Source organism: Zoogloea sp. GW822-FHT05C07, assembly GCF_058800215.1.
This window is the reverse complement of sequence record NZ_CM179510.1, coordinates 3499286-3556956: the sequence shown is the minus strand read 5'-3', so window position 1 is coordinate 3556956 and position 57671 is coordinate 3499286. Positions and strand designations below refer to the sequence as shown.

At 65.3% G+C, this 57671-nt stretch carries 44 protein-coding genes and 1 tRNA gene (1 of these 45 cut by a window edge); 16 read left to right on the top strand and 29 right to left on the bottom strand.

Annotated features, from left to right (window positions below; all coding sequences use genetic code 11):
- From AC3QL2_RS16500 to AC3QL2_RS16490, 3 genes are all read left to right on the top strand, one after another.
- Positions 1 to 633, top strand: partial view of a hypothetical protein gene (locus AC3QL2_RS16500; protein ID WP_493236192.1) — the 3' portion only. Its footprint begins 303 nt before the window's first position; only the last 633 of its 936 coding nucleotides appear in the window; the start codon falls outside the window, past its left edge; its stop codon occupies positions 631 to 633.
- Between the two features lie 31 nt (positions 634 to 664).
- Complete coding sequence (locus AC3QL2_RS16495; RefSeq protein ID WP_493240271.1) at positions 665 to 1759, top strand: IS5 family transposase; 1095 nt, start codon at positions 665 to 667, stop codon at positions 1757 to 1759.
- 520 nt (positions 1760 to 2279) lie between these two features.
- Positions 2280 to 3140 carry a DNA adenine methylase gene (locus AC3QL2_RS16490; RefSeq protein WP_493236296.1) on the top strand — a complete coding sequence of 287 codons (861 nt, stop codon included), beginning with the start codon at positions 2280 to 2282 and terminating at the stop codon, positions 3138 to 3140.
- Between the two features lie 505 nt (positions 3141 to 3645).
- Here the strand turns inward: AC3QL2_RS16490 and AC3QL2_RS16485 are convergent.
- Complete coding sequence (locus AC3QL2_RS16485; RefSeq protein ID WP_493236298.1) at positions 3646 to 4107, bottom strand: GNAT family N-acetyltransferase; 462 nt, start codon at positions 4105 to 4107, stop codon at positions 3646 to 3648.
- 211 nt (positions 4108 to 4318) lie between these two features.
- Here AC3QL2_RS16485 and AC3QL2_RS16480 point away from each other — a divergent pair, with 211 nt between their 5' ends.
- The 4 genes from AC3QL2_RS16480 (at position 4319) to AC3QL2_RS16465 (ending at position 6566) form a co-directional block, all read left to right on the top strand.
- The gene (locus AC3QL2_RS16480) at positions 4319 to 4522 is read left to right on the top strand and encodes a cold-shock protein (protein WP_493236300.1); all 204 of its coding nucleotides are present in this window, start codon (positions 4319 to 4321) and stop codon (positions 4520 to 4522) included.
- A gap of 277 nt (positions 4523 to 4799) precedes the next feature.
- Entirely contained in the window at positions 4800 to 5057 is a 258-nt protein-coding gene (gene infA / locus AC3QL2_RS16475; protein ID WP_493236302.1) for a translation initiation factor IF-1, read from the top strand.
- A 78-nt stretch (positions 5058 to 5135) separates the two neighbouring features.
- Positions 5136 to 5324, top strand: coding sequence for a hypothetical protein (locus tag AC3QL2_RS16470; RefSeq protein WP_493236303.1), 189 nt, complete (start codon positions 5136 to 5138; stop codon positions 5322 to 5324).
- Positions 5325 to 5621: 297 nt separating this feature from the next.
- Complete coding sequence (locus AC3QL2_RS16465; RefSeq protein ID WP_493236304.1) at positions 5622 to 6566, top strand: sensor domain-containing diguanylate cyclase; 945 nt, start codon at positions 5622 to 5624, stop codon at positions 6564 to 6566.
- Between the two features lie 110 nt (positions 6567 to 6676).
- On the opposite strand, the gene AC3QL2_RS16460 is transcribed toward AC3QL2_RS16465, so the two are convergent.
- From AC3QL2_RS16460 to AC3QL2_RS16430, 7 genes are all read right to left on the bottom strand, one after another.
- A complete protein-coding gene (locus AC3QL2_RS16460) occupies positions 6677 to 7630 on the bottom strand; it encodes a GGDEF domain-containing protein (RefSeq protein ID WP_493236305.1) in 954 nt (317 codons plus the stop codon).
- Between the two features lie 168 nt (positions 7631 to 7798).
- Entirely contained in the window at positions 7799 to 9412 is a 1614-nt protein-coding gene (locus tag AC3QL2_RS16455) for a methyl-accepting chemotaxis protein (protein ID WP_493236306.1), read from the bottom strand.
- A 103-nt stretch (positions 9413 to 9515) separates the two neighbouring features.
- A complete protein-coding gene (locus tag AC3QL2_RS16450; RefSeq protein WP_493236308.1) occupies positions 9516 to 10943 on the bottom strand; it encodes an MFS transporter in 1428 nt (475 codons plus the stop codon).
- Between the two features lie 237 nt (positions 10944 to 11180).
- Positions 11181 to 11996, bottom strand: a complete 816-nt coding sequence (locus AC3QL2_RS16445) for a sugar phosphate isomerase/epimerase family protein (RefSeq protein WP_493236310.1) — start codon at positions 11994 to 11996, stop codon at positions 11181 to 11183.
- 7 nt (positions 11997 to 12003) lie between these two features.
- Entirely contained in the window at positions 12004 to 12630 is a 627-nt protein-coding gene (locus AC3QL2_RS16440) for an NIPSNAP family protein (protein ID WP_493236311.1), read from the bottom strand.
- Positions 12631 to 12650: 20 nt separating this feature from the next.
- The gene (locus AC3QL2_RS16435) at positions 12651 to 14387 is read right to left on the bottom strand and encodes an FAD-dependent oxidoreductase (RefSeq protein WP_493236313.1); all 1737 of its coding nucleotides are present in this window, start codon (positions 14385 to 14387) and stop codon (positions 12651 to 12653) included.
- Positions 14384 to 15196 carry an IclR family transcriptional regulator gene (locus AC3QL2_RS16430; RefSeq protein WP_493236314.1) on the bottom strand — a complete coding sequence of 271 codons (813 nt, stop codon included), beginning with the start codon at positions 15194 to 15196 and terminating at the stop codon, positions 14384 to 14386. Before AC3QL2_RS16430 ends, AC3QL2_RS16435 begins: the two co-directional genes overlap by 4 nt.
- 211 nt (positions 15197 to 15407) lie before the next feature.
- On the opposite strand from AC3QL2_RS16430, the gene AC3QL2_RS16425 reads away from it, so the two are divergent.
- The 6 genes from AC3QL2_RS16425 to AC3QL2_RS16400 all read left to right on the top strand — a co-directional run bounded on the left by AC3QL2_RS16425 (position 15408) and on the right by AC3QL2_RS16400 (position 24168).
- A complete protein-coding gene (locus AC3QL2_RS16425; protein ID WP_493236316.1) occupies positions 15408 to 16202 on the top strand; it encodes a shikimate dehydrogenase family protein in 795 nt (264 codons plus the stop codon).
- Position 16203: 1 nt separating this feature from the next.
- Positions 16204 to 17991: an FAD-dependent oxidoreductase gene (locus tag AC3QL2_RS16420; protein WP_493236318.1), complete on the top strand. Its 1788-nt coding sequence runs from the start codon at positions 16204 to 16206 to the stop codon at positions 17989 to 17991.
- A 251-nt stretch (positions 17992 to 18242) separates the two neighbouring features.
- On the top strand, positions 18243 to 19463 hold the full coding sequence (locus tag AC3QL2_RS16415; RefSeq protein ID WP_493236319.1) for a LysR family transcriptional regulator: 1221 nt from the start codon (positions 18243 to 18245) through the stop codon (positions 19461 to 19463).
- Between the two features lie 481 nt (positions 19464 to 19944).
- Positions 19945 to 21273 carry an MFS transporter gene (locus AC3QL2_RS16410; protein WP_493236321.1) on the top strand — a complete coding sequence of 443 codons (1329 nt, stop codon included), beginning with the start codon at positions 19945 to 19947 and terminating at the stop codon, positions 21271 to 21273.
- Positions 21274 to 21314: 41 nt separating this feature from the next.
- The gene (locus AC3QL2_RS16405; protein WP_493236323.1) at positions 21315 to 22607 is read left to right on the top strand and encodes a gallate dioxygenase; all 1293 of its coding nucleotides are present in this window, start codon (positions 21315 to 21317) and stop codon (positions 22605 to 22607) included.
- A gap of 145 nt (positions 22608 to 22752) precedes the next feature.
- Positions 22753 to 24168, top strand: a complete 1416-nt coding sequence (locus AC3QL2_RS16400; protein ID WP_493240269.1) for a porin — start codon at positions 22753 to 22755, stop codon at positions 24166 to 24168.
- A 38-nt stretch (positions 24169 to 24206) separates the two neighbouring features.
- Here AC3QL2_RS16400 and AC3QL2_RS16395 read toward each other — a convergent pair whose 3' ends face one another.
- From AC3QL2_RS16395 to AC3QL2_RS16310, 18 genes are all read right to left on the bottom strand, one after another.
- Positions 24207 to 24404: a hypothetical protein gene (locus AC3QL2_RS16395; protein WP_493231597.1), complete on the bottom strand. Its 198-nt coding sequence runs from the start codon at positions 24402 to 24404 to the stop codon at positions 24207 to 24209.
- A 97-nt stretch (positions 24405 to 24501) separates the two neighbouring features.
- A complete protein-coding gene (locus AC3QL2_RS16390; RefSeq protein WP_493231596.1) occupies positions 24502 to 25518 on the bottom strand; it encodes a hypothetical protein in 1017 nt (338 codons plus the stop codon).
- A gap of 149 nt (positions 25519 to 25667) precedes the next feature.
- Positions 25668 to 25744: transfer RNA gene (locus tag AC3QL2_RS16385), tRNA-Met, on the bottom strand.
- A 129-nt stretch (positions 25745 to 25873) separates the two neighbouring features.
- The gene (locus AC3QL2_RS16380; RefSeq protein WP_493231594.1) at positions 25874 to 27184 is read right to left on the bottom strand and encodes a DUF1329 domain-containing protein; all 1311 of its coding nucleotides are present in this window, start codon (positions 27182 to 27184) and stop codon (positions 25874 to 25876) included.
- 22 nt (positions 27185 to 27206) lie between these two features.
- Complete coding sequence (locus AC3QL2_RS16375; RefSeq protein WP_493231592.1) at positions 27207 to 28757, bottom strand: DUF1302 family protein; 1551 nt, start codon at positions 28755 to 28757, stop codon at positions 27207 to 27209.
- A 91-nt stretch (positions 28758 to 28848) separates the two neighbouring features.
- Positions 28849 to 31233 (bottom strand): efflux RND transporter permease subunit, encoded by a 2385-nt coding sequence (locus tag AC3QL2_RS16370; RefSeq protein WP_493231590.1) that lies wholly within the window; start codon positions 31231 to 31233, stop codon positions 28849 to 28851.
- 30 nt (positions 31234 to 31263) lie between these two features.
- On the bottom strand, positions 31264 to 32280 hold the full coding sequence (locus tag AC3QL2_RS16365) for a WD40/YVTN/BNR-like repeat-containing protein (RefSeq protein WP_493231589.1): 1017 nt from the start codon (positions 32278 to 32280) through the stop codon (positions 31264 to 31266).
- A 516-nt stretch (positions 32281 to 32796) separates the two neighbouring features.
- Entirely contained in the window at positions 32797 to 33564 is a 768-nt protein-coding gene (locus AC3QL2_RS16360) for a ZIP family metal transporter (RefSeq protein ID WP_493231587.1), read from the bottom strand.
- 82 nt (positions 33565 to 33646) lie between these two features.
- Positions 33647 to 34510, bottom strand: a complete 864-nt coding sequence (locus AC3QL2_RS16355) for a hypothetical protein (protein WP_493231585.1) — start codon at positions 34508 to 34510, stop codon at positions 33647 to 33649.
- A complete protein-coding gene (locus tag AC3QL2_RS16350; protein WP_493231584.1) occupies positions 34507 to 36783 on the bottom strand; it encodes a hydantoinase B/oxoprolinase family protein in 2277 nt (758 codons plus the stop codon). Before AC3QL2_RS16350 ends, AC3QL2_RS16355 begins: the two co-directional genes overlap by 4 nt.
- A gap of 46 nt (positions 36784 to 36829) precedes the next feature.
- Positions 36830 to 38965 carry a hydantoinase/oxoprolinase family protein gene (locus AC3QL2_RS16345; protein WP_493231582.1) on the bottom strand — a complete coding sequence of 712 codons (2136 nt, stop codon included), beginning with the start codon at positions 38963 to 38965 and terminating at the stop codon, positions 36830 to 36832.
- An 87-nt stretch (positions 38966 to 39052) separates the two neighbouring features.
- The gene (locus tag AC3QL2_RS16340) at positions 39053 to 39451 is read right to left on the bottom strand and encodes an acetone carboxylase subunit gamma (protein ID WP_173862684.1); all 399 of its coding nucleotides are present in this window, start codon (positions 39449 to 39451) and stop codon (positions 39053 to 39055) included.
- Positions 39452 to 39455: 4 nt separating this feature from the next.
- Positions 39456 to 41393 carry a hydantoinase/oxoprolinase family protein gene (locus AC3QL2_RS16335; RefSeq protein WP_493231580.1) on the bottom strand — a complete coding sequence of 646 codons (1938 nt, stop codon included), beginning with the start codon at positions 41391 to 41393 and terminating at the stop codon, positions 39456 to 39458.
- Between the two features lie 468 nt (positions 41394 to 41861).
- Positions 41862 to 43901, bottom strand: coding sequence for a sigma-54-dependent Fis family transcriptional regulator (locus tag AC3QL2_RS16330; protein WP_493231579.1), 2040 nt, complete (start codon positions 43899 to 43901; stop codon positions 41862 to 41864).
- A gap of 625 nt (positions 43902 to 44526) precedes the next feature.
- Positions 44527 to 45162 (bottom strand): CoA transferase subunit B, encoded by a 636-nt coding sequence (locus tag AC3QL2_RS16325; RefSeq protein WP_493231577.1) that lies wholly within the window; start codon positions 45160 to 45162, stop codon positions 44527 to 44529.
- Positions 45163 to 45165: 3 nt separating this feature from the next.
- Entirely contained in the window at positions 45166 to 45882 is a 717-nt protein-coding gene (locus AC3QL2_RS16320) for a CoA transferase subunit A (RefSeq protein WP_493231627.1), read from the bottom strand.
- Positions 45883 to 46225: 343 nt separating this feature from the next.
- A complete protein-coding gene (locus AC3QL2_RS16315; RefSeq protein WP_493231575.1) occupies positions 46226 to 47767 on the bottom strand; it encodes an AMP-binding protein in 1542 nt (513 codons plus the stop codon).
- The gene (locus AC3QL2_RS16310) at positions 47764 to 48930 is read right to left on the bottom strand and encodes an acetyl-CoA acetyltransferase (RefSeq protein ID WP_493231574.1); all 1167 of its coding nucleotides are present in this window, start codon (positions 48928 to 48930) and stop codon (positions 47764 to 47766) included. The genes AC3QL2_RS16315 and AC3QL2_RS16310 overlap by 4 nt, the downstream gene beginning before the upstream one ends.
- Positions 48931 to 49307: 377 nt before the next feature.
- Between AC3QL2_RS16310 and AC3QL2_RS16305 the strand changes: the two genes are divergently transcribed.
- From AC3QL2_RS16305 to AC3QL2_RS16295, 3 genes are all read left to right on the top strand, one after another.
- Positions 49308 to 50543, top strand: a complete 1236-nt coding sequence (locus AC3QL2_RS16305) for a CobW family GTP-binding protein (RefSeq protein WP_493231572.1) — start codon at positions 49308 to 49310, stop codon at positions 50541 to 50543.
- Between the two features lie 203 nt (positions 50544 to 50746).
- Positions 50747 to 51784: a zinc-dependent alcohol dehydrogenase family protein gene (locus tag AC3QL2_RS16300; protein WP_493231571.1), complete on the top strand. Its 1038-nt coding sequence runs from the start codon at positions 50747 to 50749 to the stop codon at positions 51782 to 51784.
- 91 nt (positions 51785 to 51875) lie between these two features.
- Positions 51876 to 53195, top strand: a complete 1320-nt coding sequence (locus AC3QL2_RS16295) for a methyl-accepting chemotaxis protein (RefSeq protein ID WP_493231570.1) — start codon at positions 51876 to 51878, stop codon at positions 53193 to 53195.
- A gap of 45 nt (positions 53196 to 53240) precedes the next feature.
- Here AC3QL2_RS16295 and AC3QL2_RS16290 read toward each other — a convergent pair whose 3' ends face one another.
- The 3 genes from AC3QL2_RS16290 to leuA all read right to left on the bottom strand — a co-directional run bounded on the left by AC3QL2_RS16290 (position 53241) and on the right by leuA (position 57569).
- A complete protein-coding gene (locus tag AC3QL2_RS16290) occupies positions 53241 to 54422 on the bottom strand; it encodes a porin (protein WP_493231568.1) in 1182 nt (393 codons plus the stop codon).
- A 61-nt stretch (positions 54423 to 54483) separates the two neighbouring features.
- Complete coding sequence (locus tag AC3QL2_RS16285; protein WP_493231567.1) at positions 54484 to 55548, bottom strand: NAD(P)-dependent alcohol dehydrogenase; 1065 nt, start codon at positions 55546 to 55548, stop codon at positions 54484 to 54486.
- Between the two features lie 320 nt (positions 55549 to 55868).
- Positions 55869 to 57569 (bottom strand): 2-isopropylmalate synthase, encoded by a 1701-nt coding sequence (gene leuA, locus AC3QL2_RS16280; protein WP_493231565.1) that lies wholly within the window; start codon positions 57567 to 57569, stop codon positions 55869 to 55871.
- Positions 57570 to 57671 lie beyond the last annotated feature (102 nt).

The following is a 57671-nucleotide window of genomic DNA, read 5'->3' as shown; positions in this document are numbered from 1 at the left end:
ATTCCTTCATTTCCGGAGGCAATCCCCTGCAACGTCTGCTCCGAGTCGATTGCACTCGAAAACATTTGGCGAAAACACGCAGAAACTGGCTCATGGCTTCCGCTTGATAGGGATATCTTTCTTTACAAACACATGAAGAAAGAAAAATCAGTATTCTTATTAATGGAAGAGAATACAGGAATCATCACAGCAAACCCTAGCCTCAACCAGAGATTCGTCAAGGACGAAATATTTCGACAAGACATCTTAGAGAAACTTGGTATTTCGTTCGTAGATGGGGCTCTCTACAGCAAACACAATCGTGAAGAGACCCTCGCACTGCTAGACGATATCTCTCGAAAAATTGAGGACAAGAAAATCACCACCCGCCAGAATCGCGGCAAAGTTATGGAGGTTTTGGACCCTGAGTCTCAACGAATTGTCGAAGAGAACAAAAAGAACAAAGCAAGTCCTGTCGTATTGAAGCGACCCGAAAAAAAAGCGGACACAACAGAGAAGTCGCCCACTCGACAAAGCAAGCGCTCACGGGCGAAGCCTGCAAGAATTTTTGGCGGCCCCCTTTACCTACGCATTGGGGACGTTAGCAGGCTGATGCAGAACCCAGTGAACGATCCGGCCACCCACCTGTCCTAGCCGTATCCTTCAAACCCCAGGCACAGCACCGATGCGCGGCGAAGTCGATCCCCAGTCCTCGATGTTCCACTATTTCTCGGTCGAGTCCCGGATTCCGGCCGATCATCCGCTGCGTCCGGTGAAGAAACTGGCCGACTCGGCACTCTCGGCGATTTCCGCGGAACTCGATGGGCTTTACGCCAAGGGCGGCCGACCGTCGATTCCGCCGGAGCGGTTGCTCAAGGCGCAGTTGCTGATCGCGTTTTACTCGGTGCGCTCGGATCGGCAGTTCTGTGAGCAACTCGATTACAACCTGCTGTTTCGCTGGTTTCTCGATCTGGACCTGGAGTCGGGTGGATTGGATCAATCCAATTTCAGCCGCCTGCGCGAGCGATTGGTGGAAACGGACATCGCCCGTCGTTTCTTTGACGAAGTGGTGCGTCTGGCCCGCAAGGACAAGCTGCTGTCGTCCGATCACTTCACCGTGGATGGCACCTTGATCGACGCTTGGGCATCCTTCAAGAGCTTCAAGCGCAAGGACGACGACGAGCCCCCCAAGCCCGGCGGTGACGGCACCGGCATGGTGGACTTCAAAGGCGAGAAGCGTTCCAACGCCACCCACCGGAGCACGACCGATCCCGACGCGAAGCTCATGAGGAAAGGCAACGGCCAACCGGCCAAGCTCAGTTACGGCGGCCATGCGCTCATGGAGAACCGCAGCGGCCTGTGTATCGATCTGCTCATCACCGATGCGACGATGGCCGAACACAAAGCGGCTCGCCAACTGCTCACCCGCGCCCGGCGCCGCAGGATTCATCCCAAGACGCTGGGGGCCGACAAGGGCTACCACGTGAAGGACTTTGTCCAGCATTTGCGCGAGCACAAGATCAAACCTCATATCGCCCGAATTGAAGGACGCAAGACACCGGGCCTCGATGGACGGACGACCTGCACCGAAGGCTACAAGGTCAGCCAGCGCAAGAGAAAGCGGGTTGAAGAGATCTTCGGGTGGTTGAAGACGGTGGGTGGAATGAGAAAGACCCGTTTCATCGGAGAAGCCCGAACCCAGATCGCCGCCTATTTGTCGGCAGCGGCGTACAACCTGCTGCGGATTGCGAAATTGCAGACGATGGGGAGTGCGGCATGAAGCGGCACTTGGAATCGGGTGAAAACCCATTTCCCTGCCCAGTCTATGGGCATAAAAATGGGATTGAGAATCCAATTTCGGGAATGAAGTCATGAGAGATCAAACAACGGGCTTCAGGCTGGACGTGGAGTCTGAGCTTTTTGCATCGGCCTGTTAGCAACTTATATCGCGATATCGTTGACCTGCACAGCTTTTACCACGACAAAAAGACGTCGCTCTCAAGTATCTTCCCGTCCGTCATTCGCATGGCACTACGACTGCTATGCGAAGCAGCCGCAAAGGAGTGTCAACAAGACATGGCAGCGTATGTAAAATCTAGGTTTCAAAGGGCAAAATCCACCCTAGACCAGGATACAAAAACTACGCTATCGAACCATAACGTCACAGAAAGTAGTCTTGTTCAACTCTTACACACGGGGGCCCATAACTATGCGGCCTCAGCCAACATCGAACAAACGTTGGCTGTCTCAGTAATCCTTGGAGCCCTCCTCACAGACTCCCATGGCAAGGCGTAACTAGATTGAGCCACTTTTTTTCACCTCTCCGCTACCCCGGTGGAAAGAATTGTATATTTCCATTTGTCTCGAGGCTGTTTTACGAAAACGGGTTGCTAGGGACTGTGTATGCCGAGCCTTATGCAGGTGGCGCAGGGCTTGCGTTACGTCTTCTTTTCGAAGAGTACGTGGAGCGGATTTACATCAATGATTTAGATCGTTCAATTTATTCTTTCTGGTCTACCATACTTGAACACACCGATACCTTCTGTGACTGGGTAGAGAGCGTCGACGTATCGGTAGAAAACTGGCTCCAATATAAAGAAATTCAGAACATAGCGGAGACGACCGACCTTTTCGAACTAGCCAAATCAACGTTCTTCCTCAATCGAACCAACGTATCCGGAGTCATTAAAGGCGGGATCATTGGCGGTTACGATCAAAAAGGTCGCTACAAAATTGACGCACGATTTAACAAGCAGGACTTAATATCGCGAATACAGAGAATAGGGAAATTCAAGAAAAGAATATCAATCTCAAACCTCGATGGACTGGCGTTTTTAAAAAAAATGAATGCCCGCCCTGAAGAGATTTTTATCTATCTCGACCCTCCGTACGTTCAAAAGGGGGCAGATCTATATATGAATTTCTATTCAAAATCGGACCACGAGAGGCTCTCTAAGCACGTACACCAGATAAAAAAGAAGTGGATGGTTTCCTATGACAACCACGACTTTATACTTAATTTATACGCATCCGAAAAAAAAGTACGTTACAAACTCTCTCAAAGTGCATCCAATCGAGTTGGCGACGAGGTACTAATTTTCGCAGAGAACATCGCATTCATCGACTCCATTAAGTCTCTCAACACCCCCGTTTGCTTCTGATTAAAAAATGCGTCCTTCCCCAGTCACTTCAACCGCCCAGCGCGATACCGTTGAACCAAGCAGCACTCACCGCCCAAAACACGGTGCCCGCTGAGCGCGACGCCCAGCTATCCGGGGTTTTCGCGCAGTGCAGCTCCCTCCACGCTGAGCCCACTCCCCTCCCAACCGCGTTCTCTTCCCTCTGAGCCCCGCCGTTGATGCTCCGATTTGAACTGGCTCAGCTCGGAGCGGAGCAAGTTCAAATCAACGTTAAGCCGGCCTCCTTCAGACTTGAGCCCGCTTCCCTCCGACTTGAGCCAGCTTCCCTCCGAGCATCAAGAGCTTCCCTCCGAGCATCAAAAGTTCATCTCCGAGGATCTCGAGCTCAGCTCGCCGCATCAAAAGTTCAAGTCCGGGGATCTCGAGTTCAAGTCTGAGCTGAACAAGTTCAAGTCCGGGCTTGGACAGTTCAAATCGGAGGGTCGAGCACTTCGCTCCGGGCTCGGACGTGTCCGGAGTTTTGTGCTCAGGCTGCCTGCAGCGACATCGGTTGATAGCGCACCCCGTTCCGGGCCTGCGCTTCCGCGGTCGGTACGAAGCCGAAGGCCGCGTACGTGGGCACGGCGTACAGGGATGAATTCACCGTGAAGCGGGGGGTGTCGCCGGCGCCGGCCTTGAGGCGCTGCCACAGGCCGCGGGCAATGCCTTGCCCGTGCAGGTCGGCGCGGACGAACAGGTGGTGGACGTGGGTCTGGCCCCGCAGCGCGGCGACGCCGACCAGTTCGGTCCCGACGCAGGCCACCACGTAATCGATGGCGGGGTCGGCGATGCAGCGGGCGACCGCGTCGACGGAGAAGTTCTCCAGGAAGGGCCCCGCCTCGGCGGCGGCGGGATCGGCGAGGAAGTAATGGGCGAGGCCGCCGATCAGGTCGGCCACGGCCGGTGCGTCGGATGGCTGGGCGCTGCGGAGCGTGCACTTGAGGGGCATGGGAAGGACTCCAGGGATGATTTTATTTTCAGATTTAGTTGCAATGTTGCTCGATAATGCGTATGGTTCGACCGAGCGATTTCTAGTTGTGTCGTGATCTTGTTGGTCTAGTATCCGCAGTCCTGCGGCAGCATTCCCCCATTTTTACCTGGCCTTCTCGATCTCGCCCCACTCAGGGGCTATGCCCCATCATTTTTCGGAGCTTCAAGATATGGCAACAGGTACTGTCAAGTGGTTTAACGATTCCAAGGGTTTTGGCTTCATTACGCCCGATGACGGTGGTGAAGATCTCTTCGCCCACTTTTCCGCGATTCAATCCCAAGGCTTCAAGAGCCTGGCGGAAGGTCAGCGCGTCAGCTTCGACGTGACGACCGGCCCGAAGGGCAAGCAGGCCAGCAACATCCAGATCGCCTGATCTTCCCGGCATCATCCCAGGCGGCTGAATCCTCTCGGCCGCTTGCAAGCTCTTGTGCCGGCCTGATGGTCGGCGCAGGCGTGGAATCGGTTCTTCCGGATTTCCATGCAAACTCAGCAGTAAATCAATCGATCCAGATCAGCACGGAGCCAAGGCTCAAGCGCTCTGCGCCGGCACGCGCATTGCTGCCCTGCATCGCGATCAGCAAGCCCACGAGCATTGCCCCTGAGCCCCGTTTCTTTCGGGCTTGACCTCATTTACCCCTGGAGAAACGACTATGGCCAAGGAAGACCTGCTTGAAATGCAAGGTGTTGTGATGGAAGTGCTGCCGGATTCGCGCTTTCGCGTCACCCTCGACAACGGACACATGCTGGTGGCCTATAGCGGCGGCAAGATGCGCAAGAATCATATCCGCGTGCTGGCCGGCGACAAGGTGTCCCTCGAAATGTCCCCTTACGATCTGAGCAAGGGCCGGATCACCTTCCGCCACATCGAGGGCCGCACGCCGCACGCACCACGGACGCCCCGCCGTTAAAAGGTGTCGGGCACGCCCGCCTTTCAGCGCTGAAGATCGTCGTTCATTCGGCCCATTGGGACCTTAGGAGAAGCATTCGTGGCGAAGCCAAACTACCAGTTCGAAAAGCGCCAGCGAGATCTGGCCAAGAAGCAGAAGCAGGAAGAGAAGCGTCGCGAGAAGCTTGCCAACAAAGCGGCCAACGCCAACGGCCCGCAGGCGGACGTGTCGGAAGCCGATGTGCCGAAGAACGGGAACGGCACGGATTCCGGGACGGCATCGGCTTAACCCTGCCGCACCCGTAGCAAGCCCTGACGTCTGGCGTCCCCATCGGGAACGCCAGACGTTTTGCATTCAGGCCTGCCTCGCGCGCATTCGGCATCCAATGGCCGTGCGCATGTATTTCCAACTCTCCTGCGCGTGTAAATCCATTTACGTCAATCAATCACGGGAAATTCTGAAAGCGCGCCCCGCACGGTAAAATCACGGCTACACGCAGGTATTCGCCGTACTGACTTCATTCGCCCTATGCTTTTGCATTCTCTTCTAACGGAACGCTTTGACAGCAAACACAGCAGTGAGGAAATGCTGCAGATCCTGGCGTCGGTCCTGAACGCGTTTCCCGTTGCGTGCTTCCTGATCAATAGCGAGCACCGGGTGATTCACTGGAATATGGCGTGTGAGGTTCTGACCGGCGTATCTGCACGTGCCATCATAGGCACCAAGGATCAGGGAAAGACGTTCTACGCCTGCGACCGGATGGTCATGGCCGATCTGGTCCTCGATGGCGCGGCGAACAATCAGGTCGATGCGCTCTACCACGGCAAGTTCCGGCCTTCTTCAACAATCCCCGGCACCTATGAGGCCGAGGACTTCTTTCCCCACTTTGGCAAGGAAGGGCGCTGGCTGTATTTCACGGCCGCCCGCATCTGCGACGTGCATGGCACGCCTATCGGTGCGATCGAAACCTTGCAGGATGTGACGGCGCGCCGGCAGGCCGAGGCGGCCCTGCACTTGAGCAATGAGCGCTTCAAGGCGCTCAGTTGGATCGACGATCTGACGCAGCTCTACAATTCGCGCCGGTTTCATGAGGTGCTCGACAATGAGATTTCGCGGGCCGCACGCTACGCCCATCCACTGTCGCTGATGGTCTTTGACATTGATTACTTCAAGCAGATCAACGATACCCATGGGCATCAGGAAGGCGACCGCGTTCTGAGGCTGATTGCCGAACACCTGCGCCAATGGCAGCGCGAGGCCGACCATCTGTTTCGTTTTGGCGGTGATGAGTTTGCCGTCATCCTGCCGGAGACCAATGCGGCCGCTGCGCACGCCGCCGCAACGCGATTGGTTGAGGAGTGGCGGCAATTCAACGGCAGCGGAGCTGGCGCAGTAGCCCATGGCAGTACGCTCAGCGTCGGCGTCACCCAGTTAAAAGCGGATGACACGGCAGAGACGTTTGTTCGGCGGGCCGATCAAGCGGCCTATGAGGCCAAGCACCTCGGGCGGGATCGCGTTATCAACGCGTAAAGCCCGCTCGATCGTCGGCGTTTTTCGTTCCGTACAGCCAACACCTCGCGGCCCCATCGCTCTCCAAGCGGTCCGGGCTTCAACAGTTCAAACCGGAAGGGCGAGTGCCATCACCCGCACACGCAGTTCCGCCCCTTGCGCTTGGCCCGGTAGAGTTTTTCGTCGGCGCGCTCGATCATGGCGACGTGGTCGCCGCTGCCGTCCGGCACCATGGTGCTGAGGCCGGCGCTGATGGTGACGATGCCGGCCGGTGACATGGCGTGGGGGACTTGAAGGTCGGCGATGATGCCGCGGCATTTCTCGGCGATCTGCAGGGCGGCGTCGGCCGGGGTTTCGGGCAGGATCAGCGTGAACTCCTCGCCACCGTAGCGGGCGAACAGATCGCTGGAACGCACGGGCATGGCGCTGATCGCCTCGGCGATGCGCTGCAGGCAGGCGTCGCCGCGCACGTGGCCGTAGTGGTCGTTGTAGTTCTTGAAGTAGTCCACGTCGAACATCAGCAGGGACAGCGGTTGCCCGCTGCGCCGGGCGCGCGCCCATTCAGCGGCGATGGTCTGCTCGAACAGGCGGCGGTTGGCGATGCCGGTCAGCTCGTCCTGCTTGGCCAGGGCTTCGAGCTTGCGATTGAGCTGGAGGACCTTGTCTTCCATCTCCTTGCGCTCGGTGATGTCGAACATGAAGCCGACCAGGTCGGTGGTCGCGCCATTCGCGTCGCGGATCACATGCACCACGTCGCGGATCCACACATAGCTGCCGTCGGCTTTCAGGGCCCGGTAGTCGGCTTCGTGATCGGCGCCCTGCTCCGACTGGCGGATGCAGAAACTGGCGGTGCGCTCCCGGTCTTCCTCGTGGATGCGCTCGATCCAGTCCATCGCCCCCAGCCAGCTGTCGCGGGGCCAGCCCAGCAGGCTTTCAATCTGCGGCCCGATGTAGTCGAACTGCTTGGTCTGCCAGTTGATCTTCCACGGAATCGCCTTGGTCGATTCGAGCAGGGTCTTGTACACACCCCAGTCGTCGCTGCGTTCCAGCCTGTCGATACCATTGAAAGTCTGCGCGTCTGCCATCGTCTTCTCTCGTCCGGGGTCTCTCCGGCCCGCCATGGCCGGCCGGAGAGATTAGCGCGGAAATTTTGCAGGGAAGGACGGCGCAGAGCGGGACTGCGGTACTTGTGCACACTTTGGGGAAAGTGTCATAAAGCGTTAAGGGGCGTGGCACGGATGGGGCGCAGGACCTTACAACCGGAAGCGCGCCACCGACTCCCGCAGTTCGCTGGCCAGGGTTTCCAGCCGCTTCACGTCTTCGTCCGCGGCCCGTACCGATGCGGCGGACTCTTCGGCCATGCGGGCGATGCGTTCGACGTGCTGGGCGACGCTGGTGCCGGCCTGGCTTTGTTCGGCGGTGGCGCTGGCCACGTCGCGCACCTTGGCGACGGTGGCTTCGGCGCCGGCGCTGATCTCACGCAGGGAGGCGGCGGCGGCGGTGGCCATGTCGACGCCGCGGCCGACCAGCGGGGTGATGGCCTGCATGCTGCCGACGACGGAGCCGGTGTCGGACTGCACGGCGGCGACCATGGTGGTGATCTGGCCAGTGGCGCTGGTGGTGCGTTCGGCGAGCTTGCGCACTTCGTCGGCAACGACGGCGAAGCCGCGCCCCTGTTCGCCGGCCCGCGCGGCTTCGATGGCGGCGTTGAGGGCGAGCAGGTTGGTCTGGTCGGCGATCTCCTTGATGACGCTGGCGATGCCGCCGATCTGCGAGGAGCGGTCGAGCAGGCCTTCGATGAGGCGGGCAGCCTGGCTGACCTGCTGGGACACGCCCTGGATGGTATCGGCGGCGCGCTGGACCATCTGCTCGCCGTCCCTGGCCACCTGGCTGGAGTGCACGGAGTTGTCTTCGGTTTCCCGCGCGCTGCCGGAGATGTGGTCGATGCTGACCGACAGCTCCTCAATGGCGGCGGCGGTGGATGAGGTGGCGTCGGACGACAGCTGGCTGGCCTCGTCGATGCGCGTCATCTGGCGGCTGAGGCTGGAGGAGATGTGGCCGAGCAGCGTTGCACCGCGCTGGATGCCGTCGATCATCTCGCGCAGGCTGGTCTGCATGTGGGCGACGGAGGCCAGCAGGCTGTCGCTGCCCTGCTCGGCCACCAGGTGCTGGCCGAGGTTGCCGGCGGCAATCTCCCGCGCGACCTGGGCGGCGTAGTCGGGTTCGCCGCCAATCCGCCGGTAGATGCTGCGCGCCATCAGGCCAGCCAGCACGGCGACGACGATCAGCACCACGACGCCGAGGCCGATGAAGCGCCAGGCGAGGCGCCAGAAGGCGTTGTCGATGTCGTCCACCCACGCGCCGTAGCCGACGACCCAGTTCCAGCCCTGGATCTTGGTGACGCCGTTGATCTTGGGCAGCTCCACGTCGGTGCCGGGTTTCTTGACGAGGATTTCCGCGTAGCCGAACTCGTTGCCGTTGAGGGCGTCGAGGTAGCGCTGGAAATCGCGGCGGCCGTCGGGCAGCGTCTTGCCGAGGTCGATCTTGCCGGTGTCCTTCATGTTGGGCAGCACCAGGCCGAGGCCGTCGGTGGTGCGCGCCCATACGTACTTGGCCTTGCCGTCGCGCATGGCGGCCAATGCCTCGATGGCGCGGGCCTGGGCGTCAGCGTGGCTCAGCGTGCCGGCCTGCTCCAGCGCCTGGTAGCGGGCCACGGTCTGGGTGGCGAGGATCAGCACGGTGCGCAGTTCGTTCCGCCGTTCGTCGAGCATGGTGGTGCGCAGCGTGGTCAGCGCCACGCCGGCCACCACGATCAGCCCCAGGATCGCGCTGGCGACAATGAGGCCGAGGCGTCGTGAAAGCTTCATGGTTGGGTTCCCTCCTACTGTTTTGCGGCTCTAATGGAAAACGGCCACCGGAAGGATGTCCGGTGGCCGTTTCACGGCCTTGCCTGGGTGATTCGCGTGCGGCTTAGTGCTTCATGGAAAACGCGGAGATCCAGGAGGTCTTGCGCGCTTCGGCGAAGGCCTTCTCACGCAGTTCGTCGTACTCGGCCTTCGGCACCGGGGTGGCGTCGCGGTTGCCCAGGTCGTGCATGCGGACACGGTAGGTTTCGCGGGCCGTCCAGACGGCGATGGCGGCGATGACGGTGACGCCGAGCGCGATGGAGCCGACGGTCATCGGGATGTTGGTGGAGCCCGGGGGCGCCACGGTGGCGAACAGGGCCGGCAGCATCGCAGTGATCATGGTGCCGATGTTCTGGGAGATGGCCATCGCCGAAACGCGGGTGCGGGTCGGGAACATTTCCGGGTAGAAGCTCGGGAAGATCGCGTTGTAGCCCTGGTATACCAGGCCCCACATCAGCAGGGACATGACGATGGCCAGCGGCACGTTATGGATGCTGATGGCGTACAGGTAGCCGAAGGACAGCAGGCCGGCGCCGAGGGAGCCGCCGATGATCAGCGGACGGCGGCCGATCTTGTCGGACAGGTTGCCGACGATGGGGATCACCAGCACGGCGAGGCAGTTGCCGAGCACCGGGATCCACAGATAGACATCCTTGCTGAAGCCGATGCCGTAGCCGGGCTGCACCGCGTAGGCGGCACCGAAGATGGTGGCGACAACCGGGATCACGTTCATCAGGGACGCGCACATCACGCGCAGCATGTCGCGCCAGTTCTCGCGGATGGCCTGGATAACGGGGGCCTTCGGAACCTCGCCCTTCTTGGTTTCCTGGGCGAAAGCCGGGGTTTCATCGACTTCGCGGCGGATGATGTAGCCGGCGATGATGACGACGAAGCTCATCAGGAAGGGAATGCGCCAGCCCCAGCTGTTGAAGGCTTCAGTCGGCATGAAGTAGGCCAGCGGCAGGAACACGGCGGCGGCGAGGATCTGGCCGGCCTGCACACCCTGCAGCGTGAAGCTGGCGTAGAAGCCGCGACGGCCGAAGGGCGCGTGTTCGAGGATCATCGAGCTGGCGCCGGAGATTTCACCGGCCACCGCGAAGCCCTGGATCAGGCGCAGCACGACCAGCAGCGTCGGGGCCAGCAGGCCAACCTGGTCATAGGTCGGCAGCAGGCCGACGGCCATGGTGGAGATGCCCATCAGGAACATACAGATCAACAGCACCTGCTTGCGGCCGTGGGTGTCGCCCCAGTGGCCGAGCACGAAAGCGCCGATGGGACGGGCCACGTAGCCGACGCCGTAGGTGGCGAGGGACGCGACGATGGCGATCTGGGGGTCGCCCTGGGGGAAAAAGACTTGCGGAAAGATCAGCGACGCAGCGGTCGCGTAGATGAAGAAGTCGTAATACTCCAGCACGGAACCGATCCAGCCACTGGCGGTGGCCTTCTTGGTCTGCTGGGTCCCATGTTGCTTCTGTTCGCTAGGACTACTCATGGTTGTCTCCACTATTTTTTGTGTGTTGCAGCAATTCGGATCGTTCAGGTGGTGCTGCCTCTGCAGCCGTCGAAGTGAGGCTAGATTAACGATAGCGATGTCCGAATTAACTGGGTCGATGCGGGTGATGCGCGATTGCCGTCTCAACTTGTTCGATAATCGCGCACCACGTTAGGCTCGATGAGCCTTTCCTCCTCTCCGTCCACCGGCACTCGCGGTGCTGCAATGCAGCATCGATCAGGACCGGGGATCGATCACCTGACGCGCCGCGGCAAGGGCCTGACGCGCCCATTCGACCTGCCCGACCTCGGCCATCCGGACCATGTGCGGCACCTCCACACTGACCGGCAGGTCGGCGGGCAGCGCCGCGAACAGGCTGCGCAGATCGATGCCGCCTTCCCCCGGCAACAGGCGCTCGCAGCGCGCCGCATGGATCATGTCTTCCACCGTCAGCGTGAGCCCGGTAGGGGCGTCGCAGATCTGCGCGTAGTGCAGCAACTCCCGCGGCAAGGCCCGCAGATCGTCGTTCGTCGTGGTGGACCGGGCCACGTGCAGCGCATCGACCAGGATGCCGGCGCCAGCCGGGCGCCCCGCCGCGTCTACGACCCCCAGCGCGGCCCGCGCGTCGGGCACCGCCGTCCAGGGCATGAACTCCAGGTCGGCGGTCATCCCGTGCCGGTGCGCCGCTTCGCACACCTTTGCGTAGTTGGCGGCGAGGCGGCCGGGCTCGGCATCGTCGCCGGCCACAAGCAGCGCCTTGGCGCCCAGTTCCGCACCGATCTCTATCAAGGGTAGACAATGCCCGAGCTCGAAGTCGTCCGTCAGGCGGATGATTTCCAGGTCGAACACGCTGACGCCGGTTTCCTTGGTCGCGGCCAGGGTTTCGCGCAGCACGTCGGGCAGGCCGATCATGAACTGCTGCGGTGCGCCGGCCATGTTGGGCAGCAGGCGCAGGCCGACGAAGCCGTAGCCCAGCTCCGCCGCGAGGCGGATGGCCTCGGGCGGCGTCAGGGTGTTGGACGTCAGGTAGGCAAGGGAGAAAGAACGCTCCATGGCACGCTCACTGCAGCGGAGAGACGGCGGTCGGCAGCGCGATGGTGGAGACCATCGAGGTGGTCAGGTGGGCCGGGCCGCCCTTCGGGGGCCAGATGCCCTTGGCGACGGCGTCGGCGCGGGCCTTGCCGCGGGCGTCGACGGTCGGGTAGGCCCAGATGTTGGTGAAGCGCAGCGGGCCGTCGAGGGCCACCATCGCCACCACGCAGGGGGAGATTTCTTCGCGGGCCGGCACGGCCTGTTCCCACAGGTCGATGGTGGCCTGCACGCCGCCCGGCTTGATGCCGTAGGTGCGGATCTCATACACCGGGCCGCGGATGCCGGATTCGGCTGACGGGCGCACCGGCTTCATCCACGGGAAGCCCTGGTAGCTGTGCTGCTCCAGGTTCTGGAAGATCTCGCCGCAGCCGAAGGGGCTGGCGCTGAGCTGGGTACGCTCGCGCTCGGCCTGCAGCGTGGCGAGGTCGTCGAAGCCGCGCAGCACGATCATCTGGTTCAGCGTGCCGATGTCGGTGAACCAGCAGGCGAGCAGCTCGCCGCGGGCTTCGGGGGCGGTGGCGAAGGCCTGCACATTGGCGGCGGCCTGGGCGGCGGTGCCGAACGGCAGGGTCATCGTGGAAAGTTCGTAGAACATGGGGTCTTCCTTTGGGGGTTTCAAACGTAGCTGGGTTGAATCCGGGATGCCGGCGCGAGGTCCGCAAGCAGGGTCTGGCCGGCGGCGTGGTGGGCGGCGAGGTAGCCGAAGGTCATGGCCGGGCCAAGGGTGATGCCACCGCTCGGGTAGTGGCCGCCCATCATGCTGGCCATGTCGTTGCCGCCGGCGTAGAGGCCGGCAATCGGCTGGCCGTGACCGTCGAGCACGCGCGCCTGGGCATCGACGCACAGGCCGTCGAAGGTGCCGAGGCTGCCGGGGACGATCTTCACCGCGTAGAACGGGCCCTGCTCCAGCGGCGCCATGCAGGGGTTGGGCAGGCCGGAGGCGGCGTCGCCCTGCACGCGGTTGTAGGGGGTTTCGCCCTTGGCGAAATCTTCGTCGCGGCCGGCGCGTGCCATCTGCCCGTAGCGCTGCAGCGTCTGCACCAGCGCGTCGGGGTCGATGCCGCACTGGCGGGCCAGCTCGGCCGGCGTGGCGCCGCGCTTCAGGTAGCCGTTGTCGATCATGCGGCCGAGCGGCATCGGCGCCGGCTTGACGGCTCCCAGGCCGTAGCGGCGGATGAAGGTGTGGTCGCAGACCAGCCAGGCTTCGACGGATCGGCCGGCCGGCACGGCGGCGAGCATGCCGCGCACGAAGTCGTGGTAGGAGTCGGCTTCGTTGGTGAAGCGCTTGCCCTCCGCCGTCACCGCGATGAGGCCCGGTTTGGCCCGCTCGATGAGGTGCGGGAAGTGCGCGAAGCTGCCGTCGGCGCGGGGCACCAGCGACACCGGCGCGAGCGCCGCGGCCTGGGCCAGCTTGCCGTTCAGCGCGGCACCGATGGCCTCGCCCATGCGCAGGCCGTCGCCGGTGTTGCCGCGGGAGGCCGCCGACCAGTGTTCGCGGCCGCTCGGTGCGTGGGGCAGCCAGGCTTTCTTGCGCTCCACGTCGAAGGGAAAGCCACCGCAGGCCAGCACCACGCCGCGGCTGGCGCGGACTTCCACGTCGCCGTCCGGTCCGCCGAGCACCGCGCCGACGACGCGCCCGTCCTCCACCAGCAGGCGGCGGGCCGGGCTGTCGGTGCGGATCTCGACGCCACGCTCGAAGGCCGACGCGGCGAGCCCGGCAACCAGCGCGTTGCCATTGACGAGGCGCATGCCACGGCCGTGCTGCAGCTGGTCGCGCCAGTAGGCGAGCACCTTGCCGGCCACGTAGCGGAAGGACGTCACATTGCGCACGGCGTTCATGAAATGCCGGAGTTCAGCCCCCGACGCAATGCCCATGCCCCACAGGGTGGTTTCGCGCAGCGGCGGTTTGAGTCGGTCGATCTGCCGGCCGAGGCGGCGGCCGTCGAAGGGCGCCGCGCACAGGGAACGCCCACCGAGCGCCGCGTCGGGCGTGTTGCCGTGGAAGTCCGGGACGGCATTGCCGTCGATGAACTGCAGCGCGGTGTTGCGGCGGAAGAAGTCCACCATGCGCGGCCCGTGTTCGAGGTAGGTGCGCGCCCGCGCTTCGTCGAACTGGTCGCCCAGCTCGTGGCGCAGGTAGGACAGCGGCGTCTCGATGTCTTCGACGATGCCCGCCTCGACGGCCAGCGGATTGCGCGGAATCCACATCCAGCCGCCGGACCAGGCGGTGGTGCCGCCGTATTGGGCGTCCTTCTCGGCGACCAGCACGCGCAGGCCCAGGTGGGCGGCGGTGACGGCCGCGGACAGGCCGCCGGCGCCGGAGCCGATGACCAGCAGATCGGTTTGGATCATGGTGCGTATATGGGTTGGGCGCTGGAACGGCGCGCCATGTTGAAGAAAGGCGAGGCGCCGCTGGCGGCGGCCATCTGCCCGGCGGTGGCGATCAGCTCGTCGGCCAGCGTGTGCATCTTGTCCTCGCTGAAGCGCACCGTCGGCCCGGCGATGGAGATCACGCCGATGGCCGCCTGGTCGCGCAGGCGCACCGGCGCGGCCATCGAGTTGAGGCCCGGGGTGTAGGTTTCCAGCGTCACGCTGTAGCCGCGCCGACGCGTCTCCTTGATGCCGTCGAGCACGGCCTGCACGGTGGCCGGCGCGTTCGGGCCGAAGTCGGCGGGCTGGCCGATGCCCTGCTGGGACACCAGTGCCAGCGCCTGCTCGTCGCTGAGCGTGGACAACCACGCGAGGCCCGACGCGGAACAGCTCAGGCGCGCGTCGCTGCCCATCTCCGGGTCGTAGCGCAGGCCCTGGCGGGCGCCCTGGGCACGGGCCACCCAGGTCAGGCGGTCGCCGTCAACCACCGACAGGCGGACCAGCTCACCCGACACGCCGGCCAGCTGATCGAGGAGCGGCTGGGCGATATCGACGATGCCGGAGTGGCCGAGGTAGCTCAGGCCGAGGGACACCAGCTTGGTGGTGAGCACGTAATCGCCCTGCTCGCGCACCTGGCGCACATAGCCGCAGCGGGCGAGATCGGTGAGCAGGCGGTGGGCGCCGCTGCGCGGAATATTGAGCTGGTCGGCGATGGTGGCCAGTTCGAGGCCGTGCGCGTGACGGGCCAGCAGTTCCAGGATGCCCAGGGTTCGTTCGAGTACTCCGCTCATGATTGCTCCAGTTCTAGTAACAGCGCCGCACGGCGCGGCGCGATGGGGTTGGGTTTGCCAGGCTCTTACCTGCCGGATTTATCCGGGACCTGCAACCCCATGGCGGGCGGACGATCGAATTATAGATAAAACAGAACTAGATTCAATAGTGGAATCTTGTTCCATTTTTTGTAGAATGGAATCTCCTGACACCCACAACGGAGACAAAACCATGTCGCAGCCCCTCAACGGAGCCACCCGCGTTCACTTCATCGTCGGCGACCCGATCGCCCAGGTGAAGTCGCCGGCCGGCGTCACCCAGGCCTTTCACGCCCATGACCGCAACGCCTACGTGATGCCCGCCCACGTGGCGCCCGCCAAGCTGGCGGCCTGGCTGGACGGCGTGTCCCTGGCCCAGAACGTGGACGGAATCATCGTCACCGTGCCGCACAAGTTCGCCTGCTTCGACCTGTGCGCAACGACCTCCGAGCGGGCCGCCTTCCTGCACACGGTCAATGTGATGCGCCGCAACCCGGACGGCAGCTGGCACGGCGACATGTTCGACGGCCTCGGCTACGTGTCCGCGCTGCGCGATCGGGGCTGCGAGCCGAAGGGCAAGAAGGCGCTGCTGGTGGGCGCCGGCGGCGCCGGTTCGGCGATTGCCCACGCACTGGTGGTAGCCGGCGTCAGCGCGCTGGCGATCCACGATGAAGACACCACCCGTCGCACGACGCTGGTGGACCGCCTCGCCAGCCTCGGCCAATGCCCGGTCAGCCACGGCAGCCCCGACCCGAGCGGCTTCGACATCGTGATCAACGCGACTCCGGTCGGCATGAAGGAAGGCGATCCCTACCCCCTCGACGTCAGCAAGCTGACGCCGCAGACCTTCGTCGGCTGCGTGATCACCGCCCCGGCGATCACCCCGCTGATCGCCGCCGCCCGGGCCCTCGGCTGCGGCACCTCCACCGGAGCCGACATGTTCGGCCGGGTCTGCGACCTGATGGTCGACTTCCTGCTGGGTGAGTGACATGCAACTCATCACACGGCTCGCCGACCTGGCCGAGCCGCAAAGTTACGAGGTGGTGGTGATCGGCGCCGGCGGCGCCGGCCTGTCGGCGGCACTGGTCGCCGCCATCGAGGGCGCCCGCGTGCTGCTGGTGGAACACACCGGCTACGTCGGCGGCACCACCGCCCTGTCCGCCGGCACCACCTGGGTGCCCGGCACCCACCATTCCGCCAAGGTCAATCCGACGGACACGCTGGCCGACGCCGCCCACTACCTGGACAACGCGGTCGGCGAGCGCAGCCCGGCCGCCCTGCGCAAGGCCTTCCTGGAAACCGGCCCGGAGGCGGTGCGCTATATAGAGTCTCAGTCGGAAGTCCAGTACCGCCCCTACGCCAAGCACCCGGACTACATCTCCGACCTGGCCGGCTCGACGCTGACCGGCCGGGCGCTGGAGCCGATGCCCTTCGACGGACGCCTGCTCGGTGAACTGTTCGCGCTGATCCGCCCGCCGATCCCGGAATTCACGGTGCTCGGCGGCATGATGGTGGACCGCAACGACATCAACCACCTGCTCGGCATGACCCAGTCGCTGGCGTCCTTCCGGCACTCGCTGAAGATCATCCTGCGCCACGCCCGCGACCGCCTCGGCCATTCCCGCGGCACACGGCTGGTGATGGGCAATGCGCTGGTGGCCCGCCTGCTGTATTCCCTCGCGCAACACGACAAGGTAAGCCTGGCGCTCAACACCGCGGTGACCGACATCGACCGCGGTGCCGACGGCGTGGAGGCGATCACCCTGTCCCAGCAGGGGCAGCAGCGCCGCGTGCAGGTGAAGGGCGGCGTGATCCTCGCCAGCGGCGGCTTCAACCGCAATCCGGCACTGCGCAAGGCGATGCTCGGCGAGGTGGACATGAGCTGGTGCCCGGCCGCGCCGGGGCACACCGGCCAGGCCCAGGAGCTGGCCCGCGGGCTCGGCGCCCACTACGGCCCAAGCCACGGCACCAACGCCTTCTGGGCACCGGTATCGCTGCGCAAGCGGGCGGACGGCAGCACCGCGGCCTTCCCGCATTTCGTGATGGACCGGGCCAAGCCGGGCATGCTGACGGTCAATCAGGCCGGCGACCGCTTCGTCAATGAGAGCACCTCCTACCACCTGTTCGCGCTGCGCATGCAGCAGAGCCTGGCGGACGGCCACGCGGCTGCAGACGTACCGGCCTACCTGATCTGCGATGCCCGCGCGCTGCGCAAGTACGGGCTCGGCATGGTGCGGCCGGGCGGCAGCGGGCTCGGCCCCTTCCTCGCCGACGGCTACCTGACCGAGGCCGACAGCATCGAGGAACTTGCCCGCAAGCTGGACATCGATCCGGCGCGGCTGCAAGCCAGCGTCGCCAAGATCAAGGCCTACGCGGAGAGCGGCGTCGATCCGGATTTCCGGCGCGGCGAAACGGCCTACCAGCAGAACATCGGCGACGCCACCTGGCCCGGCCGCAACCCCAACCTCGGTGCGCTGACCGAGGCGCCGTTCTACGCGGTGCGCCTCTACCCCGGCGACATCGGCGCCTCCACCGGCCTCGCGGCAGATGTGGACGCCCGCGTGCTGGACGGCGCGGAGCAGCCCATCGGCGGCCTCTACGCCGTCGGCAACGACATGCATTCGATCATGGGTGGGGTGTATACGGCGCCGGGCATCACCATCGGCCCAGGCCTGGTATTCGGCTACCGGGCCGCCAGGCATGCGGTCGCGCGGGCTCGCGCAGTTGCCACCCAGGGCAGCGGCGGGCGTAGCGAACGCAATATGGCGAGCGTCTGATCCCCGGCAAGGCCCCAGTATCGATTCCCTTTTCCTCCCTCACGGCCGCCATCCTGGCTCGGATGGCGGCCGTCTTTTTTTGCCGGGACACCGCACCCTCTTCCCACAAGCCAGGCGGCCCCGAAACCCGCGGCACGGGCTGGACGCCGCCGCCCGCCTCTCGGTATGCTCGCCCGGCCTTGAACAGGGCGGTCACGGCACCTTTCTCCTTCACCGCCCGCACACAGCCTGAGCGGCCGACACTGGATCCCATGGGCGAAACCCAGCCGAACCTGCGCCACCTGCGCGCCTTCAGCGAAGCCGAACGGCTCGGCAGCATCAGCCGGGCCGCGGATGCGGTCTTCCTGTCCCAGCCGGCGGTCACCCAGGCCATCGCCAAGTTGGAAGCCATGCTCGACGCCGCGCTGCTGGAGCGCGCCGGCAGCGGCGTGTCGCCGACCGCAGCAGGCAGCGCCTACGCGCTGCGCGTGCGGCGCGCGCTGTCGCTGATGGAAGAAGGCCTGGCCGAGGCGATGCGCATCGGCGGCGGGCGCGGCGCACGTGCCCCGAAGGACGCCCTGCCGCGGCTGACGACGACCCAGCTGCGCGCCTTCGTGGCGGTCGGCACAACCAACAACTTCACGCTGGCGGCGCGCCTGATCGGCACCTCCCAGCCGGCCATCCACCGCTCTACACGGGAGCTCGAAGCCGTGCTCGACGTGCCGCTGTTCGAAAAGACCACCCGCGGCATCCTGCTGACCCGCGCCGGCCAGGTCCTGTGGCAGCACTTCAAGCTGGCCTTCGCCGAACTCGATCAGGGGCTGGCCGACGTGCGGGCCTGCTCGGGACTCGGCTCGGGCACTGTCGTCGTCGGCTGCATGCCGCTGGCGCGCCACTTCGTGATGCCGGAAACCCTGACCGGCTTCTGCACCGAATACGATCGGGTGGACGTCAAACTGGTCGAATCCCCCTACCCCGACCTGCTGCACAGCCTGCGCCACGGCGAACTGGACTTCCTGGTCGGCGCCCTGCGCTTTCCGGCGCCGGTGGACGACGTGCTACAGGAGCCCCTGTTCTCGGCGGCGCTGTGCATCGCCGCCCGCAAGGGGCATCCGCTGGAAGGCAAGCAGCCCATCCTGCTCGACGACCTGGCCGCCTACCCGTGGGTGGTGCCGCCGGAAGCAACGCCGACCCGCGACCGTTTCGAGCGCCTGATGGCACCACAGGCCGACCATCCCCGCCACGGCCTCATCGAATCGAGCTCCCAGATCCTGATCCGCGGCCTCCTCAAGGGCAGCGACCGCCTGACGCTGATCTCCCGTCAGCAGGTGCAATTCGAGGTGGATGTCGGCCATCTGACGATTCTCGACTTCGAAATCGACGATCTGCGCGAGATTGGCCTCACCTTCCGGCGCAACTGGCGCCCGACCGAAGTCCAGCTCGCCTTCCTGCAGCGCCTCCGCGCCGTCGCCGCGCACTACACCGAAGCCTGAGCTGCAGCCTCCCGGCGGCCTCGCAACAACACCCTCCACGACGCCAGAATCACGCACCAAATATCAAAAACTTATGGGACTGAGGCTAATTTGAAATTGCCTTACCCAGCATAGGGATTAGTATTCAATCCATCGCAACGGCCCGATTCATCCTGATTTACAGGACATATATCCACGGCCCCGCGTAATAAAAGATACCCGCGCCCGAAGGAAAGCTTGCTTCCTTCCCTCGACGAGGGACTGGTTCAAATCAAAATCAAATAAGACCTGAACTGGTGCGAGGAGATATCGATGACTGCTTTCCACGGCAATGCAGCCGCCACCCGCGCGGCTGCGCCTCCCTGAATCTCCCGTCTGTATAGAGCGTTTCCGCATAACCCGGCCTGAACCCCTGTTCCGGCCGGGGGAGTTGTCACGCCCCGGTTCGCCAAGAAGCAGCACCCCGGGTCCCCGGATCCGGGCTTACGACGGAGCTATATCGATGAATACATCAACCACGCTGGACATCCGCGCCTTCATCAACGAGCGCGACCTATCCATCAACCAGTGGATCCTGGTGGTCCTGTGCTTCCTGATCGTTGCAGTGGACGGCATGGACGTCGCGATCATGGGTTTCGTGGCACCCTCCATCCTCGCCGACTGGCACGTTTCCAAGCCGGCCTTCGGGCTCGTGATGGGCGCCGCGCCGATCGGCCTGGCCATCGGCGCACTGGTCGCCGGCTCCTCGTCCGACTGGTTCGGCCGGCGCCGCGTACTGCTCGCCTCGGTCACCGGCTTCGGCATCTGTACGGTGCTGACCGCCTACACCAACACGCCTGAAGAGATGGCGCTGATGCGCCTGCTGACCGGTCTGGGCCTGGGCGCGGCAATGCCCAACACCACCACACTGCTCACCGAATACGTACCGGAGCGTTCCCGCTCGGTCATCGTCGCGACGATGTTCACCGGCTTCAACCTCGGCTCGGCGCTGATCGGCTTCATCGCGGCCGGCCTCATCCCGGTCTACGGCTGGAAGTCGGTGCTCGTCTTCGGCGGCGCCCTGCCGCTGGCCCTGCTGCCCTTCCTGTACTTCTTCCTGCCCGAATCGGCGCGCTTCATGGCCGTCAAGGGCTACGCGGCGGAACGCATCGGCCACGTACTCGGCCGGGTCTGCGGCACCAAGCTGGACGGCTACCGCGAGTTCACGTCCCCCGAGGGCGCCCCGGTCAACAAGCAGCCGATCGCCGTGCTGTTCAGCTCCGGCTACGCGCTGCGCACCTTCTGCCTGTGGGTGACCTACTTCATGGGCCTGCTGGTCATCTACCTCACCACCAGCTGGCTGCCCACCATGATGAAGGACGCCGGCGCAACCATCGAACGCGCAGCCCAGGTCACCGCGGTGTTCCAGCTCGGCGGCACCGCCGGCGCGATCCTGGTCGGCCTGACGATGGACCGCCTGCGCCCCAACCGCGTGATCTCCGCGGCCTACCTGTTCGGCGGCTTCGCGTTGATCGCCCTCGGCGCCAACGGCGTGACCTCCGCGTGGATCGCCCTGCTGGTCGGCGTCGTCGGCTTCTTCCTGAGCGGTGCGCAAACCGGCCTCAACGCCTTCGCACCGGGCTGCTACCCCACCGTCGCCCGTGCCACCGGCGTCAGCTGGATGCTCGGCGTCGGCCGCCTCGGCAGCATCCTCGGCTCGTCCATCGGCGGTTTCCTGCTCAGCCAGGGCTGGGGCTTCGAAGGCATCTTCATGGCGCTGGCAGTGCCCGCCTCGATCGCCGCCGCCTCGATCCTGCTCAGCCGCCGCGCGGCGGCGAGCATTGCCCTCTGACCCACCGCCCCTCATTCTCCCCAGTAACCGGAGCACGCATCATGGCCCGTATCATCGGCGGCATCGCCGTCTCCCACACGCCGACCATCGGCTTCGCCTACGACACCAACAAGCAGGACGATCCGGCGTGGGCGCCGATCTTCGAAAGCTTCGAGCCCATCCGCGAATGGTTCAAGAAGAGCAAACCCGACGTACTGGTCTATATCTTCAATGACCATGTCACCTCGTTCTTCTTCGATCACTACTCGGCCTTCGCGCTCGGCATCGACGAGTCCTACTCGGTCGCCGACGAAGGCGGCGGCGCGCGTGACCTGCCGGCCGTGCCCGGCCACCCGGCGCTGGCGCAACACATCGCGGTAAGCCTGGTCAACGACGAGTTCGACATGTCCTTCTTCCAGGACAAGCCCCTCGACCACGGTTTCTTCTCGCCGATGTCGGTGCTGCTCGAACGGGACGGCGACCAGTGGCCGACCACCATCGTGCCGCTGCAGGTCGGCGTGCTGCAGTTCCCGATCCCCACTGCGGCCCGCTGCTACAAGCTCGGCCAAGCCCTGCGCCGGGCCATCGAGAGCTATCCGGAAGACCTGCGCGTGGCGGTGGTCGCCACCGGCGGCCTGTCCCACCAGGTGCACGGCGAGCGCGCCGGCTTCAACAACCCGGAATGGGACCAGCAGTTCCTCGACCACATCACCCGCGATCCGGCCAGCCTGGCGGAGATGACCCACGCCGAATACGCCACCCTCGGCGGCCTCGAAGGCGCCGAGATCATCATGTGGCTGATCATGCGCGGTGCCCTGTCGGCCTGCGTGAAGAAGGTGCACAGCTCCTTCTACCTGCCGTCGATGACCGGCATCGGGACTCTCGTGCTGGAGAACGAATCCATCGAGGCACCGGGCGGCGCCCAGGAACGCCACCGGGCGCGCATGGGCGTGCAGCTGGCCGGCGCTGACCAGCTCACCGGCACCTACCCGTTCACCCACGCCACCAGCCTGAAGGCCTACCGTCTCAACAAGTACCTCCACGGGATGATCGCCCCCGCCAACCGGGAACGCTTCCTCGCCGATCCCGAAGCCTCCTTCACCGAGGCCGGCCTCACCGAGGAGGAGAAGGACCTGGTGCGCCGCCGTGACTGGCGCGGCCTGATCCACTACGGGGTGATCTTCTTCATGCTGGAGAAGCTCGGCGCGGTCGTCGGCACCTCCAACCTGCACATCTACGCGGCGATGCGCGGCGAGGCCCTCGAGGACTTCATGAAGACCCGCAACACCAAGGTCATCTATTCGGTGGCTGGCAACGACGCCGCCAACAGCGCCGACTGGAACGACAAGAAATAAGCCCCGGGAGCGCCGCACGCCTCGGGGAGGGGCGGCGGCTCTCCGCCACAAGTCAGCACCACCCCGGCCCGGCGCCACGTTGCGCCAGCCGGGACATCCACGAGCCGGCCCCACAGCCGGCACCATAAAGACAGAGGAGACGTCCATGATTCGACAAAAGACCCTGCCCGCCCTGCTGCTGCTCGCCGGCATCACCACCCTTGCCGGCCCCCGCATCGCGGTCGCCGGTGAGCTCGAAGACCTCAAGGCCCAGCTGCAGGCCCTGCAGTCCCGCATCGAGAAGATGGAGGACAACCAGAAGCAGGCCGCCACCGTGAAGACGGTCGTCCCGGCCAGCGTGCCGGCGGGCAGCGCAGCTGCCACCAACGTGACCGTCGGCACTGCGCAGAGCCCGTTGAGCCTCAATGTGGGCGGCGGTGTCGTCACGCTGTACGGCAACCTCGACGAATACCTGAACTACATGAAGAGCAGTTCCGGTGCCACCATCGCCTCGGCCCAGGACGGCGCCGCCCTGCGTAGCCGCATCGGCTTCAAGGGCGACCGGGCGATCAGCCCCGACTATGTGGCCAAGTTCCAGCTCGAACAGGGCTTCAACCTCACCAACGGCAGCGCCGCCGACACCGCCAACGCCAGCAGCACCGGCCTGACCACCAGCGGCCGCCTGTTCGACCGCCAGGCCTGGGCCGGCGTGCAGACGCCCTACGGCGATTTCCGCCTCGGCCGCCAGAACACCGCGATCTTCGCCCGCGGCGACTACTTCGACCTTACTTCGCGCACGCTGGGCTCGGTGGTCAACAACTTCGGCGTGCCGTCGCGCTACGACGGCGACCTGTCGTGGATCTCGCCGCGCTGGAACGGCCTGCTGGCCGAGGCACACTACGCCTTCGCCGGCGCCAACCCGGTGGCCGGCACCGCCACCACCACCAGCAACGTCAGCCCCAGCAACATGGCTGTCTATCAGTTCGCCCTGGACTACCTCTACGGCCCGTTCCGTATCGGCTACGCCGGCATCGAGGGCCGCCCCGACTACAAGGGCACGGTGAAGAAGAACGCCGAGTACCACAGCTTCTACGCCAACTACGACTATGGCCGCGGCAAGATCTACGCTGCTTTCGTGCGCTCCAACAACGGTGGCGCCAACGGCAATGGCAGCGGTGCGCTGAGCAACGTCGGCGGCAACATCGTCGGCAACAACCCGACCGGCAGCACCAGCGGCTCCCTCAACGCGGGCCAGACCGGCACCGGCCTGGACATCTTCTACGAGATCTACCAGCTGTCCGCCGACTACCGCATCACGCCCCAATGGCGCGTCGGCGGCCTGTGGGGCACCATCAAGGACACCACCGGCCAGTCCAAGGGTTCCAAGGGCTGGGCCCTCGCCAGCTATTACGATCTCAACAGCAACGTGATGCTCTACGCCCTGCTCGACTCCGTCGACAACCAGCAGAACGGCAACTGGGGCCCGGCTGGTTCGGCCGGCCTGACCAAGACCTTCTCCGGCACCGACCGCACCGGCCAGCGCATCGACGGCATCCAGACCGGTTTCGTCTTCAAGTTCTGAGCTTCATCCGAGCCCGCCCCTGCCGGGGTGGGCCGCCTCTAGAGCTCGTAGTCGCGCTTCTTCAGGAAAACCACATACGCGGCGCGCATTTTCTCGTCGATAATCTCCTCGGGCGGTGTTTCAAGCTCATACAGATTCAGGAACGCCTCCTCGTCGCTGGCGGCGAACCGGGACTCGTTCACGTAGAACAAATCGGCGAGATCTGCAGGCAAGGGAACTTTTTTAGCAGACGACATGGATTGATCTCCTGTTCATCGAGAGGTGTGACTTGAATGGGGCCGTACCGGGCCAACGCGTTGCCCTCCCGCACGGATGCCCAAGGACCGGCTCGCTTCAGCCGAATTCGGACTGCAGTTGCAGCATCTCCTGTGTCGGCCGGTTAAAGCTCACCAACCGCACATCCAGTTCGTAATCCCTGACCCGCTGGAGCGCGCACCTCATCGCCGCGTAGATCCAGGCGCCCTCATTGCCGAATGCCCCGCCGCCAAGCCGGGTCAGCAGAACCACGTTTGACGCGCCCCGCTGCGCATTGGCGACCGCGGCCCACAGCGTCGCTTCATAGGCGGCCTCGAGCACCAGCGTGGCGAAATCCGCCCAACACGCCTTTGGCACAGCCCGACCATAGGCGACCGGCAGCGCGGCACAGAAAGCCTGCGACACCATATGCGGGGCTGGCCGGTCCACGTCCGTCACCTCCACGTCACGATGGACGCCGATGCGTAGCAACCCGCGCAGCGCATCGCGCCGCCCGTCGTCGAGGCTGGCAAGATGCCTGGAAATGGCAGCCAGGCCTTCCCGCGAACACAGGGCATAGCCGTTCTGCATGGTCCACAAGTTTTCTCGCGAGAGACCGGTCCGCACCGCGAGCTCTACGCCCAGATCAGCCAAGCCATCGAGTTGACGGTGGTGGCGCTGGCCGATCTGTTCGCCAACCGGCACGAAGTAGTTGCGGTAGATCGTCGCCGCCCCCGCAGCCATCGCACAGGCCGGCCCCTGGGTAAGATCGCCGGCATAGCGGGTCACCCCGTCTTCGGGCGTGACTCCTGGGCCGGTCATCTCGAGCAGGTTGAACTGGGACGCGACCTGAAACAGCGCACCCGCCAGTTCCGGCGCCTGATGCAGTTGCCGCACATCGCCCTCGACGACGCGCAATTGCAGGCGCCCTGCCCCGCCGGCATCCGGAACGATGCGCTGACGCAGCGTTTCCAGCGGCACCAGCTCCAGCTCTCCAATGCCATAGCTGCGGCCATTGATCCGCGACCGTAGCCGCTGGCCATCGAGTTCCAGCTGCGCCTGGGTTCGGGCGAAATCCTGCTCCTTGAATCCTGTCAGACGTTCAAACCAGTCCATCCGCCACTCCTCGTGCATCCGATGGCGACAGGATACGGCTTAGGTACGACAAGGCTTGTCGTTTCGGTCGTAGGCTGGCCCGCGATGGAGGAAACCGCCGAACAAAAGCAAAAAGCCCAAGCACGAATGCTTGGGCTTTTTGTTGAATCTGGTTGCGGGGGCAGGATTTGAACCTGCGACCTTCGGGTTATGAGCCCGACGAGCTGCCAGACTGCTCCACCCCGCGTCTGGAGAGGCCGAATAATAGACAAGTAATCGCAGTACGTCAAATTTTATTTTGCAGTGCGCCAACAAAAACTCCTGCGGAGCCGGACGAGGGGCCGGTTCCGCAAGAGCAGACAGGGACGGAAGCGGCTTACTTGCCGCCGGTCGCCACTTCCTCGAGCTTGCTGAGAGAGACGTCGTTCTCCTTCACGCCCTTCGGGTTGGCCTTCATGTTGGAAGACCAGGTGGTCGAGTGGTTGCGCTTCACGTCGATGACGTGGCCGACCACCGGCATTACCGCCTTGTAGCCGTCGTCGCCAGTGTCCGGGCGGTTCTGGAAGATCATGAACTTCCAGAACTCGCCCTTCTGGTCATACATCTCGCCCAGATAGGGGCGCGGGAAGTTCACCTCCATGTACACCACCTTCTTGCTGTAGGGGTGCTCCGGCGGCGGCGTGCCCTCCACCACATACACCTCTCGGGGTTCCCACTCGATGTGCTTGGCCGGGAAGTAGTACGGCGCCTCGGTCAGGCCGACGGACGGAAACTCCTCCGGCGTGTCGCGCTTGCTGGCATCCACGCTGACCAGCGGGCTGTGGGCGACGGCCAGCACCCAGCGCTTGCCGACCAGCTTGTTGGCGCGGTACTTGGTCGGGAAGGCATCCCAGATGTCCCAGTCGTCGTAGAGCTGGTCGGTGCCGCCAATCGGATCCATCCATGCGCCGCCGGACAGCCGGCGGGTACGCCGCACCGACTTGAGATAGGCCCAGGTGTCATCGGGCTTGGCGGAGGTCGGGTCGTTGTAACGGACCGAGAAGGTGCCAAGCCCCCGGATGTCCTGCGGGCTGGTGGCGAACAGGTAGGTCTTCTGCGCAATGCTGCCGTCGCCTTCGCTCACAGGCCCGCCGTCCAGGCGGCCTTCCATGTAGTAGCGGCGGGACTGCCAGCGCTGCACGCGCTCGACGCCGGTAGCGCCGCTGATGAACACGAAGGAGATGTCGCGCAGGTCCATCGTCGCGCCGTAGGTGGCGGCGCGCAGGTTCCAGATCACCTTGTCGCCGGCGGTCGGATCGTCGAGCTTGATGGTTTCCGGCGGGAAGGGCATGCCCGACTTCCAGCCGCTCATGGTGCGGGTGGCCGGGTCGAACTTGACGCTCTTGACGTTGTCCTTGGTGGCATTGACGTACTTCGCGTCCATCTCGATCTTTTTCGAGTGGGCCAGCTTGATGGTCAGGCCGTGCTTCTTGATCATCGTTTCGAGCTTGTCCGGCACCATGCTGGCGATGGTCTTGCCTTCGAAGGTTTCGTTCTTGATCTTGTCGTAGTTGTCCTTGGTGATGACGAAACCGGGCTGCAGTTCGCCGGCCTGCGCGAGGCCGACGAAGCTGGCGCCGAGGCCGATGACCAGGGCCTGACAGGCGAACTTGCGGCGCGCCGGATTCACTTTTGTTGTTGCGTTCATCGTTTTGTCTCCTCTGTGGAACTTAGAACTGACGGGTCAAACGGAAGGTGAGCTGGCTGTTGTTGGCGAAGTAGCCAAACAACTGCACGCCGGGATTGGGGTCGAACAGGGCCTTGCTGGTGTGGCCGGACGTCCAGAAGATGTCGGCCTCGGCCTTGGCACGCCATTTGTCGCCAAGCACCAGATCGACGCTGGGAATCACGAAACCGCCGCCATGGCTGACGTCGACGCCGACAGCGATGCCCGGGTTGATGGTGTCGCCCTTGTAGTTGAGCACCGTGAAAGCGGTCAGGATGGTGTTGTGCTCGGTGAGCGGCGCCCCGTAGGCGAACAGGCGGACCAGATCTTCCGAATCCCTGTGGTCGCGGATCCAGGTGTCAAAGAGCTGCACCGACGAGAAGGACGGCCGGTTGGTGCCCAGCAGGTTCTCGAAGTGCAGGTTCTTGTCGGCCCGCAGCATCGTCGTCACCGTGTCCTTCAGCTTGATGCCGCCCAGGCCCAGGCCGGCCGCCGCGCCGAGGGTCGGATCGGTAAGCGCGCCGGTCCCGACGTTGAAGGGCTGGTCCTTGGTGTAGGCGACTTCCGCGCTGAAAACGGTGTCGAAGGTCGCCGAGTAGCCGCTGATGGTCGCGCCGTAGACGTCGATCTTGGGATGGATCAGGTCGAACAGCGGGCCGGTCGGCACCTTCTTCCACGGCGCATACACGGAGTTGGCCACCGGGTCGGCGGCGAAGGTCTTCACGTAGGCCAGCGAGTAGTTGAGCGAGCCCGCCTCGCCGGACCAGCGGATACCTCCGGTCCAGTCATCCTTGTTGCCTTCCGGGTGCTTGCAGTCGTTGTTGGTCACCGCCGACAGGTCGAAGCCCCGGTAGGGCTGGAAGAACCAGCGTCCGCCGCGGATGTCGTAGGTGTTGCCGATGTCCTTGCAGCGGTCCAGGCCTGGCCGCAGGTAGGCGTGGATCTGGCCGGCGGCCTCCGGCACGTCGAGCTTCACGCTGGCCAGCCACAGGGGCTTGCGCCACTCCTCGTTCTCCCCTTCGAAGAACAGGCGCCAGCTCATGTCGTAGCCATGCACCACGTCCATCGCGTGGAAGAAGTCCGACTCGCCCCACACGATCTGCTGCTTGCCGATGCGGAAGGTGGCCCGCTCGCCGGCCTTGAACTCGCCCCAGAACTCGCGCAGGTCGCCGTTGTTGTAGTTGTCGAGGATGCTCGAATGGTCGCCGCCGGTGGTACCGTTGATCTTGCGCAGCTCCTCCAGGTCGCGCAGGTAGGGGGTCATCGCCTCCCGATCCACCCGCGCCACCGCCTTCCACTTGATCGGCCCGGTAGCCGCATCCGCGTCGAGCAGCAGGGAGCCGCGCAGCATCGACAGCTTGCCCTTGTCGTTGCCCTTGGTTTCCGGGATGTCCTGCAGGTTGAACGCCGCCCAGCCGCGCACATAGCCGCCGATGTGGAAATAGTTGCCGTCCTGGTCGGCCGCCGCAGCGTCCTCGGCATGGGCCGGCAGATACGCCGCGCCCAGGCCGAGGGCTGCGCTGACGGCGAGCGCCAGCCTTCTGTTTGCCTTCATGTGTCACCTCCGCTTCTGTTGTTGTGGACAAGACTTGCCCCGCCCCCTGGCGCGGCTGCGCCGGGGGATGGAGACGGGTACGACGGGAAAATCAGACGGCCTGGATCGGCTCGGCCGCGACGGCCTGCTCGATGGGATGGCGCTTGGAGCCGACGATGAACTCTGGCCGGAAGACATAGACCATCGCCGGCATCAGGAACAGCGCCGAGGCCGCCGAGATGAACAGCCAGATGGCGATCAGCACGCCCATGTCGGCCTGCAGACGCAGGGACGAGAAGCTCCACAGCACGACGCTGGTGACCAGCGTCAGCGCGGTGATCAGCACGCCCTTGCCGGAGGTGGAGATGGATTTGACGATGGCGCGGCCCACGTCCTTGTGGTGGTGCAGCTCCTCACGGATGCCATCGACGATGTAGAAGCTGTAATCGACGCCGAGGCCGATGCCCAGCGCTACCACCGGCAAGGTGTTGATGTTCATGCCGATGCCCTTCCAGGCCATGTAGCTGAAGGTCAGCGTGTTGGACAGCAGCACCGGCACCATGAAGAACATGCCGGCCACCGTGGAGCGGTAGGTGAACATGCAGCACGCCACCAGCACCAGCAGGGCAAAAGCGATGGACTCGATCTGCCCGGCGAGGATCACCTCATTGACCGCCGCCAGCACCCCGACCAGGCCGCCGGCGAGCAGAAACTCCGCGTCCTGCAGCTTGTGGGCCGCCACGTACTCCTTCACGCGGGCGATGGCGGTACGGATCGTCTCGCCCTGGTGGTCGCGGAAGAACAGGGTCACCGCGCCGTTCTTGGCCTGCGGGTCGGCGAAGCGGTCCATGTCGCCGGGGTCGGCACCGGAGACGAACATGTAGACCAGCTCGCCGTTCTCGTCGGCGCTGCCGCCGAGCTCCTGGTAGCGCGCATTGCCTTCACGCACGACCCGCTTCACCGCCGGCAGGATGTCGGCCAGCGAGATGCTGCCACCGACCTCGGGCTGGGCCTCCATGTACTTCTGGAAGCGCTCCATGCCCTCCAGCACGCTCGGCTCCTTCAGTGCGCCCTCCTTCTTGCCTTCCACCACCACGAACATGCGGTCGGAACCCTGGAACTTCTGGTTGATCGCCGTCGCGTCCTTGTTATAGGTGGAATCCGGCCACAGGATCGGCGAACCCGGATTGGCATCGCCGACCTTCAGCTTGAAGGCGTACAGGCCGGACACCACGAACGCCAGCGTCGCACCGATCACCACCGCGAAGCGCAGCTTCGAGGTGACGATGGCCGCACACAGGCCGAGGACCTTCTGCAGCAGCGGATAGACGTTGATCGGGTGCGCGTAACGCTTGCGCACGCCGCACCAGGACAACAGCACCGGCGTCAGCACCATCGCGCTGAGCATGATGGACAGGATCCATACCGTGCCGATGTAGGAGATCTTCTCCAGCATCGGGATCGGCGTCAGCGCCACCACCAGCACGCAACCGGCGTCGGCGACGATGGCCAGCATGCCCGGCTTGAACAGGTTGAGCAGCGCCGCCCGCGCGGCCGCACCCGCCGAGGTGGCACCGGCCGCGACTTCATCATCGAAGCGCGACACCAGCTGCACCGAGTTGGAGATGGCCTGCGCGGTGATCAGGAAGGCCACCACGATGACCAGCGGGTCCAGATGGAAATGCATCAGCTTGGCCGCGCCGAGCGCCCAGATCGCGCTGACCAGGCCGGTAGTCAGCGGCAGCAGGGTGCCGTGCCAGGTGCGCGTGATGAGCAGCAGCAGGACCACCAGTGCACCGACGGTGACCATGAAGATCTGCAGCGTCTCGCCCAGGTAGTGATTGACGAGGCCGTACAGGATCGGCTCGCCGACCACCCGCACCAGCACCCCGTCGCCGCGCGCCGCGTCGGCGATCTCCTCGATCTGCTTGTAGGCCTTCACGTAGTCCACCGCGCCGTCGATGAAATCGGCAGTGATCAGCGTGGCCCGCATGTCGATGGACACATAGGGCCCATACACCAGCGGGTTGTTGAGCACCGCCTCGCGCAGCGTGGCGATCTCCCCGGCGTCCTTGGGCAGGCCGGGCCACATCAGCGGCCGCGACTCGATGCCCTCGGTGGAGGCACGGACCTCCTTCATCTTCTTGGAGGCCAGCGAGGCGATCTGGTAGGTATCGACCCCCTCCACCTTCTGCAGCGCCTGGGTGATCTGCTGAACCTTCTTCAGCACCGCCATGTTGAACACATCGCCCTGCTCCACCTCCAGCATGATGCTGACCATGTTGGAGCCGCCGAAGGTCTGCTTGAAGCGGTTGTTCACCTCCACGTAGGGATGGTTGCGGGGCAGCAGATCGCTGAAGACCGTCTTCACTTCGATCTGCGCGGCCAGGTAGCCCATCACGCAGGTGAAGCCGATGATGGCCGACACCACCATCACCCGGTACTGCAGGACCAGATCGATCAGGCGCGCCAGCGCCCTGAACGTCGCGTTTTTCATTCCTGTTTCCTTGTCTTGGGTTTGGAAGCGTCAGTCGCGGCCGAGGATGCGCAACTCGTCTTTGTGCAGCAGCGCCAGGTTGGCGCCCGCCAGCACGTAGTCGTCGGCGACCTTGACGATCTGGGTGTGCCAGGACAGGTCCTGGTCGGAGATACGGCCCGCCTTCCACGCGTCGGCCTCGGGGCCGGCGCTCACGCGGATGCCCTTGTCGCCCACGGCGACCCAGCCGGCACCATCCCAGATCACGCAGTTGAGGTGCTCGCGGGTCAGGGGCGGCACGTCCTTCCAGCTCTCGCCGCCGTCGTTGCTGACCAATACCGTGCCGGCCAGCCCCACTGCCACACCGTGCTGGGCGTCGCGGAAACTCACCGACATCAGGCTGGTCTTCACGGGGCTCTGCACCGCCGTCCAGGTCTGCCCACCGTCGGTGGTCCGCTGGATCTGGCCGAACTCGCCGACCAGCCAGCCGGCCTGACCGATGAAGGCGATGTCGTTCCAGGCCTGGTCCTTCTCGTCCAGCGCGCGAGTCCAGGTGGCACCGTAATCGGCGGTCTTCAGCACCGCCCCCAGTTCGCCGACGGCCCACGCCACGCCGTCCGCGTAGGTATGCACCTGCAGCAGCTTGTTGGCGACCTCCGAATGCGGCACCTTGACCTCCTTCCAGGTCTTGCCGCCGTCCTCCGTCACCACCACCAGGCCGCGGTTGCCGACCGCCACCGCGCGCCTGGCATCCCACGCGGAGATCGACTGCAGGTGGGACACCACCGGGCTGTCCTGCACGCCCCAGGTCTTGCCGCCGTCCTCGCTGCGCACGATCTTGCCGTTGGAGCCCGCCGCCCACAGGGTCGCCCCGCCGGGCGCCACCACCCCGTAGAAGGCATCGCGCCGCTCCAGCGGACGGATCTTCAGTTCGCCGGCGGTCGGTTCGGCCTTCACGAAGAAGGCCGCGTAGAGCAGGCCACCGATGATCACCACCGGCAGGGACGAAGTCCCCACCGCGCCGACCATCCGCGCCCCCTTGCCGAGTTTGTTGATGGCCTTAAGCATGCCCGCCCCCCGAGCCCGGAAGCCCGCAGGCAACACGACAGGAAAGATATGTCTCCATGGTGTCTCCATTCCCATTTATTGGATTTGTGGATTTGAATTCGGAGAACGCCCCGCATGCCGCCGCGGAGACGCGTTTATTGTCGGAATTGACTTCCTGCGATGGCCACAAGCGCCGTCTTATATCCGTCCGATTGGCATCCGGACTTGACCGGTTAATCGAACGCCTCCTTGGAATGGAATTAGCAACTACGATGCCAATAAAAAAAATAATAATTAATTCATTAAATTCATCAGCTTAAAAACACTACTCGGCAAGAACCCAATTTGCGGCGTAGCAGCAAATCGAGTGACGGCGTCCGAGAATGCGTCGCCCAGTCGAACGACTCTCGGACGGACGCGGATAAATAGGAAAAGCACCGTCCCATTTCCCGACAGTGCGCGAATCCTTCTCGCAGGGGTGCGCATCGATCTCACAGGCAAGCCAGGCCTTCTGCGGGGGGGCGCCGCACCCGAAACTCAGAGGAAGCCGGTGTGCTCGACGAGGTAATGGGCGCCACCGATCGACAGAATGCCGGCGGCGATCAGCAGGCTTTGCTCGAGGGTGGCAGCAAGCCGGGTGCGTCGGTGCAGGCCCGGCATCAGACCAGCCGCGGCCACGTAGAGCATGCTCGCGCAGGCGAGGGCCAGGAGGACCGGCACCGCCCCTTGCACCGAGGGCAGGGCCACGTGGGCCAGCAAGGCTCCGGCCGCCATTGCCAGACTGGAGAAGAAGTTGAACGCCAGGGCCCGCCGCCGGCTGTAACCGGCATGCAGCAGAACGACGAAATCCCCCAGTTCCTGGGGAATCTCATGGGCGATGATGGCCGCTGCGGTGAGCAGGCCAAGGGACACGCTGTCGGCGAAGGCCGCGGCGATCACCAGACCATCCACGAAGTTGTGAAAGCTGTCGCCGACCATCACCATCAGGCCGCTACGCTGCGGCCCGTCGACAGCATGCCCGTGCCCGTGGTGGGATCCATGGCGCCACAGCACCAGCCGCTCGAACAGGAAGAACAGCAGCACGCCGCCCAAAACCAGGGCGCTGGTCCGTCCGGCGTTGCCGGAAGCCTCCAGGGCGTGGGGCAGGATCTCGAGGAAGGCTGCGCCGAGCAAGGCGCCGACCGCATAGCTGATGAGTCTGGACAGCAGCACGGGGCCAAAGCTCGCCGTAAGGGCCGCCGCCGCAGCCACGGACAACAGGCCGCCAACCAGGCAGCTCAGCATGCTCAGCGCAAACGGCGTCATCGGGGGCACATTCTTGACGTAGGGGAGAAGAGCCGGACAAAAAACGGCGACCGGACCGCGAACGGACCGGTCGCCGCCAAGGCTAGGCCCGGAGGCGGGCCAAGCTTTCCAGGACAAACTCGGGTCGCTGGCTCTCAGGGATCTCGACGAAGTAGAACTCACCCGCGCCCAGGGCCGGCAGCGCCGCCCCCTCCCCCAGGGGCTGGCTGACATCCACGCCGGTGGACACCGGCATCGCGGCCTGGAAGGCCGACGACAGCACCGCGTCGAACTCCGCCAGCACCGGCGATTCGGCCACCGCAGCCCCCTGCGGACGCAGGGCCAGGGACCAGCGGTAGTGGTGGGCGACGTTGATCAGCGGACGGTAGCGCTCCAGGTCCGTCTCGCCCATCGTCGCATCATCCGGGTGCTCTTCCAGCAGCACCCCGCCCACCGGGCTGGCCGACACGGCGCGCAGCAGGTCCGCCATGTACATCGCGGCGTCCTCGATCCCGTCCGGGTCCAGTTCCACGTCGCGGCGCCCGGCCAGCTGGTTGGCATGCAGCAGCCAGTGTTTGGGCGACGGCATGGCCAGCACCAGCGGGGTCTGGCCCCGCAGGTTGGCAATCACCGCCTCCACCACTTCGGCCAGCAGCTGGCGCGGCTCGTCCTGTTCCAGCAGCTTGCGCAGCGGATACGACAGGCGCCGCTTCGCGCCCAGCTCGGCGCGCACCTCGGGATGGCGCACCAGCCAGGCATCGAAAAGCTCGCCGACTTCCACCACGGCCACGTCGGGACGCAACAGGCCCTGGGCCTGGGAAAAATAGGCCAGGAACTGGGCGGCCCCCTGCCACGGGTCGCCCCCTTCCCCCAGCAGCAGCCGGCGGGTGTAGGCCGAAGCCTTCAACCACACCCTGAGGCCGCTGCCACCGTTGCCGGGCAGGCTGTCGGCGAGGCTCTGGCTCATTGCTTTTCACCTCCCATGGCGCCCAGGGCGACGAGACGGCTCTCCAGTTCGGCGATGCGCACGTCCTTCGGATGGGGCATGTAGTTGGGACGCGGGCTGTTGGCGTCGCGGAACTTGTCGGGGCTGCCCATGTAGAGCTTGCTCACGTCGTCGCCCCAGCAGCCGAAGTAGGCCAGGTGAGACGGCGGCGTCGGCTTGTTCCAGCTCTTGATGAACTCGGCGTACGGCACGCCACGGGCGATCCGCGCCTTGCGCTCGGCGTCGCGGGCGGCGGCGGTGGCCTCATGGTTGATGGCCAGCGTCGTCGGGTCGAACTTGACCTTGTAGAGCCGCTCGGCCACGCCTGGGGACATCAGCCCTTCCTCGATGTCGCGGATCACGCCGGCCGGGTCGCGCTCCAGCAGGTCGCCGTAACCGGCCCCCGCGCCCTGGGAGATCATGAACAGCTCACCGCGCTTGGAGATCTCGAAGCCCATGCCCATGTGATGGGTGGTGTAGCTGGCGCCCTCGAAGGGCTGCTCGTTCATGATCTCCTCGATGGAGTGCTTGAACTTCTCCGGCTCGTTCATCAGCACGTCGTACACATCCACGCCCTTGACCTTGCACAGCGGGTAGGAGCCGCAGGCGTAACCGCCGAACAGGCCTTGCAACGGCGGGAACTTGGCGCCCTGGCAGACCGTCATGAAGCCCCACTGCTCGCTGTCCTTGGTGGCCACCATCATGGTGTAGCCCTGGCCGCCGCGGTACTTGCCCGGGGCGATGGCGTCACGGGTCATCTTCTTGGAGACGAGCTGCAGGAAGGGCACTTCCTCCTCGTTGAGCTCCTGCTCGCCGATGTCCGCCATCGTCGCGAAGATCGGCGCCAGCGCATGCTCGCCGTCCCGATCCACGGTGGCGCCGGCGCCCATGCCGTTCAAGTCGGCACACAGGTTGCCGAGGGTCTCGCCGTGCTGGCTGACCCCACCCCAGATGAAGGTGTTGATCATGTTGAAGGTCGGCGCATGGACCTTGGTGTACTTCTCCGGGCAGCTGTACAGGAACTTGGCGACCGCGTGCTGGCCGGCGGTGAAGCCGGTGAAGATCGACATCAGGCTCTGGGAGTTCGGCGCGTCGTAGGAGCAATTGACGATCGAGTGCGGATCGGTGATCACCTCGATCGGCGCGAAGGCCGCCTGGCCACGCGGCAGATCGGGCCACACGTAGCACAGGAACACCTGCGCCAGCATGCCCTTGAGGCCGGCCACGATGGTGTTGGTGGCGCGGTTGGTGAATTCCGGGCTGGAGCCGCGGAAGTCGAAGATCAGCCGGTCGCCGGTCTTGGTGAGCTGGCAGTTGATCTTCACCACGCAGTTCTCGCGCAGCGTCGAGTCCTGGATGATGTAGGTCCGCACGGTCATGTCCGGCCATTCGCTGACGCGGCGCTTCACCTCGGCGCGCACGTTTTCCATGGTGGTGCGCAGCGTGGAGATCAGCGCCGCGGGGCCGTCGGTGTTGAGCGTTTCCTCGATGCGCTGCTTGATGCGCAGGCAGGCGAACAGCTTGACCTTCATGTCCTCGTACTGCAGCTTGGGCTCGCGCACCGAGTTCTGCAGGAAGGTCAGGATGTCGCGCTTGATCTGGTAGTTCTCGACCACCTTGAACGGACACATCTTGAGGCCTTCGTCGCAGGGGCTCTCGGCCATCGACGGCATGCCGCCCGGCTCGATGGCGCCGTTCTCGCCCTCATGCACCGTGGAGGCCACCCAGCACACCAGCTTCCCGTCGTGGAAGATCGGCAGGATCATCGACTGGTCGGTGTTGTGCACGTTGCCGTAGCGGGAGTCGTTGTGGATGAAGCCGTCGCCTTCCTTCACGCCCACCGTCGGGTCGTTCACCCAGTTCTTGATGATGAACTTGATCGGGTGGTGCACCAGCGCCGAGAAGATCAGCACCCCACCGGCACTGGCGATGGCCAGGTCGCCCGAGGCGGAATACACCCCGGTGATCACATCGCCCCACTTGGCGCCTGGGGCTGCGCCCATCTGCTCGACCATCTCGTAGCCTTCGTCGCAACCGGCCTGGATGCGGTCGCGGATCTTGGCGATGGTGTGGGCGTCGCCCACCTTGCGCATGCATTCGTCCTCGACCCCGGTGCGCGGCATCAGGTCGTGGTTCTGCATGATTTCCGGGTCGGGGCCCAGGAACAGGGTGGTGTCGTTGAGGAACTTCTTGATCAGCGCCACTTCCTCGGGGCTGGGCACCTTGGCCGCAACCGGCGTATTCATTTCGCTCATTTTCAATCCTGTCGTCTAGTTAGCTTGGATCGGATCTGCGCGGCGCTCAGGCACGCAGGAACCAGGAGGCGCCCTGCTTGGCGGCGACGAAGTTCCAGCCCGGATTCACCAGGAAGGTGGTCACTTCCGAGGCGATGATCGCGGGGCCGGGGATCTGCACGCCCGGCTCGATGGCGGCGCGGCTCCACACCGGCGTCTCGAAGGAGCCTTCGTGGCCGACGAAGTAGCACTTGCGGGTGCCGCTCGGGGCCGGCGGGGCCTTGCGCTGCTCGACGGGCACCGGTTTGATGTCCTCGAACTGCACGGTCTCGTGGCGCACGTAGGCAGCCACGCGGATGGTGTTGATGCGGATGCCCGCCTCCGGCGCCTGGGAGCCTTCGCCGAAGCGCTTGCCGTAGTCGTTGGAGAACTGGGAGATCATCGCCAGCACATCGGTGGGGCCGTGCAGCTCGTGCTTGGGGATCACCGCGGTGGTCTGCACCAGCTGGTTGCCGTAGCGCATGTCCAGCTCCAGGTTGTGGCAGATGTCTTCCTTGGCGATGCCCTGGCGCAGCAGATCCTGGGTGCCCTGCTCCTTCAGCTCCGCGACGATGCGGTTGAAGCGGGTGTAGTCGTCGAAGATGTGGCGGGTGTTGGAGTCGTACAGCACCATGTACAGCGACTGCTCGTGGATGTGCAGCTGGTGCATGTTGCCGGCGCCGACCGCCGAGAACACCGAGCTGAGCGGAGGCGCCAGGATCTTGTCGATGGCCAGGTTCTGCGCGATGCCACAGCAGTGCAGCGGGCCGTTGCCGCCGTAGGCCAGCATCGTGAAGTCCTTGGGGTCGTAGCCGCGGGCCCGCAGCTCGGTGAACAGGCCGTTGGCCATGTTGTCGTCCACCTTCTCGCGGATCAGCAGCGCCGCCTCGACCACCGAGCAGTCCAGGTCGTCGCACAGGGCGTCCTCGATAGCTGCGGACGCGCGCCGCGGATTGAGCGGAATCGAGCCGCCGGCGTAGTTTTTGGCGTCCAGGTAGCCGAGGATCAGGTCGGCATCGGTGACCGTCGGCTTCATGCCGCCGCGGTCGTAGCAGGCCGGGCCGGGGTCGGAGCCGGCGGACTCGGGGCCGCACTTCACGGTGTCGTACATGCGGTCGTAGCTGGCCACCGAGCCGCCGCCAGCCCCGAGGGTCACCAGGTGCACCATCGGCACCGACACCAGCCAGCGGTCGATCACCGGGTTGAAGTCGTAGTGCTTGATGCCGCCTTCCACGACGATACCGATGTCGTAGCTGGTGCCACCCATGTCGGTCGCGACCACATTGCCGAGGCCGGCCTGCATGGCCAGGTGCTCGGAGGCGCCGATGCCGGACACCGGGCCGGAGTGGATGGTCTGCAGCGCATCGGTGGAGTTGAGCTGGGCCATGCCGCCGGAGTTGTGGATGACCAGCATCGGCTTCTCGTAGCGGTGGGCGCGCAGGTTCTGCTCCAGCGCCGACAGGGCGTGGTACATCGTGGAGTGCAGGTAGCCATCGACGATCGCCGAGGTGGCCCGCACGTACTCGCCCTTCCGCCCCGCCACCTGGTGGGACAGGATCACCGGGATCGCGCCGAGCAGGTGGGACGGGTATTCCTCGAGCAGGATCTCCTCGATGCGCTGCTCGTGGTCGGGATTGACCACCGCATTGACCAACGCCACGACGATGATCTCGGCGCCCTTGTCCACCAGCGTGCGGATCTGCGTGCGCACGTCGTCCTCGTCCAGCGGCATCACCAGCTTGCCCTGGAAATCCACCCGTTCGCGCACGCCGCAGATCATGTGCGGCAGCACCAGCGGATCGGGGCGCTGGGCATTGGGCATGTCCTGCTGGCCCAGGTTGTCGAGCCCCTCGCCGTAGCCACGGGCGCGGCTCAGCGGCACGGTGGCCTCGAAGCCGGCGGTGACCAGCATGCCGATCTTCGGCCCCTTGTGCTCGATCAGCGCATTGGTGCCGAGGGTGGTGGCGTAGCGCACCGAGTCCACCGCCGACAGGATGCGCTCCAGGTCCAGATCCAGGACGTGGCAGGCCTTGCCGAGGGCCTCGTTGAAGCCGAGCGCCAGGTTGTGATGGGTGGTCAGGGCCTTGGCTTCGATGTACTTGCCATCCCAGACCACGAAACAATCGGTGAAGGTGCCACCGATATCGACTGATACGCGCCTCATGCTATCTCCTCAATTTTGTCGTACTGGCGCCCAGGGCCTCGCTGCTCGTGCAGGGGCGGACGCCGGCAAATTCACAGGGGGTTCCGCTCAGTGCCCGTGGCCCTTGTCGGCGGTGACGGCGGGGCCGACCACGGCGTCCTTCAGCTCCTCGCGCTTGGCCCACTGGGCGCGCAGCGCGGGCAGGTCGGGCTGCATGTCGTGGAGGGGCGGATGGCCGGGCACGGCGTATTCGGTTTCCACCTGGGTGCCGCAATGCGGGCAGTAGTACTCGAGGATGCGCACCCAGTCCGGATCGGGGCTGAAGGTGAAGCGGTACTTCTCCGGGTCGATGATGGGCGGGTGGATCTCGCGCGGGTCGCGGTTGTGGACCAGCATCCCTTCCTTGTAGCTCTTGCTCGCCGTGCCGATCACGTGATCGCAGACGCGGCATTCCCACTGCTCGGCATCCAGATCGAGGCGCAGGTATTCGGTCATCGGTACTTTCATTTTTTCAGCCCTTTCTGTTGAGCAGGATGTCGCCCGCGTCGCTGATGACGAAGCTCCAGCCATCGAGCACCCGGCAGGTAAAGTAGTCTTCTTCGAGGATCGCCGGACCTGCGGCGTGGTCGCCCGGCTTGAGCTGGGAGAGGCGGTAGACCGGCACATCGATACGTCCCTGGCCACGGGTCAGCACGTTGCGGGTACCGTCGGCCTGGGCGGGTTCGCCTTCGACGAAGCTGGCACGCTTGCCGGCTTCGCTGCGCAGCGGCTTGACGGCACGCAGCTCAAGCTCGACGGAGCGGACCTTGGCCAGCTCGGCGGGGAAGGCGTTGCCATCGCCGAGGGGCACGATAAGGTCGGCTGCGCCATCCACCTCACCCACCAGCCAGGCTTCCACCTGGTACTCGCCGGTGCCGAAGCCTTCCGCGAACATGTCGCGGGAGGCCTTCACTTCGAGGCTCTGGCGGGCCGCCGCGATGGCCTGCTCGCTACGCTCCTCGAGCACCACCGCGTAGCGCTGGGAGATGTCGCAGGCACCGATGCCGAAGGCGCTGAACACCGCCGCCAGCTTGGGCACGGCGACCCGGTCGATGCCGGCCTTCTCCGCCACGCCGCAGGCGTTGAGCGGGCCGGCGCCGCCGAAAGCGAGCATCACCGTGTCCTTGGAGATCTTGGTGAAGCGGTGCAGTTCGACCGCAATCTTGTCCTCGTAGGCGTGCTCCATCTGCAGCAGCGCGTCGTCGAGACCGATGCCCAGCGGCTGGGCGATGGACAGGCTGACCGCCGTCGCCGCGCGATCCAGGTCGAGGCCCATGCCGCCGCCGAAGAAGGACTTGGGATCGAAAAGACCGGACAGCAGGCTGGCGTCGGTGATGGTGGCTTCCTTGCCACCGCGACCGAAACAGGCCGGGCCGGGCACAGCACCGACGCTCTCGGGGCCGATCACGATGCGCTTGTTCACCACCTTGAAGATGGAGCTGCCACCGGCGCCAGCGCTCATGATTTCGCACAGCGGGAAGGACACGCTGATGCCTTCCACGTGGCCGCGCTGCACCTCGGCGACCTTGCTGTCCAGGCATTGGCCGATGTCGGTGGTGGTGCCGCCGACGTCGATGGCCACCACATCCGGCATGTCGTAGAGCTTGGCGAAGGACTTCATGCCTTCCATGCCGCCGCGCGGGCCGGAGCTGTAAGTCTTGATCGCCACCGTCTTGGCCACGCGGGAGGCGTCGCCGTCGTTGCGGAAGATCAGCAGCGGGTTCTTGGTGCGGTAGTCGCGCAGGCGGTTTTCCGCATTGAACAGGAAGGCCTCCATCGCCGGGTGCAGGAAGGAGTTGATCAACGCCGTCCAGCTGCGGCGGACCACGTCCCGGTCGGTGGTCAGGTCGCTGCCGTAGAGCACCGGCACGGCACCCAGCAGGTGGCGCGGGTACTTGCGCAGCACGACCTTCTTGAAGCGGGTCTCCAGGTCGAGGAAGTCGGCACCACCGAAGCTCACCACCAGGCGGTTGGCACCGGCCGCAGTGAGCTGGTTGATCGCCTTGACGACCTCGATGTCGGCATCGGCGCCGGTCACCGCCGCGGTGTCGAGGAAGACCACCCGGTCGCCCACCAGGGCTTCATAGACTTCCGGATCGTGCTCGGCCAGGCGCACCGGCAGGTCACGGGCCTTGGCATCGATGATCAGGCCCAGGCGCGGCCCCTTGCGTTCGCAGATGGCGTTGGTGCCCTGGGTGGTGGAATAACGGATGAGGTCCACTTCTTCCAGAAGGCGAGCCACATTCTGCTCGCCGTAGATCACCGCCGACGCTTTCTGCAGCCCTTCGAAGAAGCATTTGCTCAGGTCATAAGGGGTGGTCAACACCTTCGTCTTCTTGACGGTGTCGTCCATCATGATGCAGATATCGGTGAGCGTCCCACCGTTATCGATATTGATTTGCAATGCCATACCGCATTACCTCCTGCCATCCTCTTGTGGATTGAAACCGTTCCCTATCAAGGAAAAGGAAACCGTGGTCGTGTGGACCCCAGGCTTTTATTTGTCGCGCCGCCGGAGCGCTTTCTTCTTTTCCGGCAACGAACCTGGACTTTCCAGTTGCAGATATGGCAAGGGGCGTGCCAAGGCAGAAGTAAAAATCAAATCGTTGATTTTTAAACATAAAATATAAATCAACGAAAAACGCTCGATTAACCCCGTTTTCTTTGCGGATAAGCCGTCCGTTTTCCGGTTGAAATAATGCAACGCAACATCGAACGATCAGACCGTCCGGATGGCGGACGCTCCGATCGTTTCACAAGGTTCGATCCAATTCCCTTTCCGGGGGGAACTCACCCGCACCAGAAATGAAAAGGCCCGGCATTTCCGTCCCCTCGACGGAAATGCCGGGCCTTGTTTCGCGCCGCCGGGCGGCGGCGTTCAGACGCGGTAGTTGCGCAAATCGTCCACCAGGCTTTCGAGCCCGAAGCGCTTCAACTTCACATACACGGTGCTCTTGGCAATGCCAAGTTCGCGCGCCACGGCGGTCATGTTGCCGCGGCAGCCCTTGATGGCGCGCAGGATCGCATCCCGCTCGGCGTTCTCGAGACAGGTCAGGTCGCGGCTGTCCCCACCGGGAAGTTCGACACCGGCCACGGGCGTGCCATCCAGCGAGGCATGCAAGTCCGGCGGCAGGTCCGCCTCGGTGAGCACCGCCTCCTGGGAGGTCAGCAGCATGCTCTCCATCACATTGCGGAATTCTCGGATATTGCCCGGCCAGGCGTATTGCTGGAGCTGCTCGACAGCCCCTCGCGACAGGCGGCGCGGCGCCAGGCCGTGCTGGCGGGCCAGCCGTTCCAGGTAGTGCTCGCCGAGCAGCGGGATGTCGGCGGCCCGCTCACGCAGGGACGGGATGTTGATGCTGGTCACCGCCACCCGGTAGAACAGGTCCATGCGGAAGCGCCCGGCCTGGATCTCCTTGCGCAGGTCCCGGTTGGTGGCTGCGATCAGGCGGAAATTGACCTTGCGCGGCTTGTTCTCGCCGAGGCGATACACCTCGCCCTCCTCCAGCACACGCAGGAAGTGGGGCTGCAGGTCGATGGGCATCTCGCCGATCTCGTCGAGAAACAGGGTGCCGCCATCGGCCGCCTCGATCTTGCCGATCATGCCGCCGCGGCGAGCGCCAGTGAAGGAGCCCTCCGTGTAGCCGAACAGCTCGCTGGTCAGCAGCTCGCGGGAGAAGCCGCCGCAGTTGAGGGCCACGAAGGGCGCATCCTTGGTGGCGCCAAATTCGTGGATGCAGCGCGCGAAGACGTCCTTGCCGACGCCGGTCTCGCCAAGCAGGAGCACCGGCACGCGGGACTTGGCCAGCTGCTGGGCCCGCCCGACGGCCTGCATCAGCGCCGACGACTCACCGACCACACGCTCGAAGGAACCTTCCTTTTCGGAGGGCGGCTCGCCGCCCATCACCGACGTCACGATCCGTCCGCCAGCCGGGCTGGCCGCGTGGCGGCTCGGCAAGGTCAGCACCGCGCCGATCTGCTCGCCGCCCTCGATCACCGGCTCCAGCCATTCCTGGCGCATCCAGTCGGGCATTTCGTCGGGCAGCCGCCGGCCCTTCTTCCAGGCCAGCGACAAGGATGCGAGCCCATCCGGCGCCACCGCCGCCTCGCCAATGCCCATGTCGGCCATCACCACCGACGCGCGGCCGTTGGCCTTGATGGCCCGGCCGCGCCGATCGAAGACGATGATGCCGTCCGCCGACATGCCCGACAGGCGCTCGACGCACTGCTCCAGCAAGCGGTAGCGGATACCCAGCTCGATCTTGGCGAGGCGGTTCTCGATGCGCCCGGCGGTTGCCACCACCAGGGCCAGGCTGTGGCGGCTGTAGGACGCGCTGAGCCCGGAGACGTCCACCACGCCGAGGATGGTGCCGTCGTAAGGATCGCGGATCACCGTGGCCGAACAGGACCAGCGCTTGATCCCGGCACAGTAATGCTCGGCGGAGTGGATCTGCACCGGCTGGCCGACTTCCAGCGCCGTGCCGATGGCGTTGGTGCCACAGGCCAGCTCGCTCCAGTTGGCGCCGGACAGCAGGTGCACGTTCTCCGCCGCGCCCCGCGTGCCCATGTCGCCCTCGAGGTTGAGGATGGTGCCCGACTGATCGGTGAGGACCATCACGGTGCCCGTCTCGGACAGGAAATCTCGCGCCGAAGCCATCACCGGCGCGCTGGCGGTGAGCAGTTCGCCACACTCGTCACGCAGGGAATGCAGGGATTGTTCGGCCAGCGGCTCCGGCGCCCGATGGCGCTCCGGGTCCACGCTGGCGCCGTGGCAGCGCCGCCAGGAATCGTCGATCAGGCGACGCAGCGCGTCGGATCCGGTTTCGTCGCCGCTGAGGAAGCGCTCCCAGGACGTCATGATGTGGCCGTCGTTTTCCGGAATGGAAAACATCTGGCCCGATGAAACTGTGGCAGCCATGCCCACCCTCCTTTGTCTGTGTCCGACCATGTCGCCGATGGAGTCCATCCTGGCGCACGATTCTGTGTATTTCTCCCCGGTAACGCGGCTCACTGTCCGCTTGTCCGGCCCTCCGGGGAGCGCTGCTTTTCAGCCGACCCCACTGCCGACCAGCGACGCGTGTCCCTGCGCATCGCCACGAGGCTCCGTCCCAAGCAGCCGGCTCAAGCTCCTATTGTGGACCATGGACAGGCAGAGGCACGACAGAACGCTCGATATCCGGACGTAGCAGTCTTTGTGCCACAGCCCACAGGACAGCATATTGCCCGTATCGGGCATCCGGCAAATGCAAAAGCGTCCGCTTTCCGGACACCCCGACCGTCCGGAAAGCGGACGGCCAGCTGGAAATGTCCGCGGGCGAATGAATTCGCCCCCACCGGATTGCACAACCAGTTCCGGAAACAGATCCTTCGTTCCGGAAAGCGTGTGCCCCGTAGGGGCGAATTGATTCGCCCATCACATCAAAGAAAAAAACGGGGGCTTCCAGACAAAGAGGATTCCGAGGAGAGGGAGAGAGAAGAGGATTCCCCGCTGGATACCGCATTGCCCCCAAAAAACCCGGCGCCCACCATCGCGGGCCTACCGGTTACTGCAACGCCACCAGAAAGTCTGCTTCGGTATTGGCCCGCACATCGTCCAGCGTGGTGTCGGGCGCCAGGTCCACCAGGGTCAGGCCGTCGGGGCCAACCTCGAACACGCACAGGTCGGTCACGATCATGTTCACCACGCCGGTGCCGGTCAGCGGCAGCGAGCATTCGCGGACGACCTTCGTCTCGCCCTTGGCGGTGTGCTCCATGATCACCACCACGCGGCCGACGCCGGCCACCAGATCCATGGCGCCGCCGATGCCCTTGATCATCTTGCCGGGCACCGCCCAGTTGGCGAGGTCGCCCTTCTCCGACACTTGCAGCGCGCCGAGCATGGACAGCTGGATGTGGCCGCCGCGGATCATCCCGAAGGACGCCGCGCTGTCGAAGAAGCTGGTGGTCGGCAAGGTCGTGATGGTCTGCTTGCCGGCGTTGATCAGGTCGGCGTCCTCCTCCCCCTCCCACGGGAAGGGGCCCATGCCGAGCATGCCGTTCTCGCTCTGCAACTGGATCGACATGCCCTGCGGCACATGGTTGGCCACCAGGGTCGGAATGCCGATGCCGAGGTTTACGTAATAGCCGTCACGCAGTTCGCGGGCGGCCCGTGCCGCCATTTGGTCCCGAGTCCAGGCCATCGCTTATTCCTCCACCACGGCGGCGCGACGGCGAACCGTACGCTGCTCGATGTGTTTATCCACGTTGTCGAGCACCACCAGGCGATCCACGAAGATGCCCGGCGTAACAATATGGTCCGGGTCGATCTCGCCAGGCTCCACCAGCTCCTCCACCTCGACCACCGTCAATGCGCCGGCGCTGGCCATCATCGGATTGAAGTTGCGGGCGGTCATGCGGTAAACGAGATTGCCCTCGGTGTCGGCCTTCCACGCATGGATCAGCGCCAGGTCGGCCGTCAGGCCACGCTCCTGCACATACAGCTTGCCGTCGAACTCGGCCAGCGGCTTGCCCTCGGCGATCACCGTACCGACGCCGGTCCGCGTGTAGAAGGCCGGGATGCCGGCGCCGCCGGCGCGGATGCGCTCGGCCAGCGTGCCCTGCGGATTGAACTCCACCTCCACCTCGCCGGCCATGTACTGGCGTGCAAACTCGGCGTTCTCTCCGGCATAGGAACAGACCAGCTTGCGCACCTGGCGGGTTTTGAACAACTTGCCGAGCCCCATGCTTTCCGTGCCCGGGTTATTGGAGATGATCGTCAGCCCACGCACGCCGGATTCCAGCACCGCGTCGATCAGCACCGCCGGAATACCGCATAGCCCGAAACCGCCGGACATGATGGTCATATCGTCGCGCAAGACGTCAGCCAGGGCCGCCCTGGCTGACGAATGGATTTTTCTCACAGACACCTTGCATCCTCTCTACTCAAGAATTGCCCTGTCTTTCAAGCAGCCATTTCCCCGTGAATTGGAGAAACGGCCCTTCCGTGCAATCCTTATTCAGCAAAAGCGATGCCAGCAACAATATCCATTTGATTAAAAAGGAAATAGAAAAACAATCTGTATTTTATGAACTAATTGTCGTCCTAATAGCGGTCGCCCCTTCCGGATGCTCGTACGAATTTCGGGCGCCCTGTCGGTCGATAATGTGCGTATAGAGCCCGGAGCCTCCAGTCATTCCTGGTCCACGGGCTGCGGGAACGAATTCACGTGCCCCCGCAGCCGCAGGAAGGACGCGACAGCGCCCCTAGCCGCCCGGCACCTCCGCGAGCAAGCGACGCAGGCTGGTCTTCAGCACCTTGCCGTAATTGTTCTTCGGCAACGCCTCCACGAAGCGGTATTCCTTCGGCCGTTTGAAGCGGGCCATGCGCTCCAGGCAGTGGCGGTCGAGGACTTCCGCACCGATGCCCTTCACCCCGTCCTCCAGTACCACGAAGGCCACTACCGACTCGCCCCATTCCGCATCCCGACGGCCGATCACCGACACTTCCCGCACGGCCGGATGGGCGATCAGCACCTCTTCCACCTCCCGCGGATAGATGTTGGAGCCCCCCGAGATGATCAGATCCTTGGATCGGTCCTTGAGAGTCACGAAACCGTAGGAATCCATGCAGCCCATGTCGCCGGTCCACAGCCAGCCGTCCCGCAGCGTGGCCTCGCTGGCGACCGGGTTGCGCCAGTAGCCGGACATCACTGCGTCGCCGCGCACCACCACTTCGCCGACCTCGTCGCTGACCAGGCTGCGCCCATCGGCATCGACGATGCGCACCTCGGCCAGGGCCTGGGCAACGCCGACGGACGCCACGCGGGACACCCAGTTCGGATCGGCGCGATCGGCCAGCACCTCCCGGGACAATGCGGTGATCGTCATCGGCGACTCGCCCTGGCCGTAGATCTGCACGAAGCGCGGCCCCATCACATCGAGGGCGCTGCGGATGTCGTCGGCGTACATCGGGCCGCCGCCATAGACGATGGTCTGGAAGCCGGACGGGTCGGCGCCGCTGCGCTGCACCCCGTCGACCAGGCGGCGCACCATAGTCGGCGCGGCGAACAGGCACAGGCGGCCTACTGAGCGGGACAGCGCGACCAGTTCGTCCGGCTCGAAGCCGCCGGACTCCGGGATCACGTGGCGGCAACCGCGCAGCATGTAGGGGAAACTGTAGAGGCCGGCCCCGTGGGACAGGGGCGCCCCATACACAGAGGCATCGTCACGGGAAACCGGGTCCACGTCGGTGAAGAAACAGGCGGTCATCGTCTGCAGGTTGCGATGGCTCAGCATCACCCCCTTCGGCTGGCCGGTGGTGCCGGAGGTGTAGAACAGCCAGGCCAGCGCATCCGGCGCCCGCTCCTGCACCGGGATCGCCAACGCGGTCACTGCACGCAGGTAATGACCGTCGCCGGGCACCAGCAGCGGCACCACCTCGCCTTCGTCCTGCTGCACCGGCGCCAGCTCGCCGGCCAGGTCAGCCGACACGCAGGCCAGCCGTGCGCCGGCATTGCCGATGATCCATGCCGCCTCACGGGGATGCAGCTTGGCGTTGATCGGCACCGCCACCAGGCCGGCCCACAGAGTGCCGTAGAGGCATTCCAGGTATTCGGCACAGTTGCTCATGTAGATCGCCACCCGCTCGCCGGCCTCGAGCCCGAGGTTCTGGCGCAGGTAGCCAGCCAGGCGCGCCGAGCGTGCGGCCAGCGCCGCGTAGGTATGCAGCTGGCGCTCGCCGACGAGGAGCGCCGGGCGCTCGGGGAAGGTCCGCGCCGAGCGCGCGAGGATATGGGCCAGGTTCATTTGTGCCGCTCCAGGATGCTCACGTAGTTGGCGACCGCCGCGCCGCCCATGTTGAAGACGCCGCCGAGGCGCGCCCCCGCCACCTGCATGTCGCCAGCCTCGCCGGCCAGCTGCATGGCCGCCAGCACGTGCATCGACACGCCGGTGGCGCCGATCGGGTGGCCCTTGGCCTTGAGGCCGCCGGACGCATTGACCGGCAGCGCGCCGCCGGGATGGACAGTGCCGTCCGCCAGCCGGTCGGCGCCGCGCCCCGGCCGCGCCAGGCCCATCGCCTCGTAGGTGAGCAGCTCGGCGATGGTGAAACAGTCATGCACCTCGGCGAAGGACAGGTCGGTAGCCCGGCAGCCGGCGCCGGCCAGCGCCGTGCCCCAGGCCCGCCGCGGCCCGTCGAAGCTCAGCACGTCGCGGCGGGAGATCGGCAGGAAGTCGTTCACCTGCGCCCGCGCGCGGAAGCGGATGGCCCGCCGGGCGTTGGCGAGCAGGGCATCGTCGGCCAGCACCAGCGCCGCCGCCCCGTCGGACACCAGCGAACAGTCGGTCTTGCGCAGCGGCCCGGCGATGCGCGGGTTGCGCTCCGACACCGTGTTGCAGAACTCGAAGCCGAGATCCTTGCGCATCTGCGCCCACGGGTTGCGCACCCCGTTGGCGTGGTTCTTGGCGGCTATCCGCGCCAGCGTCGCCGCGTGGTCGCCGTAATGCTGGAAATAGGCGTCGGCCAGCTCACCGAACAGGCCCGGGAAAGTCATGCCGTGGGCGGCCTCCTCGCGCACATAGGACGCCGAGCCGAGGATGCGCGTGACCTCCGGGCCGGACACCGCGGTCATCTTCTCCGCACCGACCACCAGCGCGAAGCCGGCGCGCCCGGATTCGATCGCGTCGCAGGCCGCGAACACCGCCGCCGCGCCGGACGCACAGGCGTTCTCCACGCGGGTCGCCGGGCACCAGCGCAGGCGCGGATCGGCCTGCAGGACCAGCGACGAACAGAAGATGTCCGGCACGAAGCCGCCGTTGAGATGGCCGAGCCAGATGCCGTCCACGTCCGCCGGATCGACCCCGGCATGCGCCAGCGCGTCGCGGCTGACGCCGCCGATCAGGGCTTCCAGGTCCATGTCGTCCAGCCGTCCAAAGGGCGAATGCGCCCAGCCGATGATGCTTACCCCCATGTCGTCTCCTTTTTTCATTCGATGTGGATGCGGCGGCAGCCGCGCTGCCGGCACGACGAAAGGGCAAGGGCCATGCCCGTCCGAGCGGTTTCTCCGCCGGCCGCCAAGCCCTTGAATCAGCGGCGCAAATCACCGCCGCCTGCCCCCCGCCGGAGCAGCGGCCGGGCAGCGCGACCGGATTCCGTACGCTCTTGCGCCTTGTTGCGGCTGCTTCCCGGACGTCCTCACCGCGCTCACGCCCCCGCCGATTCCCCGCCAACCGCCTTCCCGGGCGCCACGCGGCTTCCATCGCCGCCATGGCACAGCCCTTGCCACGCCCTCAGCGGGAGAACACCTCCACGACCGAAAAAAACGACCACAACACCAGGAGACATTCCATGACGCCCCCTTCCGTCGACCGCATCCCGGTCAGCCTGCTCACCGGCTTCCTCGGCGCCGGCAAGACGACCCTTCTCAATGCCTTGATGCAGAACCCGGCACTGGCCGGCACGGCGCTGCTGATCAACGAATTCGGCGAGGTGGGCGTGGATCACCACCTGGTGGACCGGATCGACGACAGCACCGTGCTGCTCGACTCCGGCTGCCTGTGCTGCAGCGTGCAGGGTGACCTGGTGAACGCGCTGAAGACGCTGCACCAGCGCAGCTCACGCCGCGAGATTCCGCCGGTTTCGCGGGTCGTCATCGAGACCACCGGGCTCGCCGACCCGGTGCCGGTGGTCTACACGCTGATGGAAGAACGCTTCATCGCCGCCCGCTACGTGTGCGACAGCGTGCTGACGGTGGTAGACGCGACCCACGGCGACGCCCAGCTCGACGCCCACCCGGAAGCGGTGCGCCAGGTGACGCTGGCTGACCGCCTGCTGATCACCAAGGGCGACCTGGCCGGCTCCAGCCAGCTGGCCCGGCTCAACGCCCGCCTGGCCGAACTCAACCCCGGCGCGCCGCGCATCGAGGTGCGCCACGGCCAGGTGGAGCCGGCCCGCCTGTTCGGTGGCGGCGTCTATGCGCCCGGCGACAAGCTGCCCGACGTGGTGGCCTGGCTCGGTGAGGAACGGGCGCGTGACGCCGAGGCCCGCCGGGCGCCACCGGCGGTCAGCTGGACCCTCCGGCGCAACGCTCTGGCCCAGGCGCCACGCCACGACGGCAGTGTGTCCAGCTTCGTGGTGCGCCTGGAAGCGCCTGTGCCTTGGTTCGGCCTGGCCCTGGCGCTGGGGCGCATCCTGCAGCAGTACGGCCCCCAACTGCTGCGCGTGAAGGGTCTGGTCAACGTGGCCGGCGAATCCCGGCCGCGGGTCGTCCAGTGCGTGCAGAGCGTCGCCTACCCGCCAGTCGCCCTGCCGGCCTGGCCGGAGGAAGGCGTCTTCGAGGACCGGCGTGGCCGGCTGGTCTTCATCACCCGCGATCTGCCGCCGGACGCCGCCGAGGCGATCCAGACCACCCTCGCCCAGCTACCCGGCGACGCAGCGGCCATCCGCGCCACCGCCGCCAATCCACTGCTGCCGACCCGCTGTTGGTTCTCTGAACGGGTCGCCCTGACTGCCCCCGACAGCCTGCAGCTCGAAGGCTGGGTGGTCCAGCCGCGCCGTTTCGCCCGCAAGACGGTCAGCGTCTGATCGTCGGTCGGCCGGCGTCCGGGGATCAGACGCCGGCCCGCCCCCCGCCTGCCGGCGTCAACTGGAAATACCTTTCAAAACAACGCGCTCCGCTGCAGCGGGAATGTACCTGCCCGAATGGCATGGCCCCTGCTGTAAAGCCCCGCCCCGTAGCCGTCCCGGCTGCTGGCACGGCAATCCATAACATGATCGGAGAAGAAACAATGAAAGCCCTTGTTTACGGCGGTCCCGGCAAGAAGTCCCTGGAAGAACGTCCCATACCGGTGCTGAAGGACGCCAGCGACGCCATCGTGCGCATCACCAAGACCACCATATGCGGTACTGACCTGCACATCCTCAAGGGCGACGTACCCACCGTCGCCCCCGGCACCGTGCTCGGCCATGAAGGGGTCGGCGTGGTCGAGTCGGTCGGCGCCGGCGTCACCACCTTCAAGCCCGGCGACCGGGTGCTGATCTCCTGCATCACCAGCTGCGGCAAGTGCGAGTTCTGCCGCAAGGGCATGTATTCCCACTGCACCACCGGCGGCTGGCAACTCGGCCACCTGATCGACGGCACCCAGGCCGAATACGTGCGCGTGCCCCACGCCGACACCAGCCTCTACCCGATCCCCGCCGACGCCGACGAGGAAGCCCTGGTGATGCTCAGCGACATCCTGCCCACCGGCTTCGAATGCGGCGTGCTCAACGGCAAGGTGCAGCCCGGCAGCACGGTGGCCATCGTCGGCGCCGGCCCGGTCGGCCTGGCGGCACTGCTGACCGCCCGCTTCTATTCGCCGGCCCGCATCATCGTCGTGGACCTGGACGACAACCGCCTCGACGTGGCCCGGCGCTTCGGCGCCACCGACGTGGTGAACAGCCGCGACGGCCAGGCCGCCGCCGCGGTGAAGGCGCTCACCGAAGGCCGCGGCGTGGATACCGCCATCGAGGCGGTGGGCATCCCCGCCACCTTCGGCATCTGCGAGAACATCGTCGCCGCCGGCGGGGTGATCGCCAACGTCGGCGTGCACGGCACCAAGGTGGACCTGCACCTGGAAACCCTGTGGGCCCACAACATCTCCATCACCACCCGCCTGGTGGATACCGCCACCACCGGCATGCTGCTGAAGACGGTGCAGGCGAAGACGCTCGATCCGTCCCTGCTGATCACCCACCGCTTCACGCTGGAGCAGGCCCTCGACGCCTACGAGACCTTCGCCGGCGCGGCCAGCAGCAAGGCCCTGAAGGTCATCATCTCGGCCTGACCACCGCCCGGCCGCGACACGTGGGCCGGGGATGCCCGCGACGGGCATCCCCGGCCCCCTTCCTGCCCCTTCTCCACGGAGATCGACCAACGTGTTTGCCAATCGCCAGTGGCTCGCCCACCTGGAACACTTCGCCGACGCCCTCGCCGGTGGAAGCCCTCTGCTCACCCCATTCCGGGGCTCCCGCCGCTTCACCCAGCTGGATACCCGCCTGCAGGAAGCCCACCAGAGCGCCCTGCGCGAGGCAGCGGAAACCCGCCGCCGGGTGGAGGCCCTCGAAGAAGAAACCGCCCGCCTCGAGACCGCCCTCGCCGAAGCCCGCCAGGAAACCGCCGAACAGGCCGAGCGTTTCGAACTGATCAGCAGCGCCAGCGGCGAGGGGCTGTGGGACATCCATCTCGTCGGCGGCGACCCGGCCCATCCGGACAGCGTCGTCTGGTGGTCGCCCCAGTTGCGGCGCCTGCTTGGCTTCGAGGACGAACGGGACTTTCCGGACCAGCTGGAAAGCTGGAGCAAGCGCCTGCACCCGGACGATGCCCGCCGGGTCGCCGCCGCCTTCGGTGCCCACCTGGCCGACCGCGGCGGCCACACGCCCTACGACATCCACTACCGGCTGGCCCGCAAGGACGGCAGCTACCGATGGTTCCGCGCCATCGGCACGACGCTGCGCGATGCGTCCGGCACGCCGCTGCGGGTGGCCGGCTCGCTGCTGGACATCCACGACACGCTGGCGCAGGACGCGCTGCTCAAGCGTAGCCTGGAACGCTTCGAGCTGGTCCGTGAGCTGCTCAGCGACGGCCTGTGGGACATCGAGATCGTCGGCGGCGACGCCCTCAACCCGGCCAACACAGTGTGGTGGTCGCAGCAGCTGCGGCGCATGCTCGGCTTCAACGACGAGCACGATTTTCCGAACACCCTGGAAGCCTGGTCCTCGCGCCTCCATCCGGAAGACCGGGAGCGCGTGCTGAAGGCCTTCCTCAACCACCTGGCCGACCGCAGCGGCCGCACGCCCTACGACGAAGCCCACCGCCTGGCGCTGAAGAACGGCGAATACCGCTGGTTCCGCGCCTCCGCGCAGACCCGCCGGGCCGCCGACGGCACACCGCTGCGCGCCGTCGGCGCCCTCACCGACATCGACACCCGGCTGCGGGAGAACGAGCAACGGGAGATCCGCGAGAAACAGCAGGCCAAGCTGGAGGCCACGCTGCACCGCATCGGCGAGCTGGTCGGCACGATCAAGGAGATCGCCGACCAGACCAACCTGCTGGCCCTCAATGCGGCCATCGAGGCGGCCCGCGCCGGCGAAAGCGGGCGCGGCTTCGCGGTGGTGGCCGACGAAGTGCGCAAGCTCGCCGAGCGCACCCGCGAGACCACCGCCCGCATCGGCAAGATGGCCACCGAGGAGCCCTGAGCGGTCCGCCCGGCCCCACGCGGGACCGGGCGCTGCCGCGACAGTTCAGAAACTGTAGCTCAGCCCCAGGTCGAAACCGGTGGTGCCGTAGCCGCCCACCGGCGAACCGACGCCGCCCGAGTCCACCGCCGTGCGGGCCGGGTTGGGCTGGATCGAGCAGATGCCGTTGGCGCTGTTCCGGATCTTCGCCACATCGGCATACAGGTAGGCGCTGCGCTCGAACAGGTAGTACACACCGCCGATGCCCCACTTGCGGCAGCTCGCGTCGAGGGTGGTCTTGTCGTCCAGGACCACGTAGGACGCGCGCACGCGGGCCTGCTCACCCCACACCGGCGCCGACGCGCCGACCATCCAGCTGCGGTGGTTGAGCAGCGCGCTATAGGTGGCGAAGCTGCCGTCGAAGACATCCTTGTAGTTGTCGGTCTTGATGCTCTCCCAGTAGCCGTGCAGCTTGAACGGGCCGAAGTCGTAGGACGCGCCGCCGACCAGGATGTTGGTCTTGTGCTCCTCGCTGCCCTTGGGCGCCAGCTGCTCGAAATCCAGGGTCAGGTTGAGCGGCCCCTTCGCGTAGGACGGGATGAATGCCCACAGGCGGCCGTCACCCTTGTTGCCCGGGTTCTCCTGGCCCACCAGGCTGGTCGTGTACGCGGCCAGGAAGGACAGACCGTTCCAGGCCGGCGAGATGTAGGCCACCGCGTTGTCGGCGCGGGTGCCATGTACCTGCACCGATGCCATGTTGGCCACCGTGCCATTGGCAAAGGGGTCGTACTTGCCGGCCACGCTGTAACGGCCACCGTCGATGCGCCCCATCACCACCGTGCCATAGCTACCGCTGAGGCCGACGAAGGACTTGCGGCGGAACAGGCTGTGGCCCTGGGCATCGCTGAGAGTGGACTTGCCGTCGTCGATGGAGATACCGGCTTCGAGCTGGAACAGCGCGGTGATGCCGTTGCGCAGGTCGCGGCTGCCCTTGAAGCCGAGGCGGCTCTCCGATTCGATGCCGCTGGTCAGCTCCGACTTGTGGCCAGCGAAGCTGCTGCCGGCCTGGGCCGCGTAGGCGCCGTTGCTGCCGCTGCGGCTGAGCAGGCCGCCGTCGAGGGTGCCGTAGATGCTCAACCGGCCCTTGTCCCCGTCGAGCAGGGTGAAACCTTCGTCGGCCATCGCCGGCCCGAAAAGGGCGCACAGGGCCGCCCCTGCGCAAAGCTGCGCATGGAATTTTGCGTTCATGTCGTATTCCCGTTGCTGGATTCGCCGGGCTGCGCACAGTCCGGCAGATAGGCGTGGCGCCTCAGTCGAAATGGATGACCGGCTTGATGATGCCGTCGGCCTTGGTGGTCATCAGGTGGAGGGCCGTCTCGATCTCCGAGAACTTGAAGTGGTGCGTGGTGAGGCGGGTCGGATCGACGCGCCCGCTCTCGATCAGGCGCATCAGGCGGCCCATGCGCTCGCGGCCGCCCGGACAGAGCAGCGTGGTGATGGTCTTCTCGCCCATGCCGACACCCCACTCGGCGCGGGGAATCTTGATGTAGTCGCCGTGGCCGAAATAGCCGATGTTGGAGATCACCCCGCCGGCCCGGGTCGCCTTCACGCAGTTCTCGAAGGTCGGCTGGGAGCCCAGCGCGTCCATCGCCGCGTCGGCGCCATGGCCGCCGGTCAGACGCAGGATCTCGGCGATCGGGTCCTGCTCCTTGAAGTTGATCACCACGTCGGCGCCGTAGTAGCGGGCCAGCTCCAGCCGCGACGGCACGCAGTCCACAGCGATCACCAGGCCGGCGCCGAGCAGGCGGGTGCCGGCCACCGCCATCAGGCCAACCGGCCCCATGCCGAACACCACGCCCGAGCCGCCAAGCGGGATGCGGGCGTTTTCAGCGCCCTTGAAGCCGGTGGACATCATGTCGGTGGTGTAGCACGCGGCCTCGTCCGACACCCCATCGGGGATCGGCGCCAGGTTGGCCTCCGCGTCATTGACGTGGAAGTACTCGGCCATGTTGCCGTCCTTCTGGGCAGTGAACTTGTAGCCGCCGAGCATCACCTGGCACTGGGAGGTGAAGCCGCGCTGGCAGTTCTCGCACTTGTAGCAGGGGGTGATCGCATTCACCGCGACCCGCTGGCCGAGCTCGAAGCCGCGCACCGCGCTGCCCAGCGCGTGGATGACGCCGACCGCCTCGTGGCCGAGGACCCGGTCCTGCAACTCGCCAAGGCCCCCCTCGATGGTGTGGCAGTCGGACGTGCACACCATCGCCACCGTGGTCCTGACGATCGCGTCATTCGGCCCGGCCTCAGGGATAGGCCGCTCCAGCACTGCCACGTCGTGCAGGCCCCGCATGACGAGGGCCTTCATCGTATTTGCCATTTCTGCTCCTCCAGATTTATTTGCCGCTCACGGCTGTCGTTTTCGGAATAACTTTTCCATTTCGGAAAAGCCGCGCCGAATCAGCAAGCGATGTGCCAGACAAATAGACGGATGGATTAGAGTGGCGCGGAGCCTTTATTTCCGCAGCATGCAGATCAATTGACGGGCGATTCGTGGACAATTCCCGATGCACGGCAACAACCGCGTTCACAACGCCACCGTCCGATGCCGTCCGCATTCAGGACGACACCGGACGGTGAATTGGCGAATTGGAGTTGCTGGCCGGAAGCCCCCCGCGGGAGCCTCCTACGCCGCAGCGCTCAGGCCGACTGCACCTCGGCCTTGGGCGCCACACGGCCCGCCGCCTGGGCCCGATTCACGCCGCTGATAAGGGCCTTGATCGACGCGGTGACGATGTTGGCGTCGATGCCGACCCCGTAGCAGTCGCTGCGGGTCTCACCGGCCATTTCCATGAAGGCGCAGGCCTGGGCGTTGCCATCGTCGCCGATCGGCACCATCGAGCGCTCCTCATAGCTGCGCACCTGGACCCGGATGCCGGCGCTCTGGAGGGCATGCACGGCGGCGTTGATCGGGCCGTTGCCCTCGCCGTCGAGGATGCGCGCCTGGCCGTCGATCTCCACGCTCAAGCGGATGCCCTGCACGGCGCCGTTCTCGACGAGGTGGTGGCTGCAGTAGCGCACCGGGGCGACGGTGTCGAGATAGGTCTCGGAGAACAAGCGCCAGATGTCGTCGGCGCTCACCTCGCCGCCGTGGGCGTCGGTATAGCGCTGCACGACGCCGGAGAACTCCACCTGCAAGCGGCGCGGCATCACCACGCCGTATTCGTTCTCCATCAAGTAGGCGATGCCCCCCTTGCCGGATTGGCTATTCACCCGGATCACCGAATCGTAGCTGCGACCGACGTCGGCGGGATCGATGGGCAAATAGGGCACGTTCCACGGCGCATCCGCCTTTTGAGCGGAGAAACCCTTCTTGATGGCGTCCTGGTGGGAGCCGGAGAAGGCCGTGAAGACGAGGTCACCCACGTACGGATGGCGCGGATGAACAGGCAACTGGGTGCAGTGCTCGTAGGTACGGGCGACGGCGTTAATGTCCGAGAAGTCGAGCTGCGGATCGACGCCCTGGGTATGCATGTTGAGGGCGAGGGTCACGAGGTCCACATTGCCGGTGCGCTCCCCGTTGCCGAAGAGGCAGCCCTCGACGCGGTCGGCGCCGGCCATGAGGCCGAGCTCGGCGGCAGCCACGGCGGTGCCGCGGTCGTTGTGCGGGTGGAGGCTGATGATCACGCTGTCGCGGCGGGCGAGGTTCTTGTGCATCCACTCGATCTGGTCGGCATAGATATTGGGCGTGGCGATCTCGACGGTGGTCGGGAGGTTGAGGATCACCTTGCGCTCGGGCGTCGCGCCCCAGGTTTCGGTGACCGCATCGCAGACTTCCTTGGCGAAATCGAGCTCGGTGGCGGTGAAGAGCTCCGGGCTGTATTCGAGGGTGATCTCGGTTTCCGGCATCTCGTCGGCGAGCGTGCGGATGAGGCGAACCGCATCGACGGCCATCGCCACCACCTCGGCCTTGCTCATGCCGAAGACATTGTCGCGGAAGGTCTTGCAGGTGGCGTTATAGACGTGAACGATGGCCTTCTTCGCGCCCTTGAGGGATTCGAAGGTGCGGCGGATGAGGTGCTCGCGGGCCTGGGTGAGCACTTCGATGCTCACGTCGGCGGGGATGTGGCCGCCGTCGATCAAGCCGCGCACGAAGTCGAACTCGGTCTGCGAGGCCGACGGGAAGGCGATCTCGATTTCCTTGAAGCCGATCGCGCAGAGGGTCTTGAACATCTGCATCTTCTTGTCGGCGTTCATCGGCTCGAAAAGAGCCTGGTTGCCGTCGCGGAGGTCGGTGCTCATCCAGATCGGCGCCTTGTCGATGACGCGGCTCGGCCACTGGCGGTCGGTGAGTTGTACGGGCGGGAAGGCACTGTACTTGGCGGGCGTCTGTTGCGGCATTTTTGTGCTCCGGAAGATTGAATTCGATGGAGTGAATCTTACGGAAAGAGGCGTGGCAGGTGCTTGCGTTCTACATGCCAAATCGCCTTAAAATAGGCACAA

Excerpts from the sequence above, each read along its gene's own strand:
- AC3QL2_RS16495 (WP_493240271.1), top strand. The coding sequence starts at position 665 with ATGCGCGGCGAAGTCGATCCCCAGTCCTCGATGTTCCACTATTTCTCG.
- AC3QL2_RS16485 (WP_493236298.1), bottom strand. The coding sequence starts at position 4,107 with ATGCCCCTCAAGTGCACGCTCCGCAGCGCCCAGCCATCCGACGCACCG.
- AC3QL2_RS16480 (WP_493236300.1), top strand. The coding sequence starts at position 4,319 with ATGGCAACAGGTACTGTCAAGTGGTTTAACGATTCCAAGGGTTTTGGC.
- infA (WP_493236302.1), top strand. The coding sequence starts at position 4,800 with ATGGCCAAGGAAGACCTGCTTGAAATGCAAGGTGTTGTGATGGAAGTG.
- AC3QL2_RS16465 (WP_493236304.1), top strand. The coding sequence starts at position 5,622 with ATGCTGCAGATCCTGGCGTCGGTCCTGAACGCGTTTCCCGTTGCGTGC.
- AC3QL2_RS16460 (WP_493236305.1), bottom strand. The coding sequence starts at position 7,630 with ATGGCAGACGCGCAGACTTTCAATGGTATCGACAGGCTGGAACGCAGC.
- AC3QL2_RS16455 (WP_493236306.1), bottom strand. The coding sequence starts at position 9,412 with ATGAAGCTTTCACGACGCCTCGGCCTCATTGTCGCCAGCGCGATCCTG.
- AC3QL2_RS16450 (WP_493236308.1), bottom strand. The coding sequence starts at position 10,943 with ATGAGTAGTCCTAGCGAACAGAAGCAACATGGGACCCAGCAGACCAAG.
- AC3QL2_RS16445 (WP_493236310.1), bottom strand. The coding sequence starts at position 11,996 with ATGGAGCGTTCTTTCTCCCTTGCCTACCTGACGTCCAACACCCTGACG.
- AC3QL2_RS16440 (WP_493236311.1), bottom strand. The coding sequence starts at position 12,630 with ATGTTCTACGAACTTTCCACGATGACCCTGCCGTTCGGCACCGCCGCC.
- AC3QL2_RS16435 (WP_493236313.1), bottom strand. The coding sequence starts at position 14,387 with ATGATCCAAACCGATCTGCTGGTCATCGGCTCCGGCGCCGGCGGCCTG.
- AC3QL2_RS16430 (WP_493236314.1), bottom strand. The coding sequence starts at position 15,196 with ATGAGCGGAGTACTCGAACGAACCCTGGGCATCCTGGAACTGCTGGCC.
- AC3QL2_RS16425 (WP_493236316.1), top strand. The coding sequence starts at position 15,408 with ATGTCGCAGCCCCTCAACGGAGCCACCCGCGTTCACTTCATCGTCGGC.
- AC3QL2_RS16420 (WP_493236318.1), top strand. The coding sequence starts at position 16,204 with ATGCAACTCATCACACGGCTCGCCGACCTGGCCGAGCCGCAAAGTTAC.
- AC3QL2_RS16415 (WP_493236319.1), top strand. The coding sequence starts at position 18,243 with ATGGGCGAAACCCAGCCGAACCTGCGCCACCTGCGCGCCTTCAGCGAA.
- AC3QL2_RS16410 (WP_493236321.1), top strand. The coding sequence starts at position 19,945 with ATGAATACATCAACCACGCTGGACATCCGCGCCTTCATCAACGAGCGC.
- AC3QL2_RS16405 (WP_493236323.1), top strand. The coding sequence starts at position 21,315 with ATGGCCCGTATCATCGGCGGCATCGCCGTCTCCCACACGCCGACCATC.
- AC3QL2_RS16400 (WP_493240269.1), top strand. The coding sequence starts at position 22,753 with ATGATTCGACAAAAGACCCTGCCCGCCCTGCTGCTGCTCGCCGGCATC.
- AC3QL2_RS16395 (WP_493231597.1), bottom strand. The coding sequence starts at position 24,404 with ATGTCGTCTGCTAAAAAAGTTCCCTTGCCTGCAGATCTCGCCGATTTG.
- AC3QL2_RS16390 (WP_493231596.1), bottom strand. The coding sequence starts at position 25,518 with ATGGACTGGTTTGAACGTCTGACAGGATTCAAGGAGCAGGATTTCGCC.
- AC3QL2_RS16380 (WP_493231594.1), bottom strand. The coding sequence starts at position 27,184 with ATGAACGCAACAACAAAAGTGAATCCGGCGCGCCGCAAGTTCGCCTGT.
- AC3QL2_RS16375 (WP_493231592.1), bottom strand. The coding sequence starts at position 28,757 with ATGAAGGCAAACAGAAGGCTGGCGCTCGCCGTCAGCGCAGCCCTCGGC.
- AC3QL2_RS16370 (WP_493231590.1), bottom strand. The coding sequence starts at position 31,233 with ATGAAAAACGCGACGTTCAGGGCGCTGGCGCGCCTGATCGATCTGGTC.
- AC3QL2_RS16365 (WP_493231589.1), bottom strand. The coding sequence starts at position 32,280 with ATGCTTAAGGCCATCAACAAACTCGGCAAGGGGGCGCGGATGGTCGGC.
- AC3QL2_RS16360 (WP_493231587.1), bottom strand. The coding sequence starts at position 33,564 with ATGACGCCGTTTGCGCTGAGCATGCTGAGCTGCCTGGTTGGCGGCCTG.
- AC3QL2_RS16355 (WP_493231585.1), bottom strand. The coding sequence starts at position 34,510 with ATGAGCCAGAGCCTCGCCGACAGCCTGCCCGGCAACGGTGGCAGCGGC.
- AC3QL2_RS16350 (WP_493231584.1), bottom strand. The coding sequence starts at position 36,783 with ATGAGCGAAATGAATACGCCGGTTGCGGCCAAGGTGCCCAGCCCCGAG.
- AC3QL2_RS16345 (WP_493231582.1), bottom strand. The coding sequence starts at position 38,965 with ATGAGGCGCGTATCAGTCGATATCGGTGGCACCTTCACCGATTGTTTC.
- AC3QL2_RS16340 (WP_173862684.1), bottom strand. The coding sequence starts at position 39,451 with ATGAAAGTACCGATGACCGAATACCTGCGCCTCGATCTGGATGCCGAG.
- AC3QL2_RS16335 (WP_493231580.1), bottom strand. The coding sequence starts at position 41,393 with ATGGCATTGCAAATCAATATCGATAACGGTGGGACGCTCACCGATATC.
- AC3QL2_RS16330 (WP_493231579.1), bottom strand. The coding sequence starts at position 43,901 with ATGGCTGCCACAGTTTCATCGGGCCAGATGTTTTCCATTCCGGAAAAC.
- AC3QL2_RS16325 (WP_493231577.1), bottom strand. The coding sequence starts at position 45,162 with ATGGCCTGGACTCGGGACCAAATGGCGGCACGGGCCGCCCGCGAACTG.
- AC3QL2_RS16315 (WP_493231575.1), bottom strand. The coding sequence starts at position 47,767 with ATGAACCTGGCCCATATCCTCGCGCGCTCGGCGCGGACCTTCCCCGAG.
- AC3QL2_RS16310 (WP_493231574.1), bottom strand. The coding sequence starts at position 48,930 with ATGGGGGTAAGCATCATCGGCTGGGCGCATTCGCCCTTTGGACGGCTG.
- AC3QL2_RS16305 (WP_493231572.1), top strand. The coding sequence starts at position 49,308 with ATGACGCCCCCTTCCGTCGACCGCATCCCGGTCAGCCTGCTCACCGGC.
- AC3QL2_RS16300 (WP_493231571.1), top strand. The coding sequence starts at position 50,747 with ATGAAAGCCCTTGTTTACGGCGGTCCCGGCAAGAAGTCCCTGGAAGAA.
- AC3QL2_RS16290 (WP_493231568.1), bottom strand. The coding sequence starts at position 54,422 with ATGAACGCAAAATTCCATGCGCAGCTTTGCGCAGGGGCGGCCCTGTGC.
- AC3QL2_RS16285 (WP_493231567.1), bottom strand. The coding sequence starts at position 55,548 with ATGGCAAATACGATGAAGGCCCTCGTCATGCGGGGCCTGCACGACGTG.
- leuA (WP_493231565.1), bottom strand. The coding sequence starts at position 57,569 with ATGCCGCAACAGACGCCCGCCAAGTACAGTGCCTTCCCGCCCGTACAA.